The organism is Dietzia natronolimnaea (assembly GCF_002289575.1).
Lineage (GTDB): Bacteria > Actinomycetota > Actinomycetes > Mycobacteriales > Mycobacteriaceae > Dietzia > Dietzia natronolimnaea_A.
The window spans coordinates 1-54,807 of sequence record NZ_NTGA01000016.1 but is presented as its reverse complement, the minus strand read 5'-3'; the positions used below and the strand labels follow the sequence as shown (position 1 = coordinate 54,807).

At 71.6% G+C, this 54,807-nt stretch carries 58 protein-coding genes (1 of these 58 only partly in view); 35 read left to right on the top strand and 23 right to left on the bottom strand.

Translation table 11 applies throughout. The annotated features are described in order from the left end of the window. Window positions 1-618: the 5' portion of a TetR/AcrR family transcriptional regulator gene (locus CEY15_RS09265; RefSeq protein ID WP_095718191.1), read on the bottom strand. It extends 54 nt beyond the left edge of the window; 618 of the gene's 672 nt are visible here — the first part of the coding sequence; the start codon lies at window positions 616-618; the stop codon falls past the left edge of the window. Between the two features lie 57 nt (window positions 619-675). Between CEY15_RS09265 and CEY15_RS09260 the strand changes: the two genes are divergently transcribed. After that, the gene (locus CEY15_RS09260; protein ID WP_217987094.1) at window positions 676-1,971 is read left to right on the top strand and encodes a cytochrome P450; all 1,296 of its coding nucleotides are present in this window, start codon (window positions 676-678) and stop codon (window positions 1,969-1,971) included. A gap of 63 nt (window positions 1,972-2,034) precedes the next feature. Here CEY15_RS09260 and CEY15_RS09255 read toward each other — a convergent pair whose 3' ends face one another. Then, a complete protein-coding gene (locus tag CEY15_RS09255) occupies window positions 2,035-2,493 on the bottom strand; it encodes a hypothetical protein (RefSeq protein ID WP_141244234.1) in 459 nt (152 codons plus the stop codon). Between the two features lie 233 nt (window positions 2,494-2,726). Here CEY15_RS09255 and CEY15_RS09250 point away from each other — a divergent pair, with 233 nt between their 5' ends. After that, a complete protein-coding gene (locus CEY15_RS09250; protein WP_176475064.1) occupies window positions 2,727-4,280 on the top strand; it encodes a DUF4389 domain-containing protein in 1,554 nt (517 codons plus the stop codon). Here CEY15_RS09250 and CEY15_RS09245 read toward each other — a convergent pair. Continuing rightward, window positions 4,273-4,932 carry a TetR/AcrR family transcriptional regulator gene (locus tag CEY15_RS09245; protein WP_095718189.1) on the bottom strand — a complete coding sequence of 220 codons (660 nt, stop codon included), beginning with the start codon at window positions 4,930-4,932 and terminating at the stop codon, window positions 4,273-4,275. The two genes, CEY15_RS09250 and CEY15_RS09245, sit on opposite strands and share 8 nt — an antisense overlap. 77 nt (window positions 4,933-5,009) lie before the next feature. Between CEY15_RS09245 and CEY15_RS09240 the strand changes: the two genes are divergently transcribed. The 3 genes from CEY15_RS09240 to CEY15_RS09230 all read left to right on the top strand — a co-directional run bounded on the left by CEY15_RS09240 (window position 5,010) and on the right by CEY15_RS09230 (window position 7,297). After that, a complete protein-coding gene (locus tag CEY15_RS09240) occupies window positions 5,010-5,504 on the top strand; it encodes a nuclear transport factor 2 family protein (protein WP_095718188.1) in 495 nt (164 codons plus the stop codon). A 65-nt stretch (window positions 5,505-5,569) separates the two neighbouring features. Continuing rightward, window positions 5,570-6,385, top strand: a complete 816-nt coding sequence (locus tag CEY15_RS09235) for an SDR family NAD(P)-dependent oxidoreductase (protein ID WP_095718187.1) — start codon at window positions 5,570-5,572, stop codon at window positions 6,383-6,385. A 180-nt stretch (window positions 6,386-6,565) separates the two neighbouring features. Beyond that, on the top strand, window positions 6,566-7,297 hold the full coding sequence (locus CEY15_RS09230) for a TetR/AcrR family transcriptional regulator (protein WP_017837957.1): 732 nt from the start codon (window positions 6,566-6,568) through the stop codon (window positions 7,295-7,297). Window positions 7,298-7,339: 42 nt separating this feature from the next. Here CEY15_RS09230 and CEY15_RS09225 read toward each other — a convergent pair whose 3' ends face one another. From CEY15_RS09225 to CEY15_RS09215, 3 genes are all read right to left on the bottom strand, one after another. Beyond that, window positions 7,340-8,533 carry an FAD-dependent oxidoreductase gene (locus tag CEY15_RS09225; protein ID WP_095718186.1) on the bottom strand — a complete coding sequence of 398 codons (1,194 nt, stop codon included), beginning with the start codon at window positions 8,531-8,533 and terminating at the stop codon, window positions 7,340-7,342. Window positions 8,534-8,536: 3 nt separating this feature from the next. Then, window positions 8,537-8,800 (bottom strand): hypothetical protein, encoded by a 264-nt coding sequence (locus CEY15_RS09220; RefSeq protein ID WP_095718185.1) that lies wholly within the window; start codon window positions 8,798-8,800, stop codon window positions 8,537-8,539. A 72-nt stretch (window positions 8,801-8,872) separates the two neighbouring features. Next, window positions 8,873-9,172 carry an EthD family reductase gene (locus CEY15_RS09215; protein WP_017837954.1) on the bottom strand — a complete coding sequence of 100 codons (300 nt, stop codon included), beginning with the start codon at window positions 9,170-9,172 and terminating at the stop codon, window positions 8,873-8,875. Window positions 9,173-9,353: 181 nt separating this feature from the next. On the opposite strand from CEY15_RS09215, the gene CEY15_RS09210 reads away from it, so the two are divergent. The 6 genes from CEY15_RS09210 to CEY15_RS09185 all read left to right on the top strand — a co-directional run bounded on the left by CEY15_RS09210 (window position 9,354) and on the right by CEY15_RS09185 (window position 14,529). Then, window positions 9,354-9,830, top strand: coding sequence for an SRPBCC family protein (locus CEY15_RS09210; protein ID WP_017837953.1), 477 nt, complete (start codon window positions 9,354-9,356; stop codon window positions 9,828-9,830). 86 nt (window positions 9,831-9,916) lie between these two features. Next, a complete protein-coding gene (locus tag CEY15_RS09205; RefSeq protein WP_017837952.1) occupies window positions 9,917-11,005 on the top strand; it encodes an alpha/beta hydrolase in 1,089 nt (362 codons plus the stop codon). After that, window positions 11,002-12,420: a flavin monoamine oxidase family protein gene (locus CEY15_RS09200; RefSeq protein WP_095718184.1), complete on the top strand. Its 1,419-nt coding sequence runs from the start codon at window positions 11,002-11,004 to the stop codon at window positions 12,418-12,420. Before CEY15_RS09205 ends, CEY15_RS09200 begins: the two co-directional genes overlap by 4 nt. After that, entirely contained in the window at window positions 12,417-12,896 is a 480-nt protein-coding gene (locus tag CEY15_RS09195; RefSeq protein WP_095718183.1) for an SRPBCC family protein, read from the top strand. Before CEY15_RS09200 ends, CEY15_RS09195 begins: the two co-directional genes overlap by 4 nt. Beyond that, window positions 12,896-13,588 carry a class II aldolase/adducin family protein gene (locus tag CEY15_RS09190; protein ID WP_095718265.1) on the top strand — a complete coding sequence of 231 codons (693 nt, stop codon included), beginning with the start codon at window positions 12,896-12,898 and terminating at the stop codon, window positions 13,586-13,588. The genes CEY15_RS09195 and CEY15_RS09190 overlap by 1 nt, the downstream gene beginning before the upstream one ends. Then, complete coding sequence (locus CEY15_RS09185) at window positions 13,585-14,529, top strand: carbohydrate kinase family protein (protein WP_095718182.1); 945 nt, start codon at window positions 13,585-13,587, stop codon at window positions 14,527-14,529. Before CEY15_RS09190 ends, CEY15_RS09185 begins: the two co-directional genes overlap by 4 nt. A gap of 166 nt (window positions 14,530-14,695) precedes the next feature. Here CEY15_RS09185 and CEY15_RS09180 read toward each other — a convergent pair whose 3' ends face one another. Then, the gene (locus CEY15_RS09180; protein WP_017837947.1) at window positions 14,696-14,920 is read right to left on the bottom strand and encodes a hypothetical protein; all 225 of its coding nucleotides are present in this window, start codon (window positions 14,918-14,920) and stop codon (window positions 14,696-14,698) included. 119 nt (window positions 14,921-15,039) lie between these two features. Here CEY15_RS09180 and CEY15_RS09175 point away from each other — a divergent pair, with 119 nt between their 5' ends. Then, window positions 15,040-15,963: an SDR family oxidoreductase gene (locus tag CEY15_RS09175; RefSeq protein ID WP_095718181.1), complete on the top strand. Its 924-nt coding sequence runs from the start codon at window positions 15,040-15,042 to the stop codon at window positions 15,961-15,963. A 224-nt stretch (window positions 15,964-16,187) separates the two neighbouring features. On the opposite strand, the gene CEY15_RS09170 is transcribed toward CEY15_RS09175, so the two are convergent. The 4 genes from CEY15_RS09170 to CEY15_RS09155 form a co-directional block, all read right to left on the bottom strand. Further along, window positions 16,188-17,300, bottom strand: coding sequence for an NDMA-dependent alcohol dehydrogenase (locus tag CEY15_RS09170; protein ID WP_095718180.1), 1,113 nt, complete (start codon window positions 17,298-17,300; stop codon window positions 16,188-16,190). Between the two features lie 93 nt (window positions 17,301-17,393). Beyond that, the gene (locus CEY15_RS09165) at window positions 17,394-18,923 is read right to left on the bottom strand and encodes an aldehyde dehydrogenase family protein (protein WP_095718179.1); all 1,530 of its coding nucleotides are present in this window, start codon (window positions 18,921-18,923) and stop codon (window positions 17,394-17,396) included. Between the two features lie 101 nt (window positions 18,924-19,024). Beyond that, entirely contained in the window at window positions 19,025-20,746 is a 1,722-nt protein-coding gene (locus CEY15_RS09160) for a helix-turn-helix domain-containing protein (protein ID WP_095718178.1), read from the bottom strand. 127 nt (window positions 20,747-20,873) lie between these two features. Then, on the bottom strand, window positions 20,874-21,812 hold the full coding sequence (locus CEY15_RS09155) for a helix-turn-helix domain-containing protein (protein ID WP_095718177.1): 939 nt from the start codon (window positions 21,810-21,812) through the stop codon (window positions 20,874-20,876). 168 nt (window positions 21,813-21,980) lie between these two features. Here CEY15_RS09155 and cysD point away from each other — a divergent pair, with 168 nt between their 5' ends. The 3 genes from cysD (at window position 21,981) to CEY15_RS09140 (ending at window position 25,751) form a co-directional block, all read left to right on the top strand. Continuing rightward, window positions 21,981-22,898 (top strand): sulfate adenylyltransferase subunit CysD, encoded by a 918-nt coding sequence (cysD, locus tag CEY15_RS09150; protein WP_095718176.1) that lies wholly within the window; start codon window positions 21,981-21,983, stop codon window positions 22,896-22,898. Window positions 22,899-22,984: 86 nt separating this feature from the next. Then, window positions 22,985-24,829, top strand: coding sequence for an adenylyl-sulfate kinase (cysC, locus tag CEY15_RS09145; RefSeq protein WP_095718264.1), 1,845 nt, complete (start codon window positions 22,985-22,987; stop codon window positions 24,827-24,829). A gap of 4 nt (window positions 24,830-24,833) precedes the next feature. Next, the gene (locus CEY15_RS09140; protein ID WP_095718175.1) at window positions 24,834-25,751 is read left to right on the top strand and encodes a sulfite exporter TauE/SafE family protein; all 918 of its coding nucleotides are present in this window, start codon (window positions 24,834-24,836) and stop codon (window positions 25,749-25,751) included. Between the two features lie 21 nt (window positions 25,752-25,772). Here CEY15_RS09140 and CEY15_RS09135 read toward each other — a convergent pair whose 3' ends face one another. After that, window positions 25,773-26,663 carry a sulfite exporter TauE/SafE family protein gene (locus tag CEY15_RS09135; RefSeq protein ID WP_095718174.1) on the bottom strand — a complete coding sequence of 297 codons (891 nt, stop codon included), beginning with the start codon at window positions 26,661-26,663 and terminating at the stop codon, window positions 25,773-25,775. A gap of 134 nt (window positions 26,664-26,797) precedes the next feature. After that, window positions 26,798-27,280, bottom strand: coding sequence for an RrF2 family transcriptional regulator (locus CEY15_RS09130; protein ID WP_017837937.1), 483 nt, complete (start codon window positions 27,278-27,280; stop codon window positions 26,798-26,800). Window positions 27,281-27,437: 157 nt separating this feature from the next. Between CEY15_RS09130 and CEY15_RS18130 the strand changes: the two genes are divergently transcribed. Together CEY15_RS18130 and CEY15_RS09125 are read left to right on the top strand one after the other, a co-directional pair. After that, window positions 27,438-27,653, top strand: coding sequence for a hypothetical protein (locus tag CEY15_RS18130; RefSeq protein ID WP_141244233.1), 216 nt, complete (start codon window positions 27,438-27,440; stop codon window positions 27,651-27,653). A 45-nt stretch (window positions 27,654-27,698) separates the two neighbouring features. Beyond that, on the top strand, window positions 27,699-28,511 hold the full coding sequence (locus CEY15_RS09125; protein WP_017837936.1) for a 3'(2'),5'-bisphosphate nucleotidase CysQ: 813 nt from the start codon (window positions 27,699-27,701) through the stop codon (window positions 28,509-28,511). A 4-nt stretch (window positions 28,512-28,515) separates the two neighbouring features. On the opposite strand, the gene CEY15_RS09120 is transcribed toward CEY15_RS09125, so the two are convergent. Further along, window positions 28,516-28,911, bottom strand: a complete 396-nt coding sequence (locus CEY15_RS09120; RefSeq protein ID WP_017837935.1) for a hypothetical protein — start codon at window positions 28,909-28,911, stop codon at window positions 28,516-28,518. A gap of 165 nt (window positions 28,912-29,076) precedes the next feature. Between CEY15_RS09120 and CEY15_RS09115 the strand changes: the two genes are divergently transcribed. The 6 genes from CEY15_RS09115 to CEY15_RS09090 all read left to right on the top strand — a co-directional run bounded on the left by CEY15_RS09115 (window position 29,077) and on the right by CEY15_RS09090 (window position 34,888). Then, window positions 29,077-30,153, top strand: a complete 1,077-nt coding sequence (locus CEY15_RS09115; RefSeq protein WP_095718173.1) for a YihY/virulence factor BrkB family protein — start codon at window positions 29,077-29,079, stop codon at window positions 30,151-30,153. Window positions 30,154-30,247: 94 nt separating this feature from the next. After that, window positions 30,248-31,375, top strand: a complete 1,128-nt coding sequence (locus tag CEY15_RS09110) for a YhjD/YihY/BrkB family envelope integrity protein (RefSeq protein WP_095718172.1) — start codon at window positions 30,248-30,250, stop codon at window positions 31,373-31,375. A 10-nt stretch (window positions 31,376-31,385) separates the two neighbouring features. Continuing rightward, complete coding sequence (gene rfbB, locus CEY15_RS09105) at window positions 31,386-32,414, top strand: dTDP-glucose 4,6-dehydratase (protein ID WP_095718171.1); 1,029 nt, start codon at window positions 31,386-31,388, stop codon at window positions 32,412-32,414. Continuing rightward, entirely contained in the window at window positions 32,411-33,292 is an 882-nt protein-coding gene (gene rfbA, locus CEY15_RS09100; RefSeq protein WP_095718170.1) for a glucose-1-phosphate thymidylyltransferase RfbA, read from the top strand. Before rfbB ends, rfbA begins: the two co-directional genes overlap by 4 nt. Before the next feature lie 29 nt (window positions 33,293-33,321). Next, entirely contained in the window at window positions 33,322-34,278 is a 957-nt protein-coding gene (gene rfbD / locus CEY15_RS09095) for a dTDP-4-dehydrorhamnose reductase (RefSeq protein WP_095718169.1), read from the top strand. A gap of 22 nt (window positions 34,279-34,300) precedes the next feature. Beyond that, window positions 34,301-34,888: a YdcF family protein gene (locus tag CEY15_RS09090; protein WP_095718263.1), complete on the top strand. Its 588-nt coding sequence runs from the start codon at window positions 34,301-34,303 to the stop codon at window positions 34,886-34,888. A 20-nt stretch (window positions 34,889-34,908) separates the two neighbouring features. Here CEY15_RS09090 and CEY15_RS09085 read toward each other — a convergent pair whose 3' ends face one another. Beyond that, entirely contained in the window at window positions 34,909-35,772 is an 864-nt protein-coding gene (locus CEY15_RS09085) for an oxygenase MpaB family protein (RefSeq protein WP_031265107.1), read from the bottom strand. 195 nt (window positions 35,773-35,967) lie between these two features. On the opposite strand from CEY15_RS09085, the gene CEY15_RS09080 reads away from it, so the two are divergent. The 6 genes from CEY15_RS09080 to CEY15_RS09060 all read left to right on the top strand — a co-directional run bounded on the left by CEY15_RS09080 (window position 35,968) and on the right by CEY15_RS09060 (window position 39,735). Further along, a complete protein-coding gene (locus CEY15_RS09080; RefSeq protein ID WP_217987093.1) occupies window positions 35,968-36,774 on the top strand; it encodes an SDR family oxidoreductase in 807 nt (268 codons plus the stop codon). A 1-nt stretch (window position 36,775) separates the two neighbouring features. Beyond that, on the top strand, window positions 36,776-37,327 hold the full coding sequence (locus CEY15_RS09075; protein ID WP_095718168.1) for an LpqN/LpqT family lipoprotein: 552 nt from the start codon (window positions 36,776-36,778) through the stop codon (window positions 37,325-37,327). A gap of 76 nt (window positions 37,328-37,403) precedes the next feature. Beyond that, window positions 37,404-38,063 carry a dTDP-4-dehydrorhamnose 3,5-epimerase gene (gene rfbC, locus CEY15_RS09070; RefSeq protein ID WP_095718261.1) on the top strand — a complete coding sequence of 220 codons (660 nt, stop codon included), beginning with the start codon at window positions 37,404-37,406 and terminating at the stop codon, window positions 38,061-38,063. 63 nt (window positions 38,064-38,126) lie between these two features. Further along, window positions 38,127-38,261 (top strand): hypothetical protein, encoded by a 135-nt coding sequence (locus CEY15_RS18975; protein WP_281254059.1) that lies wholly within the window; start codon window positions 38,127-38,129, stop codon window positions 38,259-38,261. Window positions 38,262-38,377: 116 nt separating this feature from the next. Then, complete coding sequence (locus tag CEY15_RS09065; RefSeq protein ID WP_095718167.1) at window positions 38,378-39,154, top strand: enoyl-CoA hydratase; 777 nt, start codon at window positions 38,378-38,380, stop codon at window positions 39,152-39,154. Between the two features lie 53 nt (window positions 39,155-39,207). Further along, window positions 39,208-39,735 (top strand): protein-tyrosine-phosphatase, encoded by a 528-nt coding sequence (locus CEY15_RS09060; RefSeq protein WP_095718166.1) that lies wholly within the window; start codon window positions 39,208-39,210, stop codon window positions 39,733-39,735. 7 nt (window positions 39,736-39,742) lie between these two features. Here the strand turns inward: CEY15_RS09060 and CEY15_RS18475 are convergent, their stop codons facing one another. Continuing rightward, window positions 39,743-39,904 carry a hypothetical protein gene (locus CEY15_RS18475; protein ID WP_017837921.1) on the bottom strand — a complete coding sequence of 54 codons (162 nt, stop codon included), beginning with the start codon at window positions 39,902-39,904 and terminating at the stop codon, window positions 39,743-39,745. 39 nt (window positions 39,905-39,943) lie between these two features. Between CEY15_RS18475 and CEY15_RS09055 the strand changes: the two genes are divergently transcribed. After that, window positions 39,944-40,273: a DUF4229 domain-containing protein gene (locus tag CEY15_RS09055; protein WP_095718165.1), complete on the top strand. Its 330-nt coding sequence runs from the start codon at window positions 39,944-39,946 to the stop codon at window positions 40,271-40,273. Window positions 40,274-40,315: 42 nt separating this feature from the next. On the opposite strand, the gene CEY15_RS09050 is transcribed toward CEY15_RS09055, so the two are convergent. The 3 genes from CEY15_RS09050 to CEY15_RS09040 form a co-directional block, all read right to left on the bottom strand. Continuing rightward, the gene (locus CEY15_RS09050) at window positions 40,316-41,143 is read right to left on the bottom strand and encodes a hypothetical protein (protein ID WP_176475063.1); all 828 of its coding nucleotides are present in this window, start codon (window positions 41,141-41,143) and stop codon (window positions 40,316-40,318) included. A 67-nt stretch (window positions 41,144-41,210) separates the two neighbouring features. Further along, entirely contained in the window at window positions 41,211-43,775 is a 2,565-nt protein-coding gene (locus CEY15_RS18970; protein WP_095718164.1) for an ABC transporter permease, read from the bottom strand. Next, window positions 43,772-44,527: an ABC transporter ATP-binding protein gene (locus tag CEY15_RS09040; protein WP_095718163.1), complete on the bottom strand. Its 756-nt coding sequence runs from the start codon at window positions 44,525-44,527 to the stop codon at window positions 43,772-43,774. Before CEY15_RS09040 ends, CEY15_RS18970 begins: the two co-directional genes overlap by 4 nt. 230 nt (window positions 44,528-44,757) lie before the next feature. Here CEY15_RS09040 and CEY15_RS09035 point away from each other — a divergent pair, with 230 nt between their 5' ends. The 4 genes from CEY15_RS09035 (at window position 44,758) to CEY15_RS18470 (ending at window position 48,998) form a co-directional block, all read left to right on the top strand. After that, window positions 44,758-45,780, top strand: coding sequence for a hypothetical protein (locus CEY15_RS09035; RefSeq protein ID WP_095718162.1), 1,023 nt, complete (start codon window positions 44,758-44,760; stop codon window positions 45,778-45,780). 145 nt (window positions 45,781-45,925) lie between these two features. Beyond that, on the top strand, window positions 45,926-46,699 hold the full coding sequence (locus CEY15_RS09030) for a hypothetical protein (RefSeq protein WP_095718161.1): 774 nt from the start codon (window positions 45,926-45,928) through the stop codon (window positions 46,697-46,699). Between the two features lie 338 nt (window positions 46,700-47,037). Continuing rightward, the gene (locus CEY15_RS09025) at window positions 47,038-48,243 is read left to right on the top strand and encodes a hypothetical protein (RefSeq protein ID WP_095718160.1); all 1,206 of its coding nucleotides are present in this window, start codon (window positions 47,038-47,040) and stop codon (window positions 48,241-48,243) included. 149 nt (window positions 48,244-48,392) lie between these two features. Further along, window positions 48,393-48,998 (top strand): hypothetical protein, encoded by a 606-nt coding sequence (locus CEY15_RS18470; RefSeq protein ID WP_176475062.1) that lies wholly within the window; start codon window positions 48,393-48,395, stop codon window positions 48,996-48,998. 2 nt (window positions 48,999-49,000) lie between these two features. On the opposite strand, the gene CEY15_RS09015 is transcribed toward CEY15_RS18470, so the two are convergent. The 3 genes from CEY15_RS09015 to CEY15_RS09005 are packed head-to-tail and all read right to left on the bottom strand — an operon-like array spanning window position 49,001 to window position 52,196. After that, the gene (locus tag CEY15_RS09015) at window positions 49,001-49,978 is read right to left on the bottom strand and encodes a 1,4-dihydroxy-2-naphthoate polyprenyltransferase (RefSeq protein WP_245847441.1); all 978 of its coding nucleotides are present in this window, start codon (window positions 49,976-49,978) and stop codon (window positions 49,001-49,003) included. Beyond that, window positions 49,975-51,192 carry an o-succinylbenzoate--CoA ligase gene (gene menE / locus CEY15_RS09010; protein ID WP_095718158.1) on the bottom strand — a complete coding sequence of 406 codons (1,218 nt, stop codon included), beginning with the start codon at window positions 51,190-51,192 and terminating at the stop codon, window positions 49,975-49,977. The genes CEY15_RS09015 and menE overlap by 4 nt, the downstream gene beginning before the upstream one ends. A gap of 20 nt (window positions 51,193-51,212) precedes the next feature. Then, the gene (locus tag CEY15_RS09005; RefSeq protein ID WP_095718157.1) at window positions 51,213-52,196 is read right to left on the bottom strand and encodes a 1,4-dihydroxy-2-naphthoyl-CoA synthase; all 984 of its coding nucleotides are present in this window, start codon (window positions 52,194-52,196) and stop codon (window positions 51,213-51,215) included. 23 nt (window positions 52,197-52,219) lie between these two features. Here CEY15_RS09005 and CEY15_RS09000 point away from each other — a divergent pair, with 23 nt between their 5' ends. After that, a complete protein-coding gene (locus tag CEY15_RS09000; RefSeq protein ID WP_095718156.1) occupies window positions 52,220-53,371 on the top strand; it encodes an o-succinylbenzoate synthase in 1,152 nt (383 codons plus the stop codon). A 234-nt stretch (window positions 53,372-53,605) separates the two neighbouring features. On the opposite strand, the gene CEY15_RS08995 is transcribed toward CEY15_RS09000, so the two are convergent. Beyond that, entirely contained in the window at window positions 53,606-54,562 is a 957-nt protein-coding gene (locus tag CEY15_RS08995; protein ID WP_176475061.1) for a hypothetical protein, read from the bottom strand. Window positions 54,563-54,807 lie beyond the last annotated feature (245 nt).

Genomic DNA, 54,807 nt, shown 5'->3' with positions numbered 1-54,807 from the left:
CACGTACTCGCGGTGGGGCGGGGCGGCGTCCGGGGGATCGCACGCCCGCGCCGCGAGCTCGGCGGTGAGCATCACGATGAGCTGCCGGACCCGGTGGCCGGCGAGGTCCCGGCCGCAGCGGGCGGTCGCGGCGGATACCAGCATCTCGAGTTGGTCCTGCAGCGCGGTGCCGGCGACCGGGCGGTCGGTGAGTGTGCGGTCGACCTCCGCGAGCGCCCCGACCTGGGCGATCACCCGGAGGGTGCAGCGGCCCTCGTCGTCGTCCAACAGGTCCGCCAACGGTGACACCACCGCCCGGACGATCTCCGCCAGGTCGGGGGCGGACTGGGCCGACGACGGGGCCGACTGGGCCGACTGGGCCCACCTCTGCAGATCGGCCCGACGTTCGTCCTCCATGCGCAGGACCCCGCGGAGCAGAACGTCCTCCAGCAGGCCCATGCGACCGCCGAAGTGATAGTTGATCGCCGAGTCGTTGCCCTGGCCGGCGTCGCCGACGATGTCGCGGATCCGCGCCGTGCGCCACCCGTCGGAGGCGAAGCGCCGCAGTCCGGCCTGGTACAGGGCCTCTCGGGTGGCGGACGAGCGGGGCCGGGGTGACAGGGAGGTGGAGCGGGGCACCCGCCCGAGTCTAGATCGCCTCTTCCGCTTTTTTAACAGGGAGTGTTAACTGGGTCCATGACCCGCACCGCGCCGCCCGAATCAACACCGCCCGAATCAACACCGCCCGAGTCAGCACCGCCCAGGCCCGGCTTCGATCCGTTCGACCGCGCGCACCTGGCAGATCCGTATCCCGCCTACCGGTGGCTGCGCGAGACCGACCCGGTCCACCACCACCGTGGGGACGGCACCGAGGCGCACCCCGACTTCTGGGCGCTGTCGCGCTACGCCGACGTGGACGCCGCTGTCTGTGACCCGGAGGCGTTCTCCTCGGCCAGTGGCCTGACCTTCTACCGGGACGAGATCGAGACGCTGGGGCTGGCCCCGACCATCGTCATGATGGACCCCCCCGAGCACACCGCGAAGCGGCGATTGCTGGCCAAGGCGTTCTCGCCCAGGCGCGTCGCCGAGACCGAGCCGCTCATCCGCGACTTCGCCCGTGGGCGACTGGCGGAGCTGGCCGGGAAGGACGACGACGACGAGGTGGTCGACCTGCACCGCGAGTTCAGTGCGCAGATCCCCACGCATCTGCTTGCGCACCTGTTCGACCTGCCGGCCGCGGACAGGCCGAGGTTCGGCCCGTGGGTCAGCGCGCTGACGACCCTGCAGGAGGAGGGGTTCCGCCCGGCGGGGCTCGAGGGAGGGGCGGTCACCGCGGTGGCGGAGATGTTCGGATACTTCGGTGAGCTCATCACCGAGCGGCGCGCGGCCCCGGGCGGGGACCTCATCTCGGCGCTGACGCAGGCCGAGGTCGACGGGGAGCGGCTGGACGACTGGGACATCCTCGGGTTCTGCTTCGTGATCGTCGCCGGAGGCAACGACACCACCGGCAACCTCATCTCGCACACCGTCTCGCTCCTGGACGCCCATCCGCGGCAGAGGGAGCTGGTCCTGGCGGACCCGGGACTGATCCCCGGCGCGCTGACCGAGTGCCTGCGCTTCGAGTCCAGCGTGCAGGCGCTCGCGCGGACGACCACGCGCGAGGTGACCGGGGGTGGGGAGACGATCCCGGCGGGGGAGAAGGTGATGATGCTCTACGGGTCGGCCAACCGCGACGAGCGCGAGTTCGGACCCACCGCCGAGGTGCTCGACATCCGCCGTGAGACCACCGGGCATCTGGGGTTCGCCCGCGGCCCCCACTTCTGCATCGGCTCGCACTTCGCGCGGCTTCAGGCGCGGATCGCCGTGGAGGAGCTCTATTCGGCCCACCCGGCCGTCACGGTGGACGGGGGCGGGGCCGTGCGGGCGCTCTCTCCGTTCACCAGAGGGTTCCATTCGCTGCCCGCGACGGGGTTCGCCGCTCCACGGCGCTGACCCGCTCGCCGTGATCGTGCCCGCGGGATGTGTGAGGCCTCTTCGCCCGCGCCCAGGACGAGTTCATCCCTCCGCAACTCGATGCGCCGCCGCCACGGCCGCTGCACCACCAGATACGTGGCGCCGAACGCGCAGATCGCGGCCACCACCGCCCAGGTGGCGGGGGACGAGTCGCGTGGGCCCCCGACCCCGCTGACGACACCGAAGGCGCCCGCGAGCCGACGGGACCAACGCGAGGACCAGGGGGTCGAGCATGGTCAGGCGCCGGGCGGGGATCACCACCGCGTCCGACGTCTCGATCGCCCGCACGGGCCATCCCCCGGTGGTCCGGGGGAGAGCCAGCGCGAGCGCGACCACCCCGAATCCGGCGACGATGAGGGTCAGATCGGCGTCCTCTCCCGGTGCCGAGCCGAACGGCCACCACCGGGCCAGCGACAGGGTGCCGGCAGCGGCCAGGGTCGCGCTCCCGAGTCTGGTCGCCACGATCCGCGGGGTCCGGCCGAGTCCGGGTGTGTACGCCATCGTTCGCCTCTCCACGTCCTGTCGGTCACCTACGCCGCTCATCCCGATCGAGTAGAACCGGTGCGCGGCCCATGGGTCGTGCACCTACCGCGCGGCGACGCGGTCGACGGGGATCCGGGGCTGATCGGCGGTGAGAACCTGCCGGCACAGTGCTCACATAAGAGTAAGGTCACCACCTGTAGGAGGATGCGCCGTCCCGGGTGGGTCCGCACACTTCTGCACGAGGACTCATCATGGGAACTTCACACGCCACCCCGTCCGGTCCCTCCTCGACCCCCGTCCACGGCCCTCCGCGAACCCGCCCCCTGAACTGGGTCCTGCTCGTCGCCGGGGTCCTCCTGGCCGTGTTCGGCCTCGGCGTGACCGCGGCCGGGGCGGCGATCCTGGTAGCCGACGCCTCCCAGCGAGACGGGCAGTACGCGTTCACCGACACCGACCGACTCCAGACCGTCGGCCACGCCATCACGACAGTGCCCCTGACGATCCATGTCGACGAGGGAGCCACCGTCGGGCCCTACGGTCTCGACGACCTGATCAGCCTACAACTCCGCGCGACCCCGGTGGTCCCCGATCAGGACGTGTTCCTCGGTATCGCGGACGCATCCGACGTCGCTGAGTATCTGGACGATGTCCCCCACGCGGTGATCGGCGACCAGCCGTGGGATCCCGGGTACTCCGCGGGTCCCACCTACGACTGGGGATCGGGGATGTGGGGATCGGGTCGCGACGCCGAGGCGGCCCTCGATGAGGTGCCCGGCACCCGTGCCCCCGAACCTCCTGCCGACCAGGACTTCTGGGCCCAGTCCACGACGGGCGCAGAGCAGCAGACCCTCACCGTCGACCTGCGGTCCGGCGACTGGGTGGTCGTGGTGATGAACGCCGACGGCTCCCGCCCCGTGTGGGTCGACGTCCAGGTGGGAGCACACACCGAGGTGTTCGGACTCGCCGGGCCCGGTGTTCTGGTCGCCGGACTCGTGGCGCTGGCGCTGGGGCTGCCGTTGATCCTCGTGGCGACCGCGGGGCTGGGCCGGGACATCGACCGGGACATCGACCGGGGCCTCGGCCGGCACGCCGACCCCGACGACCTCCCCGGGCCCGGTGCGGGCGCCCTCCCCGCCGGCGTGGGCCCCGATCCGCTGCGTCTGACCGGGCACCTGGACCCGCAGGTGTCACGCGGAATGTGGTTGATCAAGTGGCTGCTGGCGATCCCGCACTACATAGTGATGGCCCTGCTGTGGTTCGCGTTGGTGGTCACCACCATCGCCGCGGGACTGGTGGTGCTGTTCACCGGCCGCTACCCGCGGGCGTGGTTCGCCTACAGCGTCGGAGTGCTGCGGTGGAACTGGCGCGTGGGGTTCTACGCCTACTCCGTCCTCGGGACGGACCGGTACCCACCCTTCTCGCTGGCGCCGACCGACTATCCGGCCGGGTTGGACGTGGCCTATCCCGAGCGGCTCTCACGCGGCCTGGTGCTGGTCAAGTGGTGGTTGCTGGTGATCCCGCACCTGTTGATCGTGGGCATCCTCACCGGCGGCGGGGCGGCCCTGACCAGAGCCTCGGAGTACGGGGGCGCCGAGTGGAACATCTCGCTGGTCGGCCTGCTCGTGCTGATCGCCGCGATCGGGCTGTTGTTCACCGGCCGCTACCTGCCCCGGCTCTTCGACCTGATCGTGGGCCTGAACCGCTGGGTGTACCGGGTCGGCTCGTACGTGTTGCTCCTGCGCGACGAGTACCCGCCGTTCCGCCTCGACCAGGGTCCGGAGGACACGGGGGAGCCCGTCAGGTAGCGCCGCCGCTGTGGCCCGTCACCATGCGGGCGAGGAGATCGGCGAGTCGGTCGTCGATCTCCTCGCGCTGGTCGGCGGGGATGTCGAGGGCGTCCAGAAGCGTGCCCCGCAACACCGGCCAGGCGTAGACGGCGGTGAAGACGAGGAGCAGTTCGACGTCCCCGGCCGGTGGGGGCGAGGTCATGCGGCGCAGCGCCGCGGCAGGACGCTCGGCCGGGTCGATCATCGGGGGGAACGCGGCCTCCCGGTCCAGGGCCAGCCAGGCCAGGAGCCGGCTGATCTCCGGGTGCGCGGTGGCGCCGAGCAGCATCCCGCGTACGGCCTCGCCCGCGTCGTCCAGGTGCTCGAGCCGGGCGGCCCCGAGCCGCACCGCCTCCTGCATGACGGTGGTCAGCAGGGCGTCCTTCCGTCCGACGTGCCGGTGGATCAGGCCGAGGTTGACGTCCGCCGCCTCCGCGATATCGCGCAGCGGGACATGGGGCCCGCGCTCGGACAGCAACCTGCGGGCTTCGCGGAGCACGGCGGAGCGGACCTCGTCGCGACCGGTCGGGCGGGATCGCGGGGCGCCGTGCCCGTGGGCGGTCGCGGGGTCTGGCGGGAGCGGGCCGGGGTGGCCGTCCTCGTCGTCGTCGGACCGGTTCTCGCTTTCCATCCCCAAACTGTACACAACTGACTACAGTCGGCCTGACGGGTGTGGACTGACGCGCCCTCTCGCGAGAAAGGCCCACGATGACCACCACCGACCGCCACGAAGACATCGACGCGATCAAAGCCCTGAAGTACCGCTACCTGCGCTGTGTGGATCTGCGGCTGTGGGACGAGCTCGCGGAGACGCTCGCGCCCGAGGTCTCGGCGTCCTATGGCAGGCGCCTGTCCTTGACCGGCCGCGACGAGGTGGTGACCGGGCTGCGGGAGCAGATGACCGACGACGTGATCACCGAGCACCAGGCCCACCACCCGGAGATCGAGGTGGACGGCGACTCCGCCACCGCACGCTGGTACCTGCAGGACCGGGTGATCGTCCCCGCCTTCGACACGATGATCATCGGGGGTGCCTTCTACACCGACACCTACGCACGCCTCGACGGTCGGTGGGTCATCACCAGCACCGGCTACACGCGCACGTACGAGGCGATGATCGACCTCAAGGACATCCCGAGCTTCACGCTCACCGACAACCACCTCGCGCCCGCCGACGGCGGTGAGGGCTCCGGGCGAGGGTGATCTCCCTCGTAGCCGAACCCCGGCCCGACTCTCACGCACTCCCGCACCGACCCCCGGAGGAACCCATGACCGACACCGCAGCCCAGCACAGCACCACAGCGCAGCACGGCACCACCCGCGAGGACCGACTGGCCGGAAAGGTCGCCATCGTCACCGGCGGCGGGCAGGGGGTCGGCGAGGGCATCGCCCTCGGTCTCGCCGAATCCGGTGCCGCGCTCCTGCTGGTCGGGCGCCGGATGCGCAAGCTCGAGCGGGTCGCCGAGATCATCCGCTCGAACGGGGGCACCGCCGAGTGTCTGGCCGTCGACATCATCACCGACGGTGCCCCCGAGGCGATCATCGCGACCGCCGTGGAGAAGCTGGGCGGGGTCGACATCCTGGTCAACAACGCCAACATGGCCATGCCGCTGCCGCTGTCGGACTACCCGGACGACGAGTTCCGCAAGGCCTTCGAGGGCGGGCCCCGCGTGACCTTCAGCCTGATGAAGCTGGCCCGGCCCGAGATGGCCAAGCGCGGAGGCGGGACGATCATCAACCTCGTGACCGCCGCCGCCGTCCGATGGGACGCCGCGAACTACGGCATCTACTCCGCGGTCAAGGAGGCCATCCGCGCGCTGACCCGCGCCGCCGCCTACGAGTGGGCTTCCGAGGGCACCCGCGCCCTCAACATCGCGCCGCATGCGCACAGCCCCGGGTTGGACTGGTGGATGGAGAACAACCCCGAGGAGGCCCGCGAGTTCGTCTCGAGCATCCCCGCCGGCCGTGTCGGCGACCCGCTGAGCGACATCGGTCGCCCCGTGGCCTGGCTGTGCTCGGATGAGGCCTCGTACCTCAGCGGCGCGACCATCCCCCTCGACGGAGGACAGTCCCGCTGGGGCTGACCTCGCGCACACCCCCGGGCGAGCAGTCCCCGACCGCGGCCGACATGGGGCACCATGAGCAGCGCCGGTCACCCCGATCCCAGTGGCACCCCACTGCCGTCGGGATCCCGCCGGCCGTACCAGCCCTGACGGTGCTCAGCCCCGAGTAGCTGAGGCGGCCAGGTCGGAAGTGGAGGCCCGGTGCAGCACGGATCCGATGATCGCACTGCCGATTCGAACACCGCCGAACCGAGCGCCGCCGACGTGGCAGCACTCTCCGAGCGGTCCGGTGGCACCGTGGAGGCCGGGAAGACCAGGGGCGCCAAGACGGTGATGATCGAGATCGCCGAGAAGATGATCAGTGAGCGAGGCCTTGACGGCGTCTCTATGCGCGACGTCGCGACGGCGGCCGGCCAACGCAACAACTCGGCGGTCCAGTATCACTTCGGTAGCCGCGACGGCCTAATCCTGCAGGTGCTGCGGCGGCGCATCGTCTCCCTCGACGCCGACCGCAGGCAGCGCCTGGCCGCGGCCGACGAACAGGGCCTGGGTGAGGACCTGCACACCCTCGTCGGGGTGCTCTTCGGCCCCATCGTCGACCTCCTGCGCTCCCACCCCGAGGCCACGCACCACGCGCGGTTCCTGCAGAGGGTCGGCCCGGTCATGGCTCCCGGCATCCCGGAGGCGGATCCGCGGACGGCGGCCGACGACGTGGTGGTGCGGCTGATCGACGTGCTGTCCCACCTGCCGCGGCGGGTGGCGTTCGAGCGCATCGACCTGGCCACCCAGATGTTCACCGGCGCGTTGGCGGTCTACGAGGACCGCCGAGACGCCCGCAACAGCGTGGTCAACGACCGGTTCGAGGTGGTGGTGGCGCACCTGTACGACATGATCGAGGCCGCCCTGCGCGCCGATGTCGGGTCGCGGGACTGAGCGGTCCGCGGACCGTCCCGGATCCGTCGTCGGACCCCGTTCTCAGACCCGTCCGCGCAGCAGCTTCCGGAAGTAGAGGACCGGCTGGAGATAGCGGTCGAACGCGTACGTCGAGCGCCTGGGGACGGTCAGGTCGATCCCGGGGATCTCGGGCGCCGGCCGTCCGTCCCGGTCGTGCTCGGCCAGCATCAGGCGGTCCCGGCCCACGGCGATCGGGATGATCGTGTAGCCGTCGTATCGCGACCCCGGACCACCGTCCCGGGCCGCGCGGAGGTTGTCGGCGACCACCGCCACCTGGGGACGTAAGGCCCCGCCGGACGGGCGGGTGCCGGCGGCGGCGGCGTCGCCCAGGCCCCAGACCGAGTCGACGCGGGCGTGGCTCAAGCGCTGGGGATCCACCTCGACGAGCCCGGCTTCGCCCCCGTCCGACAACCCGGCCCGGGCGATGAACTCCGGTGCCCGGCTCAGTGGCGTGACGTAGGTCAGGTCGACGTGCTCGATCGTCGTGGACACGGCGCCGGCCAGGGTGACGGTGCGCGCGTGGTGATCCACGGCGGCGACGTCGGACCGCTCGTGGACGGTGATGCCGTACTCCCGGACGAGTGGGAGCAGGTGCGAGTCGCACGGTTCGAGTCCGAGCAGACCTCCGAACGGGGTGACCAGGTGCACCTCGATCCGGTCGAGCACCTTCTCGCGTCGCCACCGGTCGCACGCGAGGAACATGGCCTTGAGCACGGTCCCGCCGCAGGAGGCGGGCTCCGGCGGTACCGAGAAAACCACGGACCCCTCGCGGAGGCGGATCAGCGCGGCACACGCGCGACCGGCGTACTCGGGCACGTGGGCGGATGCCGCCCACCCGGCGACGTACGCCTTGTCCAGCCCGGGGATCGCGTCCCACCGCGGGGTCAGGCCGGGGCAGACGACCAGGTTCTCGTAGCCCACCGTGGGGCCCTGTTCGCGCGGACCGAGCGTCACGGTCCGGGCATCGGTGTCCACCCGCCCGGCGGGGTGGGGCAGGAGCTGTACACCGGAGGGGACGACGCTCGTCATCGCCCGTTCGTACCGCCTCATCTGGGCCAGGCCGGCGGCGGCGTAGTTGAGCATCGGCCTGTACCGGTGGACGGGGGCCGGGTCGACGAGCGCGATGCTCTCTCGACCGTCCCGGCGCAGGCGCGCAGCCAGGGAGATCCCGGCGTTGCCCGCTCCGATGATCACGGTGTCGAACGCGGCGGACATGGGTCAGACCGTCACTGCGTAACCCACGAGCCCGATGACCAGAAGAAGGACGATGGCGACGATGACGATGATCGGGATGTACGCCCCCTTCTTGGACGGGGACGGGGTGGGGCTCTGCTGTTCCATCGGCCCCTGCTTCCCGGTGGCGCTGTCGGACTGCATCGACGTCGAATCGGAGTCCGGGGTCTGCGGGCCGTCGGGCGAGCCGCCGCTGTCGAGATCGGGGGTCTGGCCGGGGTCGGGGTCGGAGGGCCGTGCGTGGGTCATGAGGCGCCTTTCGTAGCGGTGGGTCCACCACGCTATGGCGTCACCCGGACGCCCTCCACCGGTCGGGCCGGTCTACTCCGTGGAGCCCACCAGCATCGTCGGCGTGACCCCGAGGTTCGCGACGTCCGCCGCCAGCGCCCGGCCCTCCTCGGTGGACATCGCGGTCCCCATCGCCTCGGAGTCCGCGAAGGACAACTGGGCCATCAGATGGAACCCCGGCGCGGAACCGTCCGGGCCGGGGAAGAAGCGCGTGACCTTGGTGTCCTCGAGGCCGGGAACCGCGCGGGCGAGGGGGATGTGTGTCCCGAAGTAGTGCTCGTCGAACTTCTCGACGTCGTCGGGGGTGGCGTAGAGGACGGTGAGGGTGATCAAGGGGGGTCCTTTCCAGAAAGTGCTCATCTCCGGTCGTCCGGGTGCACCGGAGATGATGCCGTAATCGGCCGGGTTCGTGGCGGAACCCGCGCGTACGGTGGTCGGCAGACAGGCCCGCCGACCCGAGTCGTGTCGTGGTCTGACTCGTCATCGACGTCTCCCCGAGAGGACCGGCCCACCCATGACCTCCATCACCACCGTCGACCGCGGCCCCCGCGTCGTCGCCCGGCGCGTCGTCGTCAACGCCCCCGCCGACGAGCTCTTCGCCCTGGTCAACGATCCCACGAAACACGGGCTCGTCGACGGGTCGGGGACCGTCCGCGACAACGTCACGGGCCCGGCCGCCCTGTCCGAGGGGGCGACGTTCACCACGAAGATGCGCATGTACGGCGTCCCGTACCGCATCACCTCCACCGTCACCGAGCACGTCGATACCCCGGTGCTCAAGGTCGTCGAATGGGCGCATCCCGCGGGACACCGCTGGCGGTGGGAGTTCACCCCGACCGCGGACGGGCGGACCGAGGTCACCGAGAGCTTCGACAACCGTCAGTCGAAGATCGGCAGGGTCATGGAGCGCGTCGGGATGGCGCGGAAGAACGCGGAGGGGATCACCCAGACGCTCTCGCGGTTGGCGGCGAAGTACGACTCGGCCGGCTGACGATCCGCGGGAAGTACTGGACGTTCGTCCAAGTTAGGTTTACGGTGGTCGGACCCCACGTTCGGTCCCGCAGAATCGAGTGCCCCATGACCACCGCTCACAGGCCCCTCGGGGAACGCGTGCTCCGCCGCGTCATCCGCCTCATCGGCGCGGCGCCCGCCCCGGTCCAGCGGCTGATCGCCGGGCCTCCCATCCGGGTGGACGGGCAGGAACTCGGGCTCGAAGCCCAGGTGGGCACGCGGCTGTTGAACCTGGGGGTGTCGGAGACCTTCGAGCAACTCCCGCTGGAACGGGGGAGGGAACAGATCGCGGGAGAAGCCTTCGTCTTCGGTCACCAGACCCCGGTCGAGACCGTCCGTCCGCTCACCATCCCCGGCCCCCACGGCCCGATCCCCGCCCGGCTGTACCGGCCAGCGGGGATCGAGGGGCCGAGCGCCGCCCTGGTCTATCTCCACGGCGGCGGGTGGGTCCTGGGAAACCTCGACTCGGGGGACTCGGTGGCCCGATTCCTCGCCGCGCACACGCCGCTGACCGTCATCTCGATCGACTACCGGCTCGCCCCGGAGCACCCGTTCCCCGGGGGCCTGGAGGACGTCCTCGCGGCGTTCGCGCACATCGTCGGGCACGCCGAGGAGTATGACCTGGACCCCCGGGCCATCGCGATCGGCGGCGAGAGCGCCGGCGGGAACCTCGCCGCGGTGGCGTCGCTGCACCGGGCACCCGGGTGGACCCCGCCGGCCATGCAGGTGCTCTTCAACCCGGTGACGGACCTGTCCACCAAGCACCGGTCCTACGAGCTGTTCGGTCGCGGGTTCTTCCTCACCGAGGCCCAGATGGACTGGTACAAGTCCCACTACCTCACCGAGCCCGACCAGGCCCTGGACCCGCGCGTCTCGCCCCTCCTCGCCGACGAGCTCGGCCACGCGCCGCCGGCCTATGTCGTGGTGGCCGGATTCGACGTGCTGCGCGACGAGGGCGAACGCTACGCGGCCGCCCTGTCCGAGGCGGGCGTCGACGTGACCCTCCGACGTCACAGTGGCCATGTGCACGGCCTGATCAACGCCACGGGCGTGGGCCACGCCGCCCGGGACGCGCTGCTCGAAGCGGTGGGCGTCCTCCACACCCGCCTGGTCGCGCGCACCGCCACCGACCTGTCCCCCGGGGGCGAGGGGTGAGCGCCGGCGTCGACGTCATCGTGGTCGGCGCGGGACTGGCGGGACTCACCGCCGCGCGGCGGCTCGTCGAGGCGGGACGTACGGTCCGTGTGCTCGAGGCGCGGGACCGGGTCGGCGGACGCACGCTCAACCACGTGCTCGACGACGGACAGGTGGTCGAGGCGGGAGGGCAGTTCGTCGGGCCCACCCAGGACCATGTGCTGGGGCTCGCCGAGGAACTCGGGGTGCAGACGTTCCCCGCCAACACCCTCGGCGACACCGTCTACGTCCACGGTTCGCGCAGTCGACGGTTCCGCGGCGACATCCCGCCGGACCGCCTCGCACTCGCCGACATCGCCCTGGCGACCACCCGACTGGGCCGCACGAGTGGCGAGATCGATGTGGCAGCGCCGTGGGAGCACCCCGACGCGCGCCGCCTGGACGAGCAGAGCCTGGCCACCTGGCTGCGCCGCGGCGCGATCGGTTCCGGCGGCGTCGAGCTGGTCGAGGTCCTCCTCGGGTCGGCGTTCGGGGCGGCGGCGTCCGAGACCTCCGCGCTGTCCGCCCTGGCGTACATCGCGGGTGCGGGTGACGAGATCCACCGCGGCTCGCTGGACCGGATGATCAGCGTGGCCGGTGGTGCCCAGGAATCCCGGTTCGTCGGCGGGTCGCAGCTGATCTCGCAGCTCATGGCCGAGGAACTGGGAGACGACGTCACCCTCGGCGCCCCGGCCCGGCGGATCGATCACCACGCCACCGGGGTCACCGTCACCACCGACGCGGGGGTCTTCCACGGTGATCAGGTCATCGTCGCCGTCCCGCCCCACCTCGCGGCCGAGATCGAGTGGAGTCCGCAGTTGCCCGCCCACCAGGACGCGCTGTTCCGCAGGATGACCTTCGGCACGCTCATGAAGTGCGAGGCCGTCTACGAGCGCCCGTTCTGGCGGGAGGACGGACTCTCCGGTCAGGGCGTCTTCCGTGGGGGCGGCCAGCCGGTGTGCTCGATGTTCGACAACACCCCGCCGAGCGGGTCGCCCGGGATCCTCATGGGATTCGTCGGGGGCGCGGGGTGGCGGACGTGGGCTCCACGGTCCGCGAGGCAGCGGGGCGGAGCGGTGCTCCAGAGCTTCGCCCGGGTGGTGGGCCCCGCCGCCCTGGCGCCCGTGGGGTACTTCGAGAAGGACTGGACCGCGGAGCGCTGGACCCGGGGTGGCCCGACCGCGGTCCTGGGCCCCGGGGTCCTCACCACGCTCGGGCGCTGGCGCGACCGGCCGCTCGACAGCCCGCCCAGCACCCCGCACAGCAGCCCGCACAGCCGTGTGCACTGGGCCGGCGCCGAACACTCCGACTACTGGAACGGTTACATGGACGGAGCCGTCCGCTCCGGACAGGCCGCCGCCCGCGCCGCGATCGCACACTCAGGAGGACTCTCGTGACCCGTCTGACCGTCTCCGTACAACAGCGACTGGCCGCCCCGGTCGAGGACATCTGGGCCGTCATCGACGACACCGCCCGGTACGCCGAGTGGGTCGACGGTGTCCTGGAGGTCACCGCCCACCACGGGACGGCGACCGTCGGCGAGACCTACTCCGAGCACAACCGGACGCTCGGGCCGCTCACGACGCGGTCGGTGTGGACGGTCGGGACGATCGAGCCGCACTCACTCAGGGTGGACTCCGGGACCGGTTTCGCACCGCTGCACGACATGGTCAACACCTTCCGCTTCGAGCCGCTCGGCACGGCGGCCACCCTGATGACCTACAGAGTCGACTGCCGGGTCGGCCTCGGCCCCCTCGGTCGTCTCCTCGCCCCCGTCCTCAGGTCGACGCTCACCGGCCAGTTCCGCCGGTCCATGGCGACGCTCGAGGACGTGGTGCTCGCCGAACGCGGCATCGACCAGGCCGGTGGATGATGACGACGACGGGGTCGCCCCGGGCAGGTGAGCAGTCGTCACGGGGTCGCGAGGAGGTCGCCGCGACCGCCAGGCGGTTGGCCGCTGAGGGCGTGCTCATCGGCACCGCCGGCAACGTCTCGGCCCGCGTGGGCGACGGGCTGGTCGCCGTGACGGGCACCGGGGTGGTGCTGGCCGACTGCCGCGCCGACGACGTCACCGTGGTGGACGCGACCGGGGAGCACGTCGACGGCCGACTCGCGCCGACGTCCGAGCTCGGCCTGCATCTGGGCATCTACGCCCGCACGCAGGCGCAGGCCGTCGTCCACACCCACGCCCCCTTCTCCACCGCCGTCGCCTGCGTGGCCGGGATGGACGCGCTGCCCGTGCTCCACTACCAGCAGCTGCTGCTGGGCGGGGAGATCCGGGTGGCGCCCTACGCCACGTTCGGCACCCCTGAGCTCGCCGACCTCGTCGTGGACGCCCTGCGCGACCGGCAGGCGGTCCTCATGGCCAACCACGGCTCGGTGGCGGTGGGATCCTCCCTCGACAAGGCCCTCGACAACGCACTGCTGCTCGAGTGGCTGGCGGCCCTGCACGTCCGCGCGAGTGGGATGGGCACGCCGCGGGCCCTCACCGGGGCGCAGCAACACGACGCGGTCGTCCAGGCGATCACCCTCCAGTACGGAACCACCAAGGAGCACCCGCAATGACCGACATCTCCTCCATGACCATCGCGACGGTCGGGGTGCACGTCCTCGACGTCCACGCGATCGGGATCGACTCCATCCCGGAGGGCTCTGCCGGCGCCCTGGTGGACACCATCGCCTTCTCCCCGGCCGGCACCGCCGGGGGCACGGCAGTGGTGCTCAGCCGGCTGGGGGCCGGGGTCCGCAGCATCGGCGCGGTCGGCGCCGACTCCATCGGACGCACCCTGACGGCCCTGCTGGGCGACGAGGGCGTGGACGTCGGTGGGCTCGTGACCAAGACCGATGCGCAGACGTCCGCGTCGGTGATCCCCGTGCGCCCCAACGGGGACCGCCCCGCGTGGCACTGCATCGGCGCGAACGGCGCGTTCACCCTGGACGACCTCGACGACGACGCGCTCGAGGGGCTCACGCACCTGCATCTGGGCGGGCCCGAGTTCCTGGGCGGCCCGGCGGCGGGCGAACTGCTCGCCCGTGCCCGCGGCAAGGGGATCACCACGTCGGTCGACGTGCTCGCCGACGGCGACCCGGGCATGCTCGAGTGGATCGCCGACGCCCTGCCGCACGTGGACTACCTCCTGCCCAACGACGACCAGGTCCGCGGCTTCACCGGCGCCGAGTCGCTGGCGGAGGGGGCGCGCATGCTGATCGAGCGGGGGGTGTCGTGCGTGGCCCTCACCGCGGGCGCCGACGGCGCGCTCGTCGTCACACCGGACGAGGCCCTCGCGGTCCCCGCCTTCCCGATCGACGTCGTCGACACCACCGGCTGCGGGGACTCGTTCTCGGCCGGCTTCCTGGTGGGGCGTCATCTCGGTCGCGATCTGCGGGAGTCCGCGGTGCTCGGCTGCGCGGTCGCGGCGCAGGTTGCCCAGGGGCTCGGCACCACCGCAGGCAGCTACGACCTGGAGTCCGTGGTCGAGTTCGCCCGATCGGCGTCGGCGGGCTGAGCCAGGCGGGCTGAGCCCGGCGGGCCAATCCGTGACGCGATTGGCTGACCGCGACGCGAACGGCTGACCGCGACGCGAACGGGCCGACCCCCCTGGGCGTCGTGATGGGGGAGTCGGCCCGTCGTGCTCGGCCGAGTGGCCGGAGGTCTTCTGCCGGTGTGGCAGATCAGGCCACGCCGGTGCCCTCGTCGGCTGCGGGGGAGGTGTTGGTGCCGCCGTCGTTGATCTCGAAGCGGGTCCACTCACCGTCCATGTCGACCTCCATGGCGTACCCGAGAGCGTCGTCGGGCACCTCCACGGTCTTGAACCAGTCGTAGGCCTTGGTGTCGTCAGCGAATTCCTTCTCCTCGATGACGTTCTGCTCGGGATCGATCACGCGGTAACGGGGCATGCCCACTCCTTCGGTTCGGTTGACGTCTGTCGTGCCCGCATTGTGGGTGATTCCGGGCCCACTCGCATCCGGTCGCCGGAGGCGTACGGTCGGGAGTCCAGACGACCAGGGAGGCATCCGTGACCACCGATCCGACACTTCAACCCTCTGACCAGTCCGGGGACACCGGTCTCGTCGACCCGACGGCGAAGTACCAGATCGAGGTGCCGATTCAGCAGCAGCCGGTTCCGGGGTTGGCCTCCGAGTTGGATCCGCCCGCCGACCACGGGGAGGACACCTACGTCGGCCACGGTCGGCTCACCGGGCGGCGGGCGCTGATCACCGGTGGCGACTCCGGGATCGGCCGCGCGGTGGCCATCGCCTACGCACGGGAGGGTGCCGACGTGGCGATCGGCTACCTGCCCTCGGAGCAGTCCGACGCCGACGACGTGGCCGAGCTCGTGCGCGCGGCCGGGCGGACCTGCGTCCTGCTCCCCGGCGATGTCGGGGACGAGGCCGTCGCGCGCGGGATCGTCCGCGACGCCGTCGCCGGTCTCGGCGGGCTGGACGTGCTCGTGCTCAACGCCGCACGGCAGACCTTCGTCGAGCACCTCGAGGACCTGACCTCCGAGCAGTGGGCAGAGACGATGAACGTCAACATCTCGGCCCCGTTCTGGATGATGCAGGAGGCGCTGGGGCACCTGCAGCCCGGGTCGAGCGTGATCTTCACCTCGTCGGTGCAGGCGTACACGCCGTCGCCGGGTCTCGTGGACTACGCCACCTCGCGCGCTGCGGTCAACACCATGTCCAAGTCGCTCGCGCAGCAGCTCGCGCCGCGCGGTATCCGCGTCAACGCCGTCGCACCCGGGCCGTTCTGGACCGCGCTGCAGGTGAGCGGCGGGCAGAAGCCCGAGAAGCTGCCGACCTTCGGGCACAAGAACCCGCTGGGCCGGCCCGGGCAGCCGGTCGAGATGGCGGGCGCGTACGTCTACCTGGCCTCTGACGAGTCCTCGTACACCACCGGGAACACGCTCTCGGTCACCGGCGGCGCCCCCACGCCCTGAGCCGGCCCAACGCAGCCGCACGCCGGGATGGCGTCTCGCGTGAGCCGCGGTGCGGGCGAGACGCCATCCCGGCGTGCGGCTGTGCGCTGACCTGGCAGGCGCTCGCGCGAGACGCCATCTGCGGGAGCGCCTGCCCGCCATTCCTTCGCCAACGACTGCGCGCGCCACCCCGGGATCGGGGCGGCGCGCACAGTCGTTGGCCGCGGCGGTCGGGCGGTGCCGGGTCAGGCGTCGTGGATGATCACGCCGCGCATGATCTTCCCGTCCTGCAGGTCCTGGTATCCCTCGTTGACCTGGTCGAGCGAGTAGGTCGTGGTGATGAGCTCGTCCAGCTTGAGCTTGCCCTCGTCGTACAGGCGCAGCAGCTTGACGATGTCGTACTGCGGGTTGGCCGAGCCGAAGAGGGTGCCCGTGATGGTCTTTCCGAAGAGGGCCATCATCGTGCCGTTGACCTGCACGGTGTTCTCCGTCATGTTGCCCAGTCCGGTGATCACCACCCTGCCGCCCTTGCCGATCACGTCGAAGGCGCTCGAGACAACCTTCTCCTCGACGGTGCCCACCAGGATGAGCGCCTGGTCCGCCATCTGGCCCCAGGTGAGCTTCTCCACCTCGGCGTGGGCCTCGGCGGCGTCGGCGAACGCGTGGGTGGCGCCGAACTTCAGGGCCTCGTCGCGCTTGAACTGGACGGGGTCCACCACCACCACGTGACGGGCCCCCGAGTGCACGGCGCCCTGGACGGCGTTGATGCCGAGCCCGCCGATCCCGTAGATCACCACGGTGTCGCCCTGGCGCACGTTGCCCGCGTAGGTGGCGGTGCCCCAGCCGGAGGGCACGCCGCAGCCCACCAGGACGGCCTTGTCGAGCGGCAGCCAGTCGTCGACCTTGACCACCGAGTGCTGCGAGATCACCGAGCGCTCGGAGAAGGTGCCGAGCATGCACATGGCGCCGAACTCCTTGCCGTCCGCCCGGAAGCGGAAGGTGCCGTCGGGCATGTGGCCGTCGAGGATGGTCGCACCCATGTCGCACAGGTTCTGGCGCCCGGTCGAGCAGTACCGGCAGGTGCCGCAGTTGGGGATGAAGGAGCACACCACATGGTCGCCGGGCTTGACCTTGGTCACCCCCACGCCCACGGCCTCGATGACGCCGGCACCCTCGTGTCCGCCGACGATCGGGAAGCGCGGCGGGAGGGAGCCGTCGGACAGGTGTAGGTCGGAGTGGCACAGGCCCGCGGCCGTGTACTTGATCAGGACCTCGCCGGGGCCGGGATCGTCGAGGTCGAGCTCGATGATCTCGAACGGCTTGTGGAGGTCGAACAGTACTGCTGCCTTGGTCTTCACGGCGGTGTTCCTTTCGGGAAGCGGGGAGCGGAGAGCGGAGACTGGGTGAGGTGTCGGGGGAGGGGGGTGTGTCGCGTATGGCACGCGGCCGGGTCAGAGCTGGATGTTGACCGACCTGGTCTGGGTGTAGAGGTCGAGAGCGCCCTGGCCCAGCTCGCGGCCCCACCCGGACTGCTTGAAGCCGCCGAACGGCATGGCGGTGTCGAAGCCGTTGTACTGGTTGACCCACACCGAGCCGGCGTGGAGGCGGCTGGCGACCTGGTGGGCCTTGGAGATGTCCTTGGTCCAGACCCCGGCGGCCAGTCCGTAGATCGAGTCGTTGGCCTGACGGACCGCGTCGTCGACGTCGGTGAAGCGCAGGGCCGAGACGACGGGGCCGAAGATCTCGTCCGTGACCACCCGGTGATCGGGCTCGACGTCCACGAACACGGTCGGTTGGACGAAGTAACCGGTCTCGCCGTGTCGGCCGCCGCCGGTCAGGGCCCGCCCGCCGTCCTCGATGCCGGCGCGCAGGTAGTACGAGACCTTGTCGAACTGGTCCTGGTCGACGAGCGGGCCGAGCTCGGTTGCGGGGTCCAGTCCGTGCCCGATGGTGGCCTGGGAGGCGGCGTCGGCGACGGCCTGGGTGAACTTCTCGTAGATGGAGTCCTCGACGTAGAGGCGGGTGCCGGCGGTGCAGGCCTGTCCGTGGTTGAACATCCACGCGGCCACGGAGCCGGCCACGGCGGCGTCGAAGTCGCAGTCGGCAAAGACGATGTTGGCGCTCTTGCCGCCCAGTTCGAGGGAGACCTTCTTGAGGTTGCCCTTGGCGGCGTCGACGATGAGCTTGCCCACCTCGGTGGAGCCGGTGAAGGCCACCTTGTCCACGCCGTCGTGGGCGGAGATGGCCGCGCCGGCGTCGCCGAAGCCGGTGACGATGTTGACCACGCCGGCAGGTACCCCGGCCTCGGCGACGATCTCGCCGAGCAGCAGCGCGGTCAGTGGCGTCTGCTCGGCGGGCTTGAGGACCAGGGTGTTGCCGGTGGCCAGGGCGGGGGCGAGCTTCCATGCGGCCATGAGCAGGGGGAAGTTCCACGGGATGATCTGTCCGCACACGCCCACGGGGACGCGCTGGGTGTAGGCGTGGAACTGCTTGTCGCCGGCGAACGGCATCGACACGTTGACCGTGGAGCCCTCGATCTTGGTGGACCAGCCGGCGTAGTAGCGGAACACGTCGGCCGCCCAGGCCACGTCCACGGCGGTGGCGATGGCGGCGGACTTGCCGTTGTCGAGGGCCTCGATCTGGCCGAGCATCTCGGCCTTGGCGTCCAGCAGGTCTCCGATGCGCCACAGGATCTGCTCCCGCTGGTTGGGCTTCATGGTGGCCCAGGCGCCGTCGTCGAAGGCGCGGCGGGCGGCGGCGACGGCCCGGTCCACGTCCTCGGGTCCGCCGTGCGCGACCTGGGTGATCTCGGCCCCGGTGGCGGGGTCGTTGGTCCCGAAGGTGCGGCCGTCCGCGGCGTCGACCCACTGCCCGTCGATGAACAGCTGGTGCGGGCGGCCGAGGAAGTCGCGGGCCTCGGCGCCGAGCCGCTCGTCGACCTGGGTGGTGGTGCCGCTGCCCCGGGAGAGTGTGCCGGTCATGTCTGTCCTCCAAAGATCCCGACCGGCTCGGGTGTGAGTCCGGTCACAACCCATCATGGGGTCGTGGGCGGGGCCCGGAGTGTTCAGTTTCTGGACACCTTCTAGGACAGTCCGAACTCCCGCATGCGGGCGTAGAGGGTGGTCCGGCTGATGCCCAGGCGCTTGGCCGCGCGGGCGCGCACACCGTCGCAGTCCGCCAACGCGGCCACGATCGCGTCGTACTCGCCCCGGGCGAGTTCACCGGCCCGCGGCGGCCGTGTGGAGCGGGCGTAGGAGGGCAGCGAGTCCACATCGAGGGTGGCCAGCCCCCTGCTCGCGGTCCGGGTGAGGCAGTCCGCCAGGACCGACCTCAGGGACACCAGGCCGTTGGGCAGGTCCAGCGCACAGACGGCCTCCGCGAAGCGGACAGTGACGGCCGGGGCCCCGAGTCCGCGTGCGGCGGCGAGGTCCGCGACCATCCGGCGGACGATCCCTCCGCCCTCCTCGCCGCGCTCGTGCAACGGTCGCAGGACGGTCCGCGCCCCGCACACGTCCAGCACCTCCGTCACCGCGGGGCGGGGGTCCTCGCGACTGGTGACGACGACGAGGGCGTCTCCAGCGGATCCCAGGCGTGCTGCCAGGCGGCGCAGATCGGCGTCCTCCAGGAGGTCGATGTCGTCCAGGACCAGCGGTCGGCCCCGGGTGCCGAGTTCGCGTAGAGCCGGGACCGCCAGCTCGCGCCACGCCGCGTCCGCGCTGTCCGCGTGGGCGAGTCGGACGTGCACGGCGTCGGGGCCGGCGATCGTCGTCGCCGTCGTCGTCCTGCCCGACCCGGACGGACCGACCACGGCGTGGGATCGGGTCGTGGCGCCGACACCGTCCCCCGTCTCGAGACCGTCGCCCGCAGGGAGACCGTCTCCCCCGTCGAGACCGTCCTCGCCACCGACGTCGCGTCCGGCACCGACAGCGGGCGGGGACGACGTGCCCGGGGTGGGCGTGGGGTGCTGCTCGGGGAACGTCAGGTCGAGCAGGTGGCCGCGTCGGCCGACCCGGCTGGACAGCACCCGTACGGTCCCCACCGAGAGTTCCACGGCGTCGCCCATCTCGTCCTGCTCCGCCAGCCGCCGGAGCCGGGCGAGGTCCCGGGAGTCCAGTCTCTCCAGGCTCGAGTGCGAGGCCAGCACCACCTCGTCACCGAACGCGCAGGTGGCCGTGTCGGAGGAGCGGGTGCGCTCGACGAAGCGGCGCCAGAGTTCCCGGTCGTCCGCGCGGGCGGTGTCGACGTAGCGGGCCTCGATGTCCGCGACGATCTTCCGCACGAACGGGGCGAACATGCGGGAGGCGTCGGCACTCATCCCCGTCAGATCCACCGCCCCGACCAGGCGGCGGGTGAGCGGGTCGATGATCGGGTGTCCGTAGCAGGCGAAGTCCCGCAGGGACTCGGCGAAGTGCTGCTCGCCGTGGATGAACACCCCGGCCCGGGTCTCGAGCGCCGTGCCGATGCCGTTGTTGCCCACCGCGTCCTCGGTCAGGGTGGCACCGTCGTCCACCCCTCGTTTGAGAAGCATGCGCGCGATGCGCGTGCTGTCGCGCACCGAGCGGATGACCCGGCCCTCGCGGTCGGCGAGCAGGAGCATGGCCCCGGTGTCCTTGAGGACGTCGTCGAGGTCGTCCATCACCGGGCGCGCGGCCTCGGCGAGTCGGTGGGACCGCGACGCGAGCGGGTCGGGGGCGCCGGGGCGGGCGCTCTTCGGTGTCAGTCCGCACGAGGCGGACCGCCGCCAGGACAGGTCCACGGGGTCCTCGCCGGGCGCGACGGAGGGGGAGTGGACGGTCTGGGTCACGGGGCACCTCCGGCCGGACAAGGGGTGTGACCCACACCATACGCGCGCGGTGCGTGGAGCAGATCCGGGGCTCAGGGCGGTGCACGGTTCGGCGGCACGGTTCGGCGGCACCGTTCAGTGGCACGGTTCAGTTGCTCCGGGCGGCGTGGGCCGGGTGCACCAGATGCGAGGGGAGCGAGGGCACCCGGGCGGGGCGCGGATGGGCGGCGAGGCGGGAGGAGACCTCGTCCGCGCACCGTGTCACCGCCTCGACCGCCCGCCCCACGGCCCTGCCGGTCATGCGGCGACCCGGGGTCACCGCCACCGATCCGATCACCCGGCCGTCTGTCCGCAGCACGGGGGCGGACACCGAGGCCACGGCGAGGTCGGCGGCGGCGGAGAGCTCGGCGTCGGTCACGTCGATCTCGGACAGTTCCACGAACAGTTCGGAGACCCGGTCGCGCACGAGGGCTCCCACGCCCGAGGACTCCAGGGAGTCGGCCATCCGGAGCAGTTCGCGGCGCGCCGGCGTGAGGCGCTCGATGGACCAGCCACGCCGCGCGATCTGCGGCATCACAAGTTCCAACCGTTCCCTGGCCGCCTCGGTGAGCCCGCCGGAATCCGAGAGCCACCGCCGTTGGTCGACCACCGGAAGTCGGGCGACGAGCTCACGGGCGAAGGGTGCCCGCACCGGGACGACGTGGCCCACCGCGATGTCCGGTCGCGAGGCGGTGCGCATGCCCGCCCCCACCACGTCCACGACCTCGCTCATGCCGTCGCGCGTCTCGAACACCACGGCGGCGATCCCCGTGTCGTCGACGAGCCGCTCCAGGGGCTGACGGGCGGCCCGGGCCAGGTCGACCTCGGCGGACAGCGACGCGGCGACCGAGCGCATCCGGGGCCCGGCGCGCCACCCGCCCTCGAGCTTCTCGGCCCACTGCTCGTCCTGCATCTCGGCGAGCACGGCGTGCAGGGTCGAGCGACTGGCCCCGGTGGCCCGGGCGATCTCGGCGAGGGGCAACGGCGGGCCCTCGATCGACAGCGCCTCGATCACGGAGAGTACACGGTGGGTGGGTTCGTGTCGCATATCCGACAGCCTATGTCGACATGCGGACGATCTGCCCGGGATTGCCGTCTCCGAGATGTAAATCGGGCCGCTCGGGGAGCACGATGGTCTCCGAGCCGGACCGCAGACAGACCTGTCTGCGGTCTGCTGTCCGGTCACGCCGGACGAGCCCACGACATTGGAGGTCGCATGACAGCGAGGACGGCGGTGACGCTCTCGCACCTCGACGCACTCGAGGCCGAGTCCGTCCACATCTTCCGCGAGGTAGCCGCGCAGTTCGAACGTCCGGGGATGCTGTTCTCCGGCGGCAAGGACTCCGTGGTGATGTTCCACCTGGCGCGCAAGGCGTTCTGGCCCGCGCCCATGCCGTTCCCGCTCATGCACGTCGACACCGGTCACAACTTCGACGAGGTCATCGAGTACCGGGACCGGGTGGTCGAGGAGACCGGGGTCCAGCTGCTCGTGTCGTACGTCCAGGACGACATCGACGCCGGCCGCGTGGTCGAGGAGACGGGCGTCGGCACCAGCCGTAACCGACTCCAGACCGCCGCCCTGCTGCGCGGCATCCAGGAGAACCGCTTCGACGCCGTGTTCGGCGGCGCCCGCCGCGACGAGGAGAAGGCCCGCGCCAAGGAGCGCGTCTTCTCCTTCCGTGACGCGTTCGGCGCCTGGGACCCGCGCGCACAGCGCCCCGAGCTGTGGAAGCTGTACAACGGCAACCACCGCAAGGGCGAGCACATCCGGGTGTTCCCGCTGTCCAACTGGACCGAGCTGGACATCTGGCAGTACATCGAGCGGGAGGACATCGACCTGCCGCCGATCTACTACGCGCACCAGCGCGAGGTGATCGAGCGCGACGGGATGCTCCTGGCCAAGACGCGGTTCCTCGAGACCCTCCCGGGCGAGGAGGCGCGCACCGAGCTCGTCCGTTTCCGCACCGTCGGCGACGCCACCTGCACCGGGTGTGTGGAGTCCGACGCCGCCGACAACGCCGCCGTCGTGGCCGAGGTCGCGGGGACCCGCGTCACCGAGCGCGGCGCCACCCGTGCCGACGACCGGATCTCCGAGGCCGGCATGGAAGACCGCAAGAAGGAAGGCTACTTCTGATGAGCTCCGCCACCACGGCATCGTCCGCGACCAGCGGGCCGACGCTCGCCACCGCCTCGACTCTCACCCCGGAGCAGTTGAGCACCATGTCCGAGCACGCCCAGCTGCTGCGCATCGCCACCGCGGGGTCGGTCGACGACGGCAAGTCGACCCTCATCGGGCGTCTGCTCTACGACTCCAAGGGGATATTCGAGGACCAGCTCGCCTCGATCGAGGCCACCTCGGCCAAGCGCGGTGACGAGTACACCGACCTCGCGCTGCTCACCGACGGGCTGCGCTCCGAGCGCGAGCAGGGCATCACGATCGACGTGGCATACCGCTACTTCTCGAGCCCGCGCCGCAAGTTCATCATCGCCGACACCCCGGGCCACGTGCAGTACACGCGCAACATGGTCACCGGTGCGTCGACGGCCGACGTGGCGATCATCCTCGTCGACGCCCGCAAGGGGGTGCTCGAGCAGACCCGCCGGCACGCGTTCCTGTCCGCGCTCCTGGGCATCCCGCGCCTGGTCGTGGCCGTCAACAAGATGGATCTGGTCGACTACGACGAGGCCATCTTCGAGGCCATCCGCACCGAGTTCACCGACTTCGCGGCCAAGCTCGAGGTCCACGACGTGACGTTCGTCCCGCTGTCCGCCCTCAAGGGTGACAACGTGGTGGACCGGTCCGAGGCCATGCCCTGGTACACGGGCCCGGCCCTGCTCGACCACCTCGAGAACGTGCACATCGCGTCGGACCGCAACCTCACCGACGTCCGGTTCCCGGTGCAGTACGTGATCCGCCCCCAGCGGGCCGACGGCCTGGACCACCGGTCCTTCGCCGGCACCGTCGCCGGGGGGATCATGAAGGTCGACGACGAGGTGGTGGTCATGCCGTCCGGTCGGCAGTCGACCATCAAGGCCATCTGGGGCCCGGGCGGCGCCGAGCTCGACGAGGCGGCGGCGCCGGCCGCGGTGACCATCGCGCTCAACGACGAGATCGACATCGTCCGCGGCGAGATGATCGCCCGGCCCGGCAACCGGCCGCACCAGGGCACCGAGCTCGAGGCGATGGTCTGCTGGTTCGCCGACGACTCGACTCTCACGCCCAACAAGCGGTACGTCGTCAAGCACACCACCCGCGACACCAAGGCGATCGTCACGGGCCTGGAGTACCGGCTGGACGTCAACACCCTGCACCGCGACCCCGACTCCACCGAACTGGGGCTCAACGAGATCGGGCGCATCGGCCTGCGCACCCAGACGCCGTTGATGTACGACCCCTACCGCCGCAACCGGGACACCGGGGCGTTCATCCTCGTGGACGAGCTGTCCGGCAACACCGTGGGCGCGGGCATGATCATCGGGCCCGCCACCACCGGGTCCAACGTGGTCTGGCACGCCGGCGCCGTCCAGCGCGGCGACCGCGGGCAGGGCCGCACGCTGTGGCTCACGGGCCTGTCGGGTTCGGGCAAGTCCACGGTCGCCTCCGAGGTGGAGCGGTTGCTCATCGAGTCCGGCCACCCGGCCTACATCCTCGACGGGGACAACCTGCGGCACGGCCTCAACGCCGACCTCGGGTTCTCGGCCGAGGACCGGGCGGAGAACATCCGTCGCACCGCGGAGGTGGCCGCGCTGTTCGCCGATGCCGGCGTCGTCGTCATCTGTTCCCTCATCTCCCCGATGCGCGCCGACCGCGACGCCGCGCGCAGTGTCCACTCCGCGGCCGACCTGCCCTTCACCGAGGTGTTCGTGGACACGCCGTTGGCCGAGTGCGAGGCGCGCGACCCCAAGGGGCTCTACGCCAAGGCGCGGGCCGGCGAGATCCCGGAGTTCACCGGCGTCTCCGCGCCGTACGAGCCGCCGCTGACCCCCGACCTGCACATCCGTCCGGAGGACGGCACCGCGGAAGAGGTGGCACAGCGGATCGTCAGTTCGATCCTGGGCGTCTGAGCGGGTGCCCGAGGCGCTCTGGTCCTACGACTCACTGGGGCTGCTGGTCGTCAGCGCGGTGATCGGCGTGGTCATAGGTCTGACGGGGATGGGCGGCGGGGCGTTGATGACGCCCGCGCTCATCCTCGTGGGGATCCCTCCCACCGCCGCCGTGGCCAACGATCTGGTGGTCAACGCGGTGAACAAGGTCATCGGCGCCGGCGTCCACTGGAAGCACGGCGAACCCAACCTGAAGATCGCGTTCTGGTTGATCCTGGGCTCGGTCCCGACCGCGTACCTGGGGGCCTGGCTGGTGCACGCGGTGGGAGCCGATGACGTGCAGGGGCTGTTGAAGAAGGCCATCGGCGGGACGCTCCTCGTGGCCTCCTCCGCCTACTTCCTGCGCGCGTTCTTCGAGATGGCCGGCAAGATCCGTAGGGGCAGCGACCCGAACCCGCCCGTCAAGCCGCTCATCACCCTGCTGGTCGGAGTGATCGGCGGACTGATGGTGGGCATCACCTCGGTGGGCTCCGGCACGGTCATCATGATGTGCATCATGCTGCTGTACCCGACCCTGGCCGCGCTGCGGCTGGTGGGCACCGACCTCGTGCAGGCGGTCCCGCTGGTGATCGCGGCGGCCATCGGGCACGTGATGGTGACCGGCGTCGACTGGGCCCTGCTGGTGCCGTTGCTGATCGGTGGGTCGATCGGGACGTTCTTCGGCTCCCGGGTCGCCGGCCGGGTGCCGCAGGGCCTGATACGGCGGGGCATCACCATCGTGTTGGCGGTCACCGCCTCGGCGATGCTCGGGGCGTCGCCGCCTCTGATCGGTGTGATCGCCCTGGTGCTGGTGACGGGCGGGCCGCTCGTCTGGCGGGCGCTGGTGCGCAGGTACTCGGTGCATCTCGGCGACCCGGCAGCGCAGGACCGCGCCCGCGCCTGACTCGCGCACAGGGCGGGCCGCTCAGGAGGCGGTGACGAGCTCCGGATCGGGTGTCCGCTCGCGGCGGACGGCGCGCACCGCGTGGACCACCAGCGCGATCCACACCAGGAACAGGGTCCCGAGCACGGGTCCGATCACGATCGCCGGTGCACCGGCAGCGCTGAGCAGGGTGAAGGTGTTGGTGATGATGATGAGGCCACCCGCGGCCGTGCCCAGGACCCGGGCCGACATGTGCCGGACCATCCAGGCGGCGAACGGAGCGGCGATCACGCCACCGACGAGCAGCGCGGCGGCGAACGCCCAGTTGATGCCCGAGGCACCGAGCCCGAAGAGGAATCCGATGGAGGCGCTCACCGCCACCACGAATTCGGAGGCGCTGATCGATCCGACCACCTTGCGCGGTTCCACCCGGCCGGAGGAGAGCAGGGTGGTGGTCCCGACCGGGCCCCATCCGCCGCCGCCGAAGGCGTCGAGGGTTCCGCCGACGAAGCCGAGTGGCACCAGGAAGCGCGCCGAGATCTGGCCCGAGAACTGGGGCCGCCTGCCCCCGAGCCGCAGGAAGCGGTAGAGGACGTAGAACCCCAGCGCGAGCAGGAGCGAGGCGACGATGGGCTTGGCGGTCGCGCTGGACAACGACGACAGGGCCGTGGCGCCGATGAAGGCGCCCACCGCGCCCGGGCCCGCGAGGATCGCCACGATGCGCCAGTCCACGTTCCCGAACTTGTGGTGGGAGACGCCGGACGCGAGGGTGGTGCCGATCTGGGCGAAGTGCACGGCTGCCGACGCGGCCGCGGGGGCGATCCCGGCGGCCACGAGGATGGTCGTCGAGGTGACGCCGTATCCCATGCCGAGCGAGCCGTCGACCAGCTGGGCGAGCAGTCCGGCGAAGCCGAGGATGATCAGGGTGGGCACGAGGGGGGTCCTCCGGCGCGGGTCGGCAAACAGTAGGGCATTAAACATAGTAGTTCAGTAGACTTTAGCAGCGACGCCTGGTGTTGGCCACCACGGTGGGCCGGTAGGTCAGCAGCAGAGGTGGGGCCCTACGGTCACCGGGGTTCCCAGGCGTCCTGGTCGAGGGTGAGGGCGTGGACGTCGCCCGGTAGCCGCCCCTCGGCGAGGTCGGCGAGGGACACCGCGTCCATGACCCGCCGCAGGGACGCCCTCGACGCGATCCACACGTGCTGGAGGACGGCCGCGCGCTCGTTGTAGTCGACCGCCTCGGGGCGCACGTCGTAGACGCTGACGAGCGGGCCGTCGACGGCACGGAGGACGTCGGCGACGCTGACGGCGGCCGCGTCCTGGGCGAGCGTCCACCCACCGGTCTTGCCCCGGCGGCTGGCCACGATGCCCGCCCGGCGCAGGTCCGACAGGATCGATTGCAGGAAGCCGTGCGGGATGTCCTGCAGTCGCCCCAGCTCCTCGGCGCTGATCGGATTCTCGCGGGGGGTGTCGCCGCTGTGCGACCGCTGGGCGGTCGCGAGTTCGACGAGCGCTCGAAGCGCGTAGTCCGATTTCGCGGTGACCCTCATGGGAACAGTCTCCCATGTGGGCGGATCTCCGGATCGGCCGCGGACCGGGGTGGAGGAGCGGCGCCGGAGAGTCTGGCGGGCGTCAACATGAGAGTTTTGTGACACAATGGCCGAATTCGCGCCGGTTCAGGGTCGGCGCCCTGCTCCGAGGAGCGATATGAACGAGGCGGATGAGCGGACCTGCTACGTCCACGAGACCTCCGACGGCGCCGTCTGGGGCTGCCGTCGTTGTGGCGCGACCAGCGGCACGCTGCCTTCGCGAGGCGCGGCGCGGGTCGCCGCCGACGCCCACCGTTGCCCGGATGAGCCGGCCCGCGTGGTCCGGGAGTACGGGAGCAGCCGACGTCGGGGCCTGCGTATGCGCCGGCGATAGTCGTCCCGCATCCGCTGCCGCATCGGGCCTTCTACTGTGGAGGTCATGACAGCACCCACGCGTTCCTCTGATCAGCAGCTCGCCGTCGACCTCGCCGCGGATGCCGGTCGCCTGTTGGTGGAGCTCCGGTCGTCGGGGCCCACCAAGCGCGAACTGGGAGACCTCGGGGACCGCCGCGCCAACGCCCTGCTCCTCGAGCGTCTCGCCGTCGAACGGCCCGATGACTCGGTGTTGTCGGAGGAGTCGAGTGACGACCTGGCCCGCGTCGACGCCGACCGTGTGTGGATCATCGATCCCGTCGACGGCACGCGGGAGTACGGGCTCGGCGACCGTCCGGACTGGGCCGTCCATGTGGCGCTGTGGGAGCGGTCCGGGGACCCCGCACGAGCGCGGCTGACCGCCGCCGCCGTCTCGCTCCCGGCGCTCGGGGTGGTGATGGGGGTCGACGACGACGAGGTCTACGCGCCGCCCGTGGGCAACGGCGGGGTGGACGGGGGTGGCCTCCTCCCGCCACGCTCGGGCTCGCGGCCGAGAATCGTGCTCTCGGCCTCCCGCCCGCCGGCGTTCGCGGAGGCGGTCGCGGAGTCCGTGGGCGGGGATCTGGTGCCCCTCGGCTCGGCCGGCGCCAAGGTCGCGGCCGTGGTGCGCGGGGAGGCCGACGCCTACATCCACGCGGGCGGCCAGTACCAGTGGGACTCGGCCGCTCCGGCGGGCGTGGCTCTGGCGAGGGGGTTCGTCGCGGTGCGGGTGGACGGCTCCCCGCTGGAGTACAACGTCGCCGAGACCTACCTGCCGGACCTGGTGGTGTGCCGCTCGGACCTGGCCGGGGCGATCCTGGAGGCCATCGCGTCGGCGTGAGGGGTCACTTGCTGGTGATCAGGGCCCCCGCGATGGCCGCCATGAACACGTCCTTGGCCAGGCTCATGCCCTCCTGGGACGGGCGGACGCCGTCGGCCTCGGTCATCGAGGGGTTGCGGAAGTACATCGACAGCAGACCTGCCGAGAAGGTTCCGAGTGCGGCGCCGGCGAGGCGCGGCGACACGAACGGCGTGAGCAGAGCCGCGCCGATACCGATCTCGGAGTAGGAGACGAACTTCCCGAACGTGTCCGGTTCCATCGTGGTCACCTGCGGTACCCCGGTGGCGGCGAAGCCCTGCAGTCCCTGGGCGGCCTCGGTGGGCAGGTCGCGCTTGGACAGGCCCGAGTTGAGGACGAACGCGCCGGTGACTCCGCGGAGGATGGCGTTGGACAGGCTCATGGAATGCTCCTGAGAGGTCGGGGTCGCGTGTGCTGCGACACAGGTGAAGTCACGCTTTGGTGATGTGGCACCGACGAGGGTAACGCACATGACCGGCACGTCACCCCCGGTGGAGATCGACCCCAGAGGATGCGCGCGGGGGTCACCGGTGGAACAGTTACCTGCATGAGCGCGAACAGCACCCGAGACATCACCGACAAGCCCGACCCGGAGGCCGACCCCGATTCGGGCAAACCCGAGTCGCCCACCTCGCTGAAGGCGGGCACCTGGAAGATCGGTCTCACGCGCGCCGCCGCGGAGTTCTCCAAGGACAAGTGCACGGACCTGGCCGCCGCGCTGACCTACTTCGCGGTGCTCTCGATCTTTCCCGCACTGTTGGCGGTGGTGTCGCTGCTCGGTGTGTTCGGTCAGGGGCAGGAGACCGTCAACGCCGTGATGGACCTGTTCGAGGGCGCCGCGCCGGAGGAGACGCTCGCCGCGCTCCGCGGGCCGATCGAGTCTCTGGTCAACACCCCTGCCGCTGGCCTCGCCCTCGTCACCGGCCTGCTGGGCGCGCTCTGGACGGCGTCCGGGTACGTGGGTGCCTTCGGGCGGGCCATGAACCGCATCTACGAGGTCGAGGAGGGTCGGCCCTTCTGGAAGCTCAAGCCCGCCATGCTGCTGTTGACCGCCGTGCTCCTCCTCCTGGTCTGCCTGGCCGGACTCATGCTCGTCGTCAGCGGACCGATCGCCGCCTGGGTGGGTGACCTCGTGGGCCTCGGCGACACCGCGGTGGCCGTATGGGGCATCGCTAAGTGGCCGGCGCTGATCCTCGTCGTCGTCGTGATCCTCGCCTCGCTCTACGGGTTCGCGCCCAACGTCAAGCAGCCGAAGTTCCGGTGGGTCTCCCTCGGTGCGATCGTGGCGCTGCTGGTCTGGGCCGTCGCCACCGCAGGGTTCGTGTTCTACGTGTCCAACTTCTCCAGCTACAACGCCACGTACGGGTCGCTGGCCGGCGTCATCATCTTCCTGCTCTGGCTCTGGATCACCAACAACGCGCTGCTGTTCGGGGCCGAGGTCGACGCCGAGGTCGAACGGGCCCGCGAGCTGCAGGCCGGAATGCACGCCGAGGAGACCATCCAGCTGCCGCCGCGCGACACCGCAGCCAGCGACAAGGCCGAGGAGAAGCGACAGAAGACCATCGACGAGTCCGCTGATATCCGTCGCGAGGCCCAGGCCGAGCAGGCGCGCGAGTCCCACTGAACCCGTCACCGAGCCCCGTCACTTAGCCTCCTCACTGAGCCCGGTGCCGCGCGGCGGGAGGCGCGCCGCACTGTCGAGCGGCCACAATCGGTGTATGAACTCCTCCGGCGGCACCGCGCCGACCGCCCGACGCCGTCTCCGCACCGTTCGCCTGGTGCTCGAACGCTCGGTGGGTGAGTTCTTCCGCGACCGGGGCCCCGACCAGGCGGGGGCGCTCACCTTCTACGGTGTCCTCTCGCTCTTCCCCGCACTCCTGGTGGTGGTCTCGCTGCTCGGGGTGTTCGGTCAGGGGGCCAGTACGGTCGACGCCCTCATGGGCATGCTGTCCGACATCGCCCCGGAGGAGATACTGGATCCGATCCGGGACCCGGTCGAGGCGGTCGTCACCACGCAGGCCGCCGGGACGGCGCTCGTGGTGGGTGCGGTGATCGCGCTGTGGACCGCGTCCCGCTACGTCCGCGCGCTGGGCCGGGCGATGAACCTGGTGTTCGGGATCGAGGAGGGGCGCCCGCCGTGGCGGCTGCTGCCCGTCGGTCTGCTGCTCACGGCGTTGCTCGTCGTCCTCGTCGCAGTCGGCGGACTGGCGCTGGTGTTCACCGGGCCCATCGCCGAGACCGTGGGCGGGTGGATCGGGTTGGGTGAGACGGCTCTGGCCGTGTGGGGTCTGGCCAAGTGGCCCGCGGCCCTCGTCTCCGCGGTTCTCGCGCTGGCGATCCTCTATCGATTCGCGCCCAACGTGGCCGGACGGAAGTTCCACTGGGTGTCCCTCGGGGCGGCCGCTGCGTTGCTCATCATGGGAGTCGCCACCGCCGGGTTCGGCTTCTTCGTCTCCCATTTCGGCAACTTCAACCGCTCCTATGGTTCCCTCGCCGGGATCATCGTGTTCCTGGTCTGGCTGTGGCTGGTCAACATGGCGGTGCTCTACGGCGCACGTCTGGACACCGAGGTGCTGCGGATCCGCCAGCTCCGGTCCGGCATCCCGGCAGAGGAGAACGTGCGGGTCACCCCGCGGGACACCACCGCGAGCGACTTCTTCGCTCGCAGGCGGGCCAGGATGCTCGAGGAGTACCGCGGCCTCCGACGCGAGCCGGATCCCGCGGGGACGGCCAAGCCGGAGCCCGTGGGGACGGCCGAGCCGGAGCCCGTGGGGACGGCCGAGCCGGAGCCCGTGGGGACGGTCGAGCCCGAGGAGCCCACTGAGGCGGCACGGCTGCGACGGTAGGGTTGGTGGCATGCGCCTCGTCGTCACCGGGGGAGCCGGGTTCATCGGCGCCAATTTCGTCCACACGGTCATCCGCGAGCGCCCGGACGCCCACGTCACCGTGCTGGACGCCATGACCTACGCGGCCAACCGGGCGAGCCTGTCCGATCTCCCCGCGGACCGCGTCGACCTGGTGGAGGGCGACTGCGCGGTCCCCGGTGTCGTCGACGATCTGGTCTCGCAGCTCGCGGGACCGAAGGACACGGTGGTGCATTTCGCCGCCGAGAGCCACAACGACAACTCGCTCGCCGGCCCGGGGCCCTTCGTCCACTCCAACATCGTGGGCACCTACCAGGTGCTCGAGGCGTGCCGCCTCCACGACGTGCGTCTGCACCACGTCTCGACCGACGAGGTCTACGGCGATTTGCAACTGGACGATCCGGCCAAGTTCACCCCGGCCACCGCCTACAACCCGTCGAGCCCGTACTCGGCCACCAAGGCCGGTGCGGACATGCTGGTGCGTGCATGGGTACGGAGTTTCGGCGTGCGCGCCACGATCAGCAACTGCTCCAACAACTACGGCCCGTACCAGCACGTGGAGAAGTTCATCCCGCGGCAGATCACCAACCTGCTGACCGGGCAGCGCCCCCGCCTCTACGGAAGTGGGGCCAACGTCAGGGACTGGATCCACGTGGACGACCACAACTCGGCCGTCCTGCGGATCCTGGCCGGTGGCGAGCGGGGCCGCACCTACCTCATCGGGGCCGACGGCGAACACTCCAACCTGCAGGTCATGCAGATGATCTGCGAGCTCATGGGCGCCACCGGCACGGACGGCGATCCCGGTTTCGACCACGTCACCGATCGTCCCGGCCACGACCTGCGCTACGCGATCGACGCCACCGCCACCCGCGAGGAGCTCGGGTGGGAGCCGCAGCACACCGACCTCCGGGACGGGTTGCGCCGAACGATCGAGTGGTACCGCGAGAACCGCGACTGGTGGGAGCCGGTCAAGGAGCGCGTCGAGGCCAGGTACGCGCAGACGGAGAAGGTGCTGTGAAGGGCATCGTCCTGGCCGGCGGCAGCGGCACCCGTCTGCGCCCGCTCACGGTGGCCACCAGCAAGCAGCTCATGCCCGTCTACGACAAGCCGATGATCTACTACCCGCTGTCCACGCTCATGCTGGCGGGCATCCACGACATCCTGCTCATCACCACGCCCGAGGACGCGCCGCAGTTCCGGCGGCTTCTGGGCGACGGCACCCAGTTCGGCATCACCCTGAGCTACGTGGAGCAGGCCGCCCCCGAGGGGCTGGCGCAGGCGTTCGTCCTGGGAGCGGACCACATCGGCGACGAGGCGGTGGCGCTGATCCTGGGCGACAACATCTTCTACGGTCCCGGGATGGGGAACCAGCTCCGTCGGTTCGCCGACCTCGACGGCGGGGCCGTGTTCGCCTACCGCGTGTCCAATCCGGGCGACTACGGGGTGATCGATTTCGACTCGGACGGTCGCGCGATCAGTCTCGAGGAGAAGCCTCAGAACCCGTCCTCCGACTTCGCCGTCCCGGGCCTCTACTTCTACAGTGCCGACGTGGTGGAGGTGGCGCGGAACCTGGAGAAGTCGCCGCGCGGCGAGTACGAGATCACGGATGTCAACCGCCACTACCTGGAGGAGGGCCGGCTGCAGGTCGAGGTCCTCCCGCGGGGTACGGCGTGGCTGGACACCGGCACCCACGACTCGCTGCTCGACGCGGGCAACTACGTCCGGACCATCGAGGACCGGCAGGGCCTGAAGATCGGCTGCCCGGAGGAGGTGGCGTGGCGGATGGGGTATCTCGACGACGACGAGCTCACCGGCCGGGCCCACGATCTCGCGAAGTCGGGCTACGGCGCGTACCTCCTCGACGTGCTCCGCCGCGAGAAGGGGCGGCACCAGTGAGCGCCGGCGGTCCGGGAGGAGCGGATGCAGTGGGTTCCGGGGACTCCTATCGCCCCACCGGGCTGGTGCGGATCCTCGTCACAGGGGGTCGCGGGCAACTCGGGCATGCGCTCTCCGGGGTGGCCCACGCCCCGGGCCGTGGCGAGTTGAACATCACGGACCACGCGTCGATTGCAGCGGCCCTCGAGCGCCACGATCCCGAGGTCGTCATCAACGCCGCTGCGTACACCGACGTCGACGGCGCCGAGTCCGACGAGGCGGGGGCCCGGGCGATCAACACCGACGGCGCGGGGTCGCTGGCGGTGGCCTGCCGCGATCGCGGGATCCGGTTGATCCACATCAGCACCGACTACGTGTTCTCGGGTGAGGTCCCCGGAGGCGGCGACCCGGCCACCGCCCCTGCGCTCCAACCAGACGATCCAGCGGCCCCCCGCACCGCCTACGGCCGCACCAAGCTCGCCGGTGAGCAGTCCGTGCTCTCGGCGCATCCGGAGGCGACCATCGTCCGGACCGCCTGGCTCTACACCGGGCCGAATCGCGAGAAGATCGACCTGGCCGGTAGCGACTTCGTGGCCACCATGGTTCGGCTGGAGCGCGAGCGGGACCAGCTCACCGTGGTCGACGACCAGTGGGGCTCGCCCACCTCGACGCAGGCGCTCGCCGGCGGTCTGCTGGAAATGCTGGCCGCCGAGAAGGCCGGCCGGGTCGACACCCGAGGTCTCACCCTTCACGCTGCCGGAGGCGGGCGCGCGACCTGGTGCGAGCTCGCCCGCGAGGCGTTCCGCCGGTACGGGGCCGACCCGGACCGGATCCGCCCCTGCAGCTCCTCCGAGTTCCCCCGCCCGGCGCCGAGGCCGACCTTCTCCGTGCTGTCCGACGCCTCGTGGCGGGCGGCGGGACTCGCGCCACTACCGGACTGGCGGGCCGACCTCTCCGCCGCGATCGCCGAGCACGCACACCGCGCGCGCGGTGGTCGTGACCGGTGAGCCCGCCGGTGTCCTCGGCGCCATGACTCCCTCCCGCCGCGACTCTCGCTCCCGCCGCGGTCCACGCCTGCGCCGCGCGGCGTTCGCCGCCGGAGCCATTGGCATCACCGCCGCCCTCGCCCTGTCCGCCTGGGGTGTGTTCCTACTCCACCCGCGCGCGGACGAGCCGGTCGCCGCCGATGCGGTGGTCATGCTCGCCGGCGCGAATGACGGCAGGCACGCCTATGCGCGTGAGCTGGTAGAGGCCGGGTTCGCCGACACGCTGGTGGTCTCCAACCCGGGAGGCAACTCGGAACGCATCGCCCGGCGGCTGTGTACGGGTGCGGGCCGCCCGGCCGGTGCGGAGGTGGCCTGCTTCGCTCCCGAGCCACGAACCACGTGGGGTGAGGCGCAGGCGGTCGCCGCCATCGCCCGGGCCCGTGGATGGGAGCGGATCCTCGTCGTCACCAATCGGCCCCACACCCTGCGGGCCGGTCAGTGGATGCGTGCGGCGACCGGGGTAGAGGTGCGGATGACGCCGATCGAGCGCATCGACTGGCCGATGCTCCCGGTGCACCTGGTCTGGGAGATCGCGGGGTTCGCCAAGGGGTGGCTCAACGGCCACTGGTAGTGACTACTGACAGCGGCAGCTCAGGCGGGTCGCGCCCTCATGGCGGAGGGCGCGGCGATGGGCGCGCGGGTTGTGAGCATCGGCGCCCCCAGGCCCTCGTGCGCCCTGGTGATGCGGCCGAAGACGGCGGAGCGGTCCATGGGGCGGTGGGGGAGGTCGAGGGCTCGACGGACGTCGGACGGCACGAGGCTCGCGGCGGCGTGGACCACCGTGACACACGACCGGTGGGCGGTCACGGACGTCCGCTCCAGGCCCCTGCACTCGCGCGCCGTCTCGCGCAGCCGTGTCGCGACGCTCCGGCCGGCGGTGGTCGCACGGGCGCGATCACGGGACGAACGGAGCAGTTGCTCGAGTTCGCGGACCGTCGTGGGGGAGACCCGGCAGCCGTGCAGGTGCGCGACGCCGGCCGTCTGACAGACGTACCGGTCGGACTCGTCCGGGGTGAGCGGTCGCGCGGCGAAGCGTTGGTAGGCCGCGAGAAGGGCCCACGTGGTGGCGGCGTGCGCCCACTCCACGAGCTCGGGGTCCGAACCGTAGTAGTACTGACCGTGCTCGGTGGTGCCGGAGAACGCGCGGTCGCGGTGGGAGTTCTCGATCGTCACCATCGCGTCGTCGACCGTGCCGAACGTGGTGATTTCGATGAGGTCGTGCAGGTACGCGTCCACCGACCAGGGGTCGTCGACCGCCCCCGCGGCGGCGAATGTGGACGCGTAGGCCGGGTTCGCCGCCAGCATGAGTAGTCCGGTGGTCACCCCGATCGGGGTCGCCGCATCGCCGTGGACACGCCAGATGGGGTCGCCCTCGCCGAACCAGCGGGGCCCCGGGATGTCCAGGATCGAGCACACAGGGGTATCCGCCGCACCGCGTGGGGCAAGTGGTGTCATAAGCACGCCCTGGGGTAGTTGTGCCGTGTGTGACGGCCGGTTGAGTCCTGACGACGACTGTAACTCCCGTCCCGCCTGTCGGACGGGATTCTCTGGGGGCGGCTGAGAAAATCCCGTGAACGTACGACTGCGACACGGCCTCTAGGCTGGGAGTGCACACCCGAGAGAGCGTTGAATCACACCAGGAGACACCACGTGAACCCTTCCCCCCTTCCCGCCCCCCGCACCGGCCCCGTCGTGCCCGACCGCTTCGCCGGGAGGACGGCCCTCGTCACCGGCGCGAGCCGGGGGATCGGCCTGGGAATCGCGCGGCGCCTGCTGTCCGAGGGGGCGTCCGTGGTGATCACCGCCCGCGGGCAGGAGGGGCTCGACGAGGCGGTCGCCGAATTGGGTGCGCCGGAGCGGGTGCTCGCGGTGGCGGGCAAGTCCGACGACGAGGACCACCAGCGCGAGGTGGTTGCCCGGGCCGAGCAGACCTTCGGGCCCGTGGACCTGCTGGTCAACAACACCGGCATCAACCCGGTGTTCGGTCGGACGGTCGACGCGGACCTGGCGGCCGCCCGCAAGATCACCGAGGTCAATGCGCTGGGCACATTGGCGTGGACGCAGAAGGTCTATCACTCGGGTCTCGGCGAGCGGGGTGGGGCGGTGGTCAACGTGGCCTCGATCGCGGGCCTGGCGCCCTCTCCGGGGATCGGGTGGTACGGCGCCACGAAGGCGCTGGTGATGCGGTTGACGCAGGAGCTGGCGGTGGAGGTCGGACCGGCCGTCCGGGTCAACGCCGTCGCCCCGGGCGTGGTCAAGACCCGCTTCGCCGAGGCGCTCTACACCGGCCGCGAGGAGCAGATGTCCGCCGCGTTGCCCGCGGGCCGGCTGGGGGTCCCCGACGACATCGCCGGCCCCGTGTCCTTTCTGCTCTCCGACGACGCCCACTGGATCACCGGGCAGACCATCGTCGTGGACGGCGGGGCGCACATCGTCGGCGCGGGACTGCAGGGCTGACATGGCCTCGATACAGGAGTTCTGCGCCTCGACGGGCCGCTCACTCGAGGCGAGCCCGCCGATGGCGGTCGCGGCGCAACCGTTGACCTGGGTGGACAACGAGCCGTGGCAGCGGATCGAGTCGCCGGAGCCGTCGGCCGTGATCTACGTGGACCCGGGTGCGCACCGCGACGGGTTCTCGCCCAACGCCGTGGCCACCTGTGCCCGCGTCGCCCCCGCCATGTCCACCGACGACGCTGTGACGATGATCGTGGCCACCGCGGAGGTGCTCACCGACTGGACCCTGCTGGAGGAGGTTGCGGGAGAGGGCGACGAGGACGCGGGCGCCGTGCGCAGCGTCTATCGCTTCATTCGCGGCACCTACACCGCCGAGCCCGGCGAGATGGCCACCTCGAGCCTGATCGTGGGATGGAGCGACGACGAGGCGACCTACGTCTTCCAGTTCGTCGTCACCGGGTGGCGCGAGGACGCGGGTCTGCACGACTCGGCCATGGACTGCCTGATGATCGGCGAGTGGACGGCCGGGCAGATCGTCGGCGCCATGCGGGGTTGACGCCTCGGGCGGTCACGGCGTGCCCCGCTAGGGTGGGCGGGTCAGGAGTCGGGTGGACAGGAAGGCGGGACCGCCGGTGCGGCTACGCGAGTTGAGCGTGACGGGGGCGTGGGAGATCACCCCCCGCCGGATCTCCGATGACCGCGGGGTCTTCCACGAGGCGTTCACCGACGCGGCCTTCCGCCGTCTGACAGGGCACCGCTTCGACCTCGCGCAGGTCAACGTGTCGGTCTCGGGCGAGGGGGTCCTGCGCGGCCTCCACTACGCCGAGGTGCCGCCCGGCCAGGCCAAGTATGTGATGTGCCCGTCCGGAACGGTCTTCGACGTGGTGGTGGACGTGCGTGTGGGCTCGCCGACGTTCGGGGAGTGGTCCGGGGTCATCCTCGACTCAGGCGATCAGCGTGCGGTGTACATCCCCGAGGGCGTGGCGCACGGATTCCTCTCCCTCGAGCCGCAGTCCACCGTGATGTACCTGTGCTCGGAGGGGTGGCGACCGGGCGCCGAGCACGGCGTGGACGCCTTCGACCCCCACCTCGCCATCGACTGGCCCTCCGTGGCGCTCGACGGCACCCCGATCACGCACGTGATGAGCGGTAAGGACCGCGACGCGCCGAGCCTGCTCGACGCCGCGGCCGCCGGTCGCCTGCCGCGGTGGGAGGACTGCGAGGCGCACGTGGAGCGTCTGCGGGAGGCCACCGCGCGGGTGGACGAGGAGTGGCGTCCTGGCGCCGACTGACATACCCTAGGGGGTATCGAACGATGCCCGGTCGGGTCGAGAACCCCCTTGAAGGAGAACGCCATGTGTTACCCCGTCGCCTGTTCCGTCTGCGGCAAGACCACCTGGGACGGCTGTGGTCAGCACGTCGACCAGGTCAAGGCCGCCGTCCCCGCTGAGCAGTGGTGCGGGGGTGAGCACCCGGCCCCGGCCGGCTAGTCCGGCGCGAGAGGTCGTCCACCCGCGGGGGCGGTGGTCTCCGGTCCGGGGTCGCGGACCCCTCCGGCGGGGTAGAACCAGGGGACACGTACTCCCGTCCCTCCCGGAGGCCCCCAGTGAGCACCCCCTACGTCCTCGTCGAGCGCAGCGGCCCGATCGCGCGAGTGACCCTCGACCGGCCCGAGCGCCGCAACCCCCTCTCGATGCAGATGATGCGCGAGGCCACGGCCGCCATCCGCGACCTCGGCGACGACCCGTCCTGCGGGGTGGTCGTGGTGACGGGGTCAGGCCCGGCACTGTCCGCCGGGCACGAGATCGGCGAGATGATCGACCGCACCCTCGACGAGGAGCGCGAGGTCTTCGACACCTGCGTGGATCTCATGGAGTCGATCCAGGCCATCCGCCAGCCCGTGATCGCGGAGGTGCAGGGCCACGCCATCGCCGCCGGGTGTCAGCTCGTGGCGACCTGCGACCTCGCGGTGGCCGTCGACACCGCGCGGTTCGGCACCCCGGGCGTCCGGATCGGCCTGTTCTGCTCGACCCCGATGGTGGCGGTCTCGCGGAGCATCGGCCGCAAGCGCGCACTCCAGATGCTGCTGACCGGTGAGACGATCGACGCCGCCACCGCGGTCGACTGGGGCCTGGTCAACGAGGCGGTATCCGCCGACCGGCTCCGGGCCCGGGTCGACGAGCTCGCCACCCGGATCGTCGACGCCAGCCCGCTGACGCTGGAGATCGGCAAGCAGGCCTTCTATCGCCAGATCGATCTCCCGCAGGGCGAGGCGTACCGCGAGATGGCCGAGACGATGGCCACCAACGCGATGACGTGCGACGCCCAGGAGGGCATGAGCGCGTTCCTGGACAAGCGCACCCCGCAGTGGCGTGGTGAGTGAGGCGGGGTCCACGCGGATCGTGGCCGTGACGGCGCCCAACTAGGATCTGCGGCATGGCGATCCGGGTGATGACGGTCTGTACCGGCAACATGTGTCGGTCACCGCTGGCCGAGCGTCTGCTCGCCGCGCGCGCCGCGGGAGCGGGTCTCGACGTGGCGGTGGAGTCCGCGGGGACCAGGGCGGTCAACGGTGTGGAGATCCACGCCGAGACCCGCCGGGTGCTCGAGGCGTACGGCGGCAGCGCGGAGGGTTTCGGCGCCCGGCTCCTGTCGCCGCGAGTGCTCGGGGGCCAGGATCTGGTTCTCACCGCCACGCGCGCCCACCGCGATGCCGTCCAGGAGATGGCGCCGCTGCTGTGGAAGAGGACTTATACGCTGCTGGAGGCGGCCCATCTGGCCGACTCGGACCGGGCACTGACGCTCCCGGGCCTGGCGCGGGCTCGCCTCGGCGTCGACACCGACGACCCGGCGTGGGACATCGAGGACCCGATCGGCCGCGAACCGGAGGTCTTCGACCGGACGGGGACGCAGATCAGCGACGCGGTCGACTCGATCGTCGATCTCCTGGCCCGCCGGGCGTGATGCCCGGCTAGGGGTCCAGGGGTTTACGCCCGTCGAGATCCCGAAGGAAATCAGGGTCGTCGTCCGGTGCGATCACGCGGGGCGGGGCCGGCCGTGAACCGGGCCCGAAGGCCCGCCACAGCAGAATCGCCACGGTCACCACTCCGATGAGTGCGAACAGCCAGATCACTCGAACCTCCTTTCCACCACGATACGTATCCTGGGGGTCATGAGCGAGCGAGACGAGTCAGCAATCCCGGCACAGGCGCCCGCCGGAACCAGCCCCGGTGCCCGCCTGGCCCGAAACATGATGTTCTACACGGTGCTGAGGCTGCTGATGGTCGTCGCACTGACCCTGATCGTCATCGGGATCGGGCGTCTCGCGGGCGTCGACGTGCCGGTCCTCGTCGCGGCGATCATCTCGGTGGTCATCGCGCTCCCGCTGTCGATGGTCCTGTTCACGCGCCTGCGTGCGGAGATCAACTCCGACATCTCGGCCGTGGACGCCAACCGCCGCGTCAAGCGGGATGACCTGCATCGTCGGATGGGCGAGGCCTGAGTCCTCCCGGGTCGGACCCGAGTCGATCGGGCCGGCGGTCGTTCAGCTGACCGGAGCGGGCAGGGAGGGGAGCCACTCCGAGCCGAATGACCCGTTCGGGTCATGGGATCCCATCCACCCGAACGGCGGCCACCCGGGCGCCTGAGGCGGCGGGGGAACGGCCGCGTCGGTTCCCGTCTCGGTCGGCACCGCGGTCGGCGCCGGTTCGGCGGATCCGGTGGTGGGTTGGCCGACCTGGTCCGCGGCCGTCGTCTCGCCAGCGTTGGGGGTGGTGGTCTCGGCGTCCCCGGGACCGGTGGGCGGGCTGGTGGGCGGGCTGGTGGGCGGGGTGGTCGGCGGCGTCGTCCCCTCGGGTGGGGTCGTCGGACTATCCGGGGTCGTCTCCTCGGCGGGCTCGCCCGGGCCGCTCTCGGTCGGCTCGTTGCGGTCCGTGGTGGGCTCGTCGTCGTCGAGCCACGGATCCCGCTCCCCGGCATCCGTCCGCGGCTGGGCGGGAGTCCACTGTGTGGCCGTGGTGCCCGTCTCGGGCTGGCGGGGCGGTGCGTAGGTGCCCGTCTCGTCGTCGGTGACGTACAGCGCCCCCGGTGCGGGTTGCACGCCGATGTAGTACCGGCTCAGGCAGTGGTCCGTGACGCTCTGGCTGCCATCGGTGAACACCGTCATCCCCGGTGTGCCGCCGTCGGCCTCGGTGGCGCACCGGGCGATGAAGCGGCCGGGCGGGGTATCACGCTCGCTCGATTCGGCCGCGGAGGTGAGGTCGGTGGCAGAGGCGGACCGCGGGGCCTCGGAGAGGACCTGCGGTTCCGGCTGTGCGCACGACGCCGCCACCAGCGCGATCGCGCCGGCGGACAGGAGCACCCGAGTTCGCATAACGATAGTGTCTCAGTTCTGTCAAAGGATGGCTACCGGTCGGGGCGGTGCGTCATGTCATCATCGGTCAGATTTCCGCCGCCCGTGTCCGCGCCGCCCCGATCGAGGCCAGGCAGGCGGCGAGAACGGCGGCCGCTACTCCGCCGACCCCCACGGTGACCAGATCGCTCACCGGCAGTGCTATGTTACCGGCGTTCGCAGGCCCCGTCATCGCGACCGCGCCGAGTCGGCCGAACGCCGCACCGAGGGCCACTCCGAGAGCCGAGGCGCTCAACGCCACCAGAGCCGTCTCCAGGACGAGCATCCGCCAGACGCCGGCCCGGGTGACGCCCACGCCCCGGAGGAGGCCGATCTCGCGCGTCCGTTCCCGGACCGACAGCGTGAGCGTGTTGACCACCCCCACCAGGGCAAGTGCCACCGCCACCGCGAGCAACAGTGCACTGGACGTCAGGACGGTCCGGACGGATCCCGCGACCTGTTCCCGCGAGGCGAACGTCTCGGTGACCGCCAGCGAGGGGTCGGCCTCCACGACCGCCGACCGCACCCCGTCGAGCGCCGCCTCGAGCCGCTCGCCTTCCAGCCCGCCCTCCATCCGGAGCCACTGCTCGGTGCGGGGGACGAACTCCTGGGGTACCTCCAGGCCCTCCGGCCAGGGCGCCCCGTCCGGCGTGAGCGCCGGGGGCCAGTCGGGAACGCTGCCCGGGTCGGCGAGGGCCCACTGGTCGGTGGTGCGACGGACCACCAGGTCCCGCGCGTCGTCGTCGGTGAAGAACCGGAACCGGACGGTGTCCCCGTCACGTGCGCCGGCGGCCACGGGAGAGGATTCGGGCAGGACGATCTCGCCCGGGCCGGGCAGTGTGATCTCCCGGCGCATCACCTCCGCCACCCGGGCCGGGTCGGCCACGCGCAGGACCGTTCGTCTGCCCTCGTCGTCGCGGGCGTACATGTCGACGACGACGAGGGACTCCGCCACCCCGTCCAGCCCCGCCAGCTGCTCGGGCAGCGCGCCGGGCAGGATCCCGTCGGGTGAGGTGACGGCGACGTCGAGTGGGACGCGGTCGACCAACCGGGACTCGATGGCGGGTCCCAACAGCGCGATCCCGGTGACCATGGTCGAGGTGAGCGTCACACCGACCAGCACGGCGGCCGAGGTGGCGGCCGTGCGGCGTGGGCTGCGCGCCGTGTTGCGGGCGCCGAGAAGACCGACGGGGCCGAGGGCCGGCCCGACGGCCGTGCCGATGACGCCGAGCAGGGTGGGCAGGGCCCCGGTCGTCACCGCAAGTACCCCGAGGAACGTGAGCACCCCCCATGCCCCGGCCTCGACCACCGACCGCGAGTCCACCGCGGATCCCATCGCCGTCCACCCCGCGGCCGCGACGGCGGACCCCGCCAGGACCATCACGAGGCGGCGCCACCACGGGTCGGGGAGGACGTCGGTCGGTCGGAGGGCCGCGAGCGGGCTACCCGCGGTGGCCCGCCACAACGCCGGGAGGGCGGTGAGCAGGGTGACCCCCAGCCCGACCGCGGCGGCGAGGGCGTACGCACCCGGAGGCACGGTGACCTCCTGGAGCGGGATCGTCACCCCGAGCCTCGGGGCCAGCTCCGTGGCCGCCGAGACCCCCGTCCGGCCCAGGGCCAGTCCGAGACCGGTGGCGAGGGCGGCCACCACGAGCGCCTCGGCGGCCCCGGACAGGCGCAGCTGCAGCCGCGAGGCGCCCAGGCAGCGCAGCAGCGCGGTCTCGCGGACGCGGGCGGCGAACACCACGGCGAAGGTCGTGGCGATCACCAGTGAGGCCACCGCCACGGCCAGGACGGTGAAGGCGAGCAGGGCCCGGGTGTAGACGTCGCGGCCCCCCACGAACGACTCGGCGAGCGCCTCGGCCTCCGCCGTGCCGGTGGAGACCTCCACGGCCGAGGTTCCCGGGAGGTCGGAGAGGCGTTCGGCTATCCGCGCCGCGAGGACGGGGTCGGGCACCGAACCGTCCCCTGCCACGCGTACGTCCCCGCCGGCGCCCGCCTGGGACCACTGCTGGATCTGATCGTCGACGGTGTACAGCGGGAACGCCGCCTCGAGATCGGGCTGGCCCGACAGGTCGAACAGGCCCACCACCGTGACGGGGGAGGGGTCGGAGCGGCCGGAGGGCCGGACCTCGAATGACGCCCCCAGGGGGATGTCGGAGTCCGCGCGCACGGCCACCTCACCGGGCCCGTCGGGCAGCCTGCCGGAGGCCAGCCTCTGCCACCGCAGGTCGTCGTCGGAGGACAGCGCCGTCGCCGTCGTCATCTGTTGGGCCCGACCCTCCACACGGACCCGGACGTACGATCGCGTGTCGACCGTGACCGCCCGGACCCCGGGAGTGGAGGCGATGGCCTCCAGGCCGAGCCGTTGCGCCTCGGCGGCCTCGGCGCGCCCGGCGTCGGAACCGGCGGAGGTGCGGTCGCCGAGGTTCTGCACGAGCACCGAGGTGCCCGCGTAGCGCAGGCCGAAGGTGGCGTCCGCGCTGGCCGAGATCGTGCGCAGGACGCCCACCGAGGCCAGGACGAACCCCACCGCCACGGCGATGGCCAGGACCGTGCCCAGGTAGCGGACCGCGTTCGCGCGGAGTTGGCCCAGAACCAGCCGGGGGTTCACGCGGGGGTCGCGCGCCGGCCGGCGAGCGTGCGCATGGCGGCGTCGACGGTGTCCTGGGTGGGGGAGTCGACCTCGTCGGCGATCCGCCCGTCGGCCAGGATCAACGCCGTGTCCGTGTAGGCGGCGGCGTGGGTGTCGTGGGTGACCATGACCACTGTCTGGCCGCTCTCCCGCGCGCACGCACCGAGCAGACCGAGCACCGCCTCCCCGGATTCGGAGTCGAGGTTGCCGGTGGGCTCGTCGGCGAAGACCACGTCGGGTCGGGGCAGCAATGCGCGGGCGATCGCCACCCGCTGCTGCTGGCCGCCCGAGAGCTCGTGCGGTCGTCGGCGGAGCAGGTCGCCGATCCCGAGCTCGCCCACCAGAGCGTCGAACCGGGCGCGGTCCGGGCGGCGCAGCGTCATCCGGACGGGCAGGGCGATGTTCTCGCGCACCGAGAGCGAGGGGACCAGGTTGAAGGACTGGAACACGAACCCGACCCTGGTCCGCCGCAGGCGCGTCCGCCCGGCGTCGCCGAGGCGGGTGATGTCGGTCGACCCGATGGACACCGTGCCCTGATCCGGGGTGTCGAGGCCGGCCAGGCAGTGCATGAGCGTGGACTTGCCGCTGCCGGAGGGGCCCATGATCGCGGTCCACCGCCCCTTGTCCACCGTCACGTTTACGTCGTCGAGGGCCCGGACCCGCACCCGGCCGCGCGTGTAGGTCTTGCGCAGGCCGCGCGCCCGGATCGCGATCTCGGGAGGTGGGGTCACGGGGGTCCTTCCGTCGGGCACGGCGTCAGCCTGTTCGGGCGTGGCGTTCGCCGCCGAGTGTATTGACCGGGTGACACCCCGACACCCAGTGCCCGACACGCCGGCACCCAGTGCCCGGCACCCCGACACCCGGCGCACGGGTGTGGTCAGTGTGACTGATGTGACGTATGGTGCACAGGTGACTGGGCTGCCCCGGTCGTGCCCCGCCCCCCGGACGACAAGGTGAATCCATGTTCCAGCGCCGCCCCCACAGCCCCGCCCCCCGCACTCGTTCCCTCGCTCTCGGAGGCGCGCTGGCCGCGCTCGCCGTCGTCGGGGGTGGGACCGTCGTCGCCGTGTCCGCGCCGACCGGCGTCGCCGCCGGCGACATCATGCTGGCGCAGAACGCGACCGGCCAGGATGCAGGGGTCCAGGACCCCGCGGCCGAGGACGCGACGGCCCAGGAGATGGAGCTCGGGGTCCCGGTCAACCTCGACCTCGAACCCGTGGTGGCCCGTGCCGCCGGGGGCACGATCCCGGCCGGCACCTCCATCCAGGTCACCGGACTGCCCGACGGTCTGACCCAGGACGGCTGGGTGATCTCCGGGACGCCCACCCGGGCGGGAGACTACGAGGTGCTGGTCACCGTCTCCAACGGACCGGTGTCCGAGTCCGAGAAGCTCACGGTCACCGTGGTCGATCCGTCGACCGCGACCGTCGGCGACGAGGAGGCCACGACCACTCCCGCTGCGACCGCCGACCCCGCGCCGACCACCGCTCCCGACGCCGCGACCACCACCGCTCCCGACGCCGCGACCACCACCGCGCAGCCGGCCCCGACCCTCTCCGCCGTGCCCGGTATCCCGGCGGCCGACGCCGTGGAGCCCGACGGTTCCGAACTCGATTCCACCGACGACGAGACGGGCACCACGCCCGACCTGTGCGCCGCCCTCGGTGACGGGGAGGTGGACGGTGCCTCGGTGGGCGCTCTCCTGCCGGCTCTCACCGGAGGCGGGGACGCGGAGACCTCCGGACTGCTCCTGGTCCTGGTGAACGCCGTGGTGAACATGCTCCCGTCGATCCTCGGGGACAGCGGCTCGACCCAGGACCTGGGGTCGGCCGGGCAGATCCTGTGCACCCTCTCGCCGTCGTTGCTGGGTGGCGAGTCCTCGGGCGGGGCCGATGCCGAGGCCACCGGAGGGGCGGCTCTCGGCAGTGCCCCGGCTGCGTTGCTCGGGATGTTCACAACCGGCGCGGGGAGTCTCGGAGACTGATCGCTGACGCTTCGCCGAAGCTCTACCGGACACCGGCCGATCGGGATACAGTCCTCCTGTCGAGAACAGGCGCCACTCAACCGTGATGGCGTGTGACCGCGTTCGTCGCATCCTGGTCCGTCTCCAGCTAAGGGGTCTCATCGCCATGTCCGCCCGCAGGGTCGTCACCGCCTCCGCCGCCGCCCTGATGGCGGTCGCGCTCTCCGTCCCGATCGTCAGTGCCCAGGCGGGGGGCGACGGGCCGGACGGCTCGGCGACGGGCAGCCTGGACCTCGGCAGCCTCATCGGGGGCAGCGGCGACTCCGGAAGCCTCCCGGGCGGGAGCGGCGAGGGCTCCGGAAGCGGCAGTGTGGATGACGGCAGTGTCGGTGAGGAGGGCAGCCTCGACACCGACAGCGCGGAGGACACCAGCGTGGGCGACCTCGCGCCGGAGTCCGAGGCGACGTGTCAGCTGCCCGATCTCGGCGGCTCGGTCGCCAAGTTCTATCCGCTGTTCGGCATCTCGGGTGTCCCGACCGCCGTCCTCGACTTCGTCACCTCCGCACTGGGGGGCTTCCCCAACCTGCTCGATGTGGTCGCGGGGCCCGGTGGAGGCGCGACTCTGGTGGGGCAGACCGGATCATTGACCGAACCGCTCTGCACGGCCGTCTTCGGCGGCGAGATGGTTCTGCCGCCGGTCACCGTCATCGTCGACGGGAACGGTAACCCGGTCACCACGGTCACCGGGACCGTCGCCCCCAACGGCACAGGAAGCTCTGGAGTGGGCAGCCTCGGCGGTGGGTCGGGCACGTCCACCTCGACCTCCCCCTCGAGTTCGACCTGGACCGCCGGCCCGGTCGGACAGGGTGCGGGTGACGTCCCGGCGTCTCGGACCGGAGCGGTCGCACTGCCGACCAGCGTCCCGACCCCCGGAGCCTGAGCGGCGACTTTCTTCCGGTCCAGAACCCCGAGCCTGCGGCCCGGTCCCCTTCAGGGGGCCGGGCCGCGGTCATTGTCGTGGCCTGGGCGGTCATGTCGTGGGTTGAGCGGGGGGTCCGGGCTGAGCGGGGAGTTGGTGGCGGCGCGGCGATAAGTTCGGACCCATCCGCGAGTGAATACCCCACTGGGTGTGTGACTAGTGAGACTCAGGAGAATTCTGTGACTATTGAGTCAGAAGTAGACAGTTGATGTGTACGGGGTTAGAGTGATTCTTGTAATGGTCTGCGCTCCCATATCCGGGGAGTGAGCGATCCGAACCCCTCCGGAAGGAACCAGCCGATGCGTGCTCGCCTCGCCCGCCCCCGTCGTATCGTCCGGGGTCGCCTCGTCGCCCCCGTCGCAGCCGCGGCCGCGGTCGCCCTCGTGGGCGGCGTCGTCGTCGCCACCCCCGACGCCCCGACGGTCCGCGGTGACGTCCAGACCGTCGCCGTCTCGGCCCCGGCGTTCAACGCCGGCGCCTCCTACTCGTTCGATCTCCAGGGTCTCGTCGGGGCCGGCGAGTGGAGTGGCATCGTCATCACCGAGGTCAACGGTCTGCCCGAGGGGCTGACCTACGCGGACGGCGTCATCTCCGGAACCACCGCGGCCGCGGGCGTCTACACCGTGTCGGTCGTCGGCACCCTCGGCGGCCAGCCGGTCACCATCCCCGTGACCCTCACCGTCAACAACCCCGACGGCACCGCTCCGATCGGGGCCGAGGCCGGGTCCGCCGCCGCCGTCGAGGGCAGCCTCGGGGGCGAGGCCCAGGCCGGCGGGCAGATCACCACGGGTTCCGCGGGCACGGATGCCATCCTCGGCGCCGTCGTGAGCATCGTGACCTCGCTCGGAGGGGAGTCCGCCGGCGAGATGGTCACCGGATCGCTCGGCACCGGCGGGACGACCCCCGACGCCCCGGGTCAGACCCCTTCCGCGCCGCTCGGCAGCGACGCCAACGGGCAGCTCGACCTGGGGAGCCTGGCCGGTGGCGCCCCGGGTGACGACACCACCCCCGACGCCGGATCGCCGCTCGGGTCGGCGGGTAACGCGGGCGGGCAGGCCGGTGGTGAGGTGACCGGCGGTATCGACACCGAGAGCCTGGGGCCGCTGGGCTCACTGATCGACACCGGCGGTCAGACCGGGTCGACCACGGAAGGTGAGACCACCACCGGAGGCGACCTCACCGCGGGCGGTGGGCTGAACACCGTCGGCCAGGTCGAGGTGCCCGGCTCTTCCTCGCCCGTCGACTCCGGGTCCCTCGGGGCCCTCGCGCCCGGCCTCGCCTTCACGGGGATCGCCCTGCTGGGCCTCGCCGGACTCGGCCTGGCACTGGGCGGCGGGTCCTCCGCCCCGGGCACCTCCTCGCTGCTCCCCGCGCTTCCGGGCACATCCACGGGGGGCTCGAGCAACGGTGGTGGATCGGCCGGATCGACCGCCCCCACCGTCGCGGCCGGTGCGCCCAGCACCGTCCAGGCCCCGGGTCCGACGGTCGCGAACGGCCGCGGCTGAGACCCACGAACTCCCGGCGGCCGCGCAGGCCGCCGGTGACCACGTCCACCCCGAGTCCCTCTCATATGATGAGAAGGCCTCGGGGTGACGTGCATTCGTGGGTTACGGTGGCCTGGATCGCACTCGGACCCGACCCCCGGAAGGCACGCATGCACCTCACCCGTCCCGTCATCGCCTCCGCCGCCGCCCTGGCCGCCATGGCAGCGATCGGGGTGGCGTCGGGGCAGGTGGAGTCCCCTGACGCCGCGCCCGTCGTGATCGAGGCCACCGAGGTTGCGCCGGCCGCGTTGCCGTCGCTGAGCTTCCCGGTGGGCGTCTACATGGAGAACCGCGTCAGCGATCAGGTGACTCTCCCGCCCGGCGCGACACTGCAGTTCCAGGGTCTGCCGCCAGGGCTGACCTACAACCCGCGGACCACCGCCATCCAGGGGGTGCCGACCACCCCGGGTGTGTACCGGCCCGTGGCGACCGCCTACATCGGCGGCATCCCCGTGCGGACCGAGACGACCACCGTCACCATCACCGGACGTGCAGGCGGGGGAGCGCCGGCTCCGGCACCCGCCCCCGTGGCGCCGCCCGCCCCTGCCCCGGCCCCCGCGGCACCGCCTGCGCCCGGCACCATCGCCATTGCCGATATCGACGCGCTCCCGCTGCCGATCGAGGTGAGGGACGCTCTCCGAGGAGCCGCGCTGGCGATCAACGACGGTATCCGGGCGGCCTGGGACGCCGTGCCCGAGGGGTCGCTCGGCAAGTAGTGCTATAGGGAGGCGATCAGCATCCCGGCGCTGACCAGGACGCTCCAGGCGAGCATGGCCATCCCGGCCACCGTGAGCGCGGGGATGAGCCCGGCGCCCGTGGCGCGCGCCCGGACCGGCGCGTTGGCCTTCCACGCGACCGGCATCGCCAACAGACCCAGCAGCGCCCACGGCGTCGCCGGGATCAGCGCCAGCGTGGCCAGGAGCGGCACCAGCAACTCCAGGACGGCGTGCAGGCCCCGGGTTCGTGAGTCGCCCAGCCGGACGGCCAGCGTGATCTTGCCCGCCTCGGTGTCGGACGGGATGTCCCGCAGATTGTTGGTGAGGTTGACCGCGCAGGAGAAGCTGCCCACGGCCACCGCCGCGACGAGCGCGTACCAGGTGACGGACCCGAGCTGGGTGAACTGGGTGCCGGTCACGGCCACCAGGCCGAAGAACACGAACACCGCCACCTCGCCGAGCCCGCGGTACCCGTAGGGGGTCCTGCCGCCCGTGTAGAACCAGGCGGCGAGGATGCACAGCAGGCCCACGGCGATCAGCCACGGCGCCGAGGTGACGCTGAGCGCCACCCCGGCCAGACCGCCCAGACCGAGGAACGCGAACGCCGCCCACTTCACCGCCTGGGTGCGGGCGAGTCCCGACCCCACGAGACGCAGCGGGCCCACGCGGTCGTCGTCTGTTCCGCGGATGCCGTCGGAGTAGTCGTTGGCGTAGTTGACGCCCACGATGAACGACCACGCCACCACCAGTGCGAGTAGCGCCTTCCACCAGACGAAGCCTCCGGCCAGCGCCGCGGCCGCCGAACCCACCAGGACCGGGGCGAACGCGTTGGGCCACGTCCGTGGTCGGGCCCCCTGGAGCCAGTCGGACAGGGAGGCGCCGGCGGGCCTGGCGGGATACTCGGGGTGCTCGGGGTGCTCGGGGTGCTCGGGGTCCTCGGGGCGCTCGGCGGCATCGGAGAAGTCGGTCTCGCGGGTCATCCTCCGATTGTCCCATCGACGAACCGCGCCGCGACGGTCCGCCGGTCGATCTTGCCGCCCGGCAACAGGGGAAGTGCGTCCACGACGGCCACCGCGGCGGGCGCCGCGTGGGCCCCGAGCAAAGAGGTCACGTGGGAGCGGAGCTCGTCCGAGGTGACCGCGGTCCGCAGGGTGACCGCCGCGACGGGCCGGGTGCCGAGGCGGGCATCCGGGATCCCGACGACGACGACGTCGACCACCGCGGCGTGCTGACGGAGCGAGTCCTCGACCGCCTGCGGCAGGAGCGTGAGCCCGCCGACGCTCAGCGCCTCGTCGAGTCTGCCCAGGATCCGGAGCCTGCCGTCCTCACCGACCCGTCCGGCGTCGTCGGTCCGGAACCATCCTGCGCGGGCGAACGCCGGGTGACCGGGTGCGTTGCGGTACCCCAGGGCCACCTGCGGGCCGGATAGCCAGACGCGGCCACCGTCGTCATCGTCGATCTCCACCGTCACCCCGGGGAGCGGTTCGCCGTCGTACACACATCCGCCCGCGGTCTCGCTCATGCCGTAGGTCCGGACCACCCGGATGCCGGCGGCGGCGGCGCGGGCGAGCAGCTCCGGGGCGGCCGCTGCTCCGCCCAGCAACACGGCGTCGAGTGAGGCCAGGGCGGTCACGGCCTCGGGCGGGCCGTCGTCGAGGACTTTGGCCAGCTGGCCGGGGACGAGGGAGGTGTAGGCGCGGGTGGGACCGCCGCCAACGCCCGACCCGGTGCTGGCGCCCGCCCGGCAGGCGTCCACCGCGTCCGGGAGGGATGCCGGATCGAATCCCCCGGTCACATCCATCACCACCGGCTCCAGACCGGCTCGCAGGCTGCGCAGGATCACCTGCAGGCCGGCGATGTGGTGCCCGGGAAGTGCCAGCAGCCAGCGGCCCGGCCCGCCGAGGAACGCATCCGTGGCGGACGCTGACGCGGCCAACGCCGAGGCCGAGAGCATCGCCCCCTTGGGAGTGCCCGTCGAGCCCGAGGTGCTCACCACCAGCGCGGTGCGGTCGTCGACGGGGTCACCGGGCCGCATGGCGTCCGAGAGCAGGCGCGTGCGCACGGGATCATCGGCCGGGACAGGCAGCAGGGCCGGGCCGCGGTCGTCGAGCAGCTGCTCCAACTCGGGGTACAGCTCGGCCACCGCCGTGCCGCCGGGGACGGGCACAACGCGCAGGTCGCGGGTGGCGGGCATGGACCGGTTCGGTTCTCTGATCAGTAGTAGTAGGGGAAGTCGTCCCAGTCCGGGGCGCGCTTCTCCAGGAACGCGTCCCGGCCCTCGACGGCCTCATCGGTCATGTACGCCAGACGCGTGGCCTCGCCGGCGAACACCTGCTGGCCCATGAGGCCGTCGTCGGTGAGGTTGAACGCGAACTTGAGCATCCGCTGCGCGGTGGGCGACTTTCCGTTGATCTGCCGCGCCCACTCGATCGCGGTGTTCTCGAGCTCGGCGTGGTCCACGACCCGGTTCACGGCGCCCATCTGGAACATCTCCTCGGCTGTGTAGGCCTGACCAAGGAAGAAGATCTCGCGCGCGAACTTCTGGCCCACCTGCTTGGCCAGGTACGCGCTGCCGTACCCGGCGTCGAAGGACCCCACGTCGGCGTCGGTCTGCTTGAACCGGGCGTGCTCGCGGCTGGCCAGGGTCAGGTCGCTCACCACGTGCAGCGAGTGCCCGCCGCCCGCCGCCCATCCGTTGACCAGGCAGATCACGACCTTGGGCATGGTACGGATCAGCCGCTGCACCTCGAGGATGTGCAGCCGCCCGCCCTCGGCCTTCACCCGCGCCTCGTCGACCTTGTCGGCCGTCGCGCCGGCCACGTCCGAGTCGTGCTCGGTGGAGTACTGGTACCCGGACCGCCCACGGATGCGCTGGTCCCCGCCCGAGCAGAACGCCCAGCCGCCGTCCTTGGCACTCGGTCCGTTGCCGGTGAACAGCACGGTGCCCACATCGGGGGAGCGGCGGGCGTGGTCGAACACCCGGTACAGCTCGTCCACGGTGTGCGGACGGAAGGCGTTGCGCACCTCGGGGCGGTCGAAGGCGATCCGCACGATCCCGTCGGCCCGGCTCTCGCCGACGTGGCGATGGTAGGTCAGGTCCGTCAGGTCCTTGCCGCCCCGGAAGCCCTCGACCTCCCGCCACTGCGACGGATCGAACGGGTTCGCGGTCTCGCCCTGCGCTGCGCTGCTCTCGGTCATGGGTTCGACGTTAGCGTGGAGCCATGACATCCGTACCGGGCCCCGAGTCGATCGACGATCTGCTCGCCCGCGTCCACGTGGTGGCCCTGCCGATGCGGGTCCGGTTCCGCGGCGTCACCGAACGCGAGGTGGCACTGGTCGAGGGTCCGGCCGGGTGGGGCGAGTTCGGTCCCTTCCCGGAGTACGAGGACCCCGAGGCCGCCCACTGGCTGCGCTCCGCGCTGGAGATGGCGTGGCAGGGCCCGCCGCTGGCGCTGCGCTCGCGGGTTGCCGTCAACGCGACGGTCCCTGCGGTCTCGGCGGGCGAGGTGGCGGGAATCCTTGAGCGGTTCCCCGGGTGCGGCACGGTCAAGATCAAGGTGGCCGAGAGGGGGCAGCAGCTCGTCGACGACGTCGCGCGGGTCGCCGCGGTCCTGCAGGCCCGCCCCGACGCCCGTGTCCGGGTCGACGCCAACGGGGCATGGACGGTCGCGGAGGCCGCGCACGCGGTGCGGGTCCTGGACCAGGCGGTCCGAGCGGTCGACTCCCGGCGCGCTCCGGGCACGGGGCCGGTCGCCCTGGACGGCCTGGGCCTGGAGTACGTCGAGCAGCCGTGCGCCACCGTCGATGAGTTGGTGCAGCTGCGCGCGCGTCTGGCCGCCGACGGGGTGCACGTGGACGTGGCCGCCGACGAGTCCATCCGCCGGGCCGAGGACCCTCTCCGGGTGGTGAGGGCGGGCGGCGCCGACCGCGCGGTGGTCAAGGTCGCCCCACTGGGCGGGCCCCGCAGACTCCTCGCCGTGGCCGCGGAACTGGGTGTGCCCGTCACCGTCTCGAGCGCGCTGGACTCGGCGGTGGGGGTCGCGGCCGGGGTCGCTGCGGCCGCGGCGCTCCCGGGTGTCCGCTCCGGGGCTGGCCGAGCGGGAGGCGGCGGAACGGCGGGCGACGGAGCGGCGGGCGGCGGAGCAGCGGGCGGCGGAGCAGCAGGCGACGATGACCTCCCCGCCGCCGGACTGGCTACCGGCGGGTTCTTCGTGGAGGACGTGGTGGAGCCCGGCGTGTTCTCGCTGGTCGACGGCCATCTCCCGGTGGCAGCGGTGGCCCCGGACCCGGCGAGGCTGGAGGGCCTGCGAGCGAGCGCCGACCGCCGGGACTGGTGGCTGGAGCGGATCCGCCGCTGCCACGCCCTGCTCTGAGCTGCCACCCCCGCGCTTGTCCCGAGCCGCTTGCCGCCATGGCGTCTGGCGCGCACCGATGCGCAGGCGGGACGCCCTCGCGACGGGCGGCTGCGGTACAGATGGGCATGCGCGCGAGCGAGACGCCAGATGCGTGCGCGAGACGCCAGGCGCATCAGCGCCTGCACGGGCCGGCGAGTGTTGTGGCCGGCGATCTTCCCCGAGTGGTCGACGGTACGCATACTGCAATCGCCCTCAGGCCCCGCGGCGCGGCCCCCGGCCGAGTGACTCCTGGAGTCTCATCGCCTCGCGGATGAGGGGCACGATCCGGCCACGCCGGTAGTCCTCCCATTGCCATCTCCTGAAGATGTTGCCCAGCGCTTCAATCTCGTTCTGGCGATTCTTCTCATCGCGTAGCTTCCGGCGGACGCCCGCCTCGCCGTCGTCGATCCCGTACTTCCCCGAACCGTCCGCCTCCCCGACGAGTCCCCATTCCTTCCAGTACATGTCGACGAAGGTCCGCGAGCCGTCCGGGAGGACGAACTCATGCTGGAGCCGGGGCATGGGGAGCCCGGCGCGGGTGATGGCGACCCGGCTCAGTGACTCGAGCACCGAGTGGGCACCCGGGTCCGCGAATGCCACCACTGCGCGGGCCCGCGCGATGCCGACTCTCCCGGCGGCGGCGTCGAGTTCGGCCGCCAGTTCGGCCCGGGTGCACAGAGAGTGACGCAGAGCCTGGTCGGCAGCGCAGACGGCGCCGGTGAACGGGCTCGTCCGCGCCACGTCGACGATCGTCCGCGCCGGAGTCGTGACCGGGATGCCATCGAGCTCCGTCACAGCGTCACCGAGATCCAGGCTGTGGCAGATCGCGCTCTCGCCCCGCCTGCTCCCGCTGCCCGGACGGTGCCTTGTCGTGGTGACCCGCCGAGTGTCCAGATCCTGGGCGGGCAGACCGTGCAGCACGAGCGCGGAAGTATGCGACATCACCGTGCCGGGGCTGATGAACCTCGCAGAGGCGCGCGAGCGCATCTCGAGGATGGCTTCGGCCTCGTCGGGACCGGTGGGCAGGTCGGCGGCGGGCACGTAGACACCGTGACGGAGACGGTAGAGCTGTCCGGTGCGCTCTGCGTGCTCCCGCGCTCGGCGGCTGTAACCCCGGGCGAGTAGTTCGGACGAGGTGATGACGGGTGGGCGAGGTCGGTCTGTGCTCATGGACACGCAGTATCGGTCTCGCCGGCCCGGCTTCTGCGGCGTCGGACTGCGTGATCCGTCCCGGCTGTGGAGGGGGCGCGGGGTGTGGAGGGTCTTGCCGCGACTGCCGGGCCGGCCGGGCGACTGCGGGGCCGGGCTTTCGGAATGGGTCGGCGGACCGCTCCGGTAGCAGGCGGCGCAGGCGCCCGCCGGCATGGCGTCTAGCGCGCACCGATGTGGTTCCCCCCGAATCGTGGAGGGTTTCC

Excerpts from the sequence above, each read along its gene's own strand:
- CEY15_RS09125 (WP_017837936.1), top strand. The coding sequence starts at position 27,699 with ATGACAGCACCCACGCGTTCCTCTGATCAGCAGCTCGCCGTCGACCTC.
- CEY15_RS09115 (WP_095718173.1), top strand. The coding sequence starts at position 29,077 with ATGAGCGCGAACAGCACCCGAGACATCACCGACAAGCCCGACCCGGAG.
- CEY15_RS09190 (WP_095718265.1), top strand. The coding sequence starts at position 12,896 with ATGACGACGACGGGGTCGCCCCGGGCAGGTGAGCAGTCGTCACGGGGT.
- CEY15_RS09255 (WP_141244234.1), bottom strand. The coding sequence starts at position 2,493 with ATGGCGTACACACCCGGACTCGGCCGGACCCCGCGGATCGTGGCGACC.
- CEY15_RS09055 (WP_095718165.1), top strand. The coding sequence starts at position 39,944 with ATGAGCGAGCGAGACGAGTCAGCAATCCCGGCACAGGCGCCCGCCGGA.
- CEY15_RS09035 (WP_095718162.1), top strand. The coding sequence starts at position 44,758 with ATGTTCCAGCGCCGCCCCCACAGCCCCGCCCCCCGCACTCGTTCCCTC.
- CEY15_RS09000 (WP_095718156.1), top strand. The coding sequence starts at position 52,220 with ATGACATCCGTACCGGGCCCCGAGTCGATCGACGATCTGCTCGCCCGC.
- CEY15_RS09205 (WP_017837952.1), top strand. The coding sequence starts at position 9,917 with ATGACCACCGCTCACAGGCCCCTCGGGGAACGCGTGCTCCGCCGCGTC.
- CEY15_RS09225 (WP_095718186.1), bottom strand. The coding sequence starts at position 8,533 with ATGTCCGCCGCGTTCGACACCGTGATCATCGGAGCGGGCAACGCCGGG.
- CEY15_RS09155 (WP_095718177.1), bottom strand. The coding sequence starts at position 21,812 with ATGCGACACGAACCCACCCACCGTGTACTCTCCGTGATCGAGGCGCTG.
- CEY15_RS18470 (WP_176475062.1), top strand. The coding sequence starts at position 48,393 with ATGCACCTCACCCGTCCCGTCATCGCCTCCGCCGCCGCCCTGGCCGCC.
- cysC (WP_095718264.1), top strand. The coding sequence starts at position 22,985 with ATGTCCGAGCACGCCCAGCTGCTGCGCATCGCCACCGCGGGGTCGGTC.
- CEY15_RS09110 (WP_095718172.1), top strand. The coding sequence starts at position 30,248 with ATGAACTCCTCCGGCGGCACCGCGCCGACCGCCCGACGCCGTCTCCGC.
- CEY15_RS18975 (WP_281254059.1), top strand. The coding sequence starts at position 38,127 with ATGTGTTACCCCGTCGCCTGTTCCGTCTGCGGCAAGACCACCTGGGAC.
- CEY15_RS09120 (WP_017837935.1), bottom strand. The coding sequence starts at position 28,911 with ATGAGCCTGTCCAACGCCATCCTCCGCGGAGTCACCGGCGCGTTCGTC.
- CEY15_RS09025 (WP_095718160.1), top strand. The coding sequence starts at position 47,038 with ATGCGTGCTCGCCTCGCCCGCCCCCGTCGTATCGTCCGGGGTCGCCTC.
- cysD (WP_095718176.1), top strand. The coding sequence starts at position 21,981 with ATGACAGCGAGGACGGCGGTGACGCTCTCGCACCTCGACGCACTCGAG.
- CEY15_RS08995 (WP_176475061.1), bottom strand. The coding sequence starts at position 54,562 with ATGAGCACAGACCGACCTCGCCCACCCGTCATCACCTCGTCCGAACTA.
- CEY15_RS09235 (WP_095718187.1), top strand. The coding sequence starts at position 5,570 with ATGACCGACACCGCAGCCCAGCACAGCACCACAGCGCAGCACGGCACC.
- CEY15_RS18130 (WP_141244233.1), top strand. The coding sequence starts at position 27,438 with ATGAACGAGGCGGATGAGCGGACCTGCTACGTCCACGAGACCTCCGAC.
- CEY15_RS09030 (WP_095718161.1), top strand. The coding sequence starts at position 45,926 with ATGTCCGCCCGCAGGGTCGTCACCGCCTCCGCCGCCGCCCTGATGGCG.
- CEY15_RS09090 (WP_095718263.1), top strand. The coding sequence starts at position 34,301 with ATGACTCCCTCCCGCCGCGACTCTCGCTCCCGCCGCGGTCCACGCCTG.
- rfbB (WP_095718171.1), top strand. The coding sequence starts at position 31,386 with ATGCGCCTCGTCGTCACCGGGGGAGCCGGGTTCATCGGCGCCAATTTC.
- CEY15_RS09050 (WP_176475063.1), bottom strand. The coding sequence starts at position 41,143 with ATGCGAACTCGGGTGCTCCTGTCCGCCGGCGCGATCGCGCTGGTGGCG.
- CEY15_RS09075 (WP_095718168.1), top strand. The coding sequence starts at position 36,776 with ATGGCCTCGATACAGGAGTTCTGCGCCTCGACGGGCCGCTCACTCGAG.
- CEY15_RS09240 (WP_095718188.1), top strand. The coding sequence starts at position 5,010 with ATGACCACCACCGACCGCCACGAAGACATCGACGCGATCAAAGCCCTG.
- CEY15_RS09220 (WP_095718185.1), bottom strand. The coding sequence starts at position 8,800 with ATGACCCACGCACGGCCCTCCGACCCCGACCCCGGCCAGACCCCCGAT.
- CEY15_RS09005 (WP_095718157.1), bottom strand. The coding sequence starts at position 52,196 with ATGACCGAGAGCAGCGCAGCGCAGGGCGAGACCGCGAACCCGTTCGAT.
- CEY15_RS09165 (WP_095718179.1), bottom strand. The coding sequence starts at position 18,923 with ATGACCGGCACACTCTCCCGGGGCAGCGGCACCACCACCCAGGTCGAC.
- CEY15_RS09130 (WP_017837937.1), bottom strand. The coding sequence starts at position 27,280 with ATGAGGGTCACCGCGAAATCGGACTACGCGCTTCGAGCGCTCGTCGAA.
- CEY15_RS09210 (WP_017837953.1), top strand. The coding sequence starts at position 9,354 with ATGACCTCCATCACCACCGTCGACCGCGGCCCCCGCGTCGTCGCCCGG.
- menE (WP_095718158.1), bottom strand. The coding sequence starts at position 51,192 with ATGCCCGCCACCCGCGACCTGCGCGTTGTGCCCGTCCCCGGCGGCACG.
- CEY15_RS09245 (WP_095718189.1), bottom strand. The coding sequence starts at position 4,932 with ATGGAAAGCGAGAACCGGTCCGACGACGACGAGGACGGCCACCCCGGC.
- CEY15_RS09185 (WP_095718182.1), top strand. The coding sequence starts at position 13,585 with ATGACCGACATCTCCTCCATGACCATCGCGACGGTCGGGGTGCACGTC.
- CEY15_RS09060 (WP_095718166.1), top strand. The coding sequence starts at position 39,208 with ATGGCGATCCGGGTGATGACGGTCTGTACCGGCAACATGTGTCGGTCA.
- CEY15_RS09250 (WP_176475064.1), top strand. The coding sequence starts at position 2,727 with ATGGGAACTTCACACGCCACCCCGTCCGGTCCCTCCTCGACCCCCGTC.
- CEY15_RS09085 (WP_031265107.1), bottom strand. The coding sequence starts at position 35,772 with ATGACACCACTTGCCCCACGCGGTGCGGCGGATACCCCTGTGTGCTCG.
- CEY15_RS09015 (WP_245847441.1), bottom strand. The coding sequence starts at position 49,978 with ATGACCCGCGAGACCGACTTCTCCGATGCCGCCGAGCGCCCCGAGGAC.
- CEY15_RS09260 (WP_217987094.1), top strand. The coding sequence starts at position 676 with ATGACCCGCACCGCGCCGCCCGAATCAACACCGCCCGAATCAACACCG.
- CEY15_RS09180 (WP_017837947.1), bottom strand. The coding sequence starts at position 14,920 with ATGCCCCGTTACCGCGTGATCGATCCCGAGCAGAACGTCATCGAGGAG.